Source organism: Pseudomonas sp. CFSAN084952, from assembly GCF_009648855.1.
GTDB lineage: Bacteria > Pseudomonadota > Gammaproteobacteria > Pseudomonadales > Pseudomonadaceae > Aquipseudomonas > Aquipseudomonas paracarnis.
Genome location: NZ_CP045767.1, coordinates 6242501 through 6300171, shown reverse-complemented (window position 1 = coordinate 6300171; position 57671 = coordinate 6242501). Strand labels below are relative to the sequence as shown.

At 60.0% G+C, this 57671-nt stretch carries 54 protein-coding genes, 1 tRNA gene, 2 rRNA genes and 2 pseudogenes (2 of these 59 running past the window's edge); 30 read left to right on the top strand and 29 right to left on the bottom strand.

Going from position 1 to position 57671, the window contains the following annotated elements:
* The 10 genes from GH769_RS28625 to GH769_RS28585 form a co-directional block, all read left to right on the top strand.
* Positions 1-90, top strand: the end of a protein-coding gene (locus GH769_RS28625) for a sigma 54-interacting transcriptional regulator (RefSeq protein WP_014716829.1). The gene continues 834 nt to the left of window position 1, outside the view; only the last 90 of its 924 coding nucleotides appear in the window; its start codon lies beyond the left edge, outside the window; the stop codon is at positions 88-90.
* A gap of 243 nt (positions 91-333) precedes the next feature.
* The gene (locus GH769_RS28620; RefSeq protein ID WP_014716828.1) at positions 334-558 is read left to right on the top strand and encodes a hypothetical protein; all 225 of its coding nucleotides are present in this window, start codon (positions 334-336) and stop codon (positions 556-558) included.
* 485 nt (positions 559-1043) lie between these two features.
* Positions 1044-1844: a type III secretion system inner membrane ring lipoprotein SctJ gene (gene sctJ / locus GH769_RS28615; protein WP_014716826.1), complete on the top strand. Its 801-nt coding sequence runs from the start codon at positions 1044-1046 to the stop codon at positions 1842-1844.
* Positions 1845-1857: 13 nt separating this feature from the next.
* Positions 1858-2439: a type III secretion protein gene (locus GH769_RS28610; RefSeq protein WP_224796991.1), complete on the top strand. Its 582-nt coding sequence runs from the start codon at positions 1858-1860 to the stop codon at positions 2437-2439.
* On the top strand, positions 2417-3010 hold the full coding sequence (sctL, locus tag GH769_RS28605; protein ID WP_014716824.1) for a type III secretion system stator protein SctL: 594 nt from the start codon (positions 2417-2419) through the stop codon (positions 3008-3010). The genes GH769_RS28610 and sctL overlap by 23 nt, the downstream gene beginning before the upstream one ends.
* A 90-nt stretch (positions 3011-3100) precedes the next feature.
* Positions 3101-3316, top strand: a complete 216-nt coding sequence (locus tag GH769_RS28600) for a hypothetical protein (protein WP_014716823.1) — start codon at positions 3101-3103, stop codon at positions 3314-3316.
* On the top strand, positions 3317-3709 hold the full coding sequence (locus GH769_RS28595; protein WP_014716822.1) for a hypothetical protein: 393 nt from the start codon (positions 3317-3319) through the stop codon (positions 3707-3709).
* Between the two features lie 14 nt (positions 3710-3723).
* Complete coding sequence (gene sctC / locus GH769_RS28590) at positions 3724-5865, top strand: type III secretion system outer membrane ring subunit SctC (protein ID WP_014716821.1); 2142 nt, start codon at positions 3724-3726, stop codon at positions 5863-5865.
* Positions 5862-6065 (top strand): HrpT family type III secretion system protein, encoded by a 204-nt coding sequence (gene hrpT, locus GH769_RS29250; RefSeq protein ID WP_014716820.1) that lies wholly within the window; start codon positions 5862-5864, stop codon positions 6063-6065. The genes sctC and hrpT overlap by 4 nt, the downstream gene beginning before the upstream one ends.
* Positions 6062-6427, top strand: coding sequence for a transcriptional regulator (locus GH769_RS28585; RefSeq protein WP_102666821.1), 366 nt, complete (start codon positions 6062-6064; stop codon positions 6425-6427). Before hrpT ends, GH769_RS28585 begins: the two co-directional genes overlap by 4 nt.
* Here the strand turns inward: GH769_RS28585 and sctU are convergent, their stop codons facing one another.
* From sctU to GH769_RS28530, 11 genes are read right to left on the bottom strand one after another with little or no spacing between them, the layout of a single operon-like run.
* Positions 6428-7525: a type III secretion system export apparatus subunit SctU gene (sctU, locus tag GH769_RS28580; RefSeq protein ID WP_020301452.1), complete on the bottom strand. Its 1098-nt coding sequence runs from the start codon at positions 7523-7525 to the stop codon at positions 6428-6430.
* Positions 7522-8310 carry a type III secretion system export apparatus subunit SctT gene (sctT, locus tag GH769_RS28575; RefSeq protein ID WP_020301451.1) on the bottom strand — a complete coding sequence of 263 codons (789 nt, stop codon included), beginning with the start codon at positions 8308-8310 and terminating at the stop codon, positions 7522-7524. Before sctT ends, sctU begins: the two co-directional genes overlap by 4 nt.
* 10 nt (positions 8311-8320) lie before the next feature.
* Positions 8321-8584 carry a type III secretion system export apparatus subunit SctS gene (gene sctS, locus GH769_RS28570; RefSeq protein WP_014716816.1) on the bottom strand — a complete coding sequence of 88 codons (264 nt, stop codon included), beginning with the start codon at positions 8582-8584 and terminating at the stop codon, positions 8321-8323.
* A gap of 7 nt (positions 8585-8591) precedes the next feature.
* A complete protein-coding gene (sctR, locus tag GH769_RS28565) occupies positions 8592-9245 on the bottom strand; it encodes a type III secretion system export apparatus subunit SctR (RefSeq protein WP_014716815.1) in 654 nt (217 codons plus the stop codon).
* The gene (locus tag GH769_RS28560; RefSeq protein WP_014716814.1) at positions 9242-10255 is read right to left on the bottom strand and encodes a FliM/FliN family flagellar motor switch protein; all 1014 of its coding nucleotides are present in this window, start codon (positions 10253-10255) and stop codon (positions 9242-9244) included. Before GH769_RS28560 ends, sctR begins: the two co-directional genes overlap by 4 nt.
* Complete coding sequence (locus tag GH769_RS28895; RefSeq protein ID WP_177480967.1) at positions 10252-10710, bottom strand: type III secretion system HrpP C-terminal domain-containing protein; 459 nt, start codon at positions 10708-10710, stop codon at positions 10252-10254. The genes GH769_RS28560 and GH769_RS28895 overlap by 4 nt, the downstream gene beginning before the upstream one ends.
* The gene (locus GH769_RS28550; protein ID WP_014716812.1) at positions 10707-11135 is read right to left on the bottom strand and encodes a YscO family type III secretion system apparatus protein; all 429 of its coding nucleotides are present in this window, start codon (positions 11133-11135) and stop codon (positions 10707-10709) included. The genes GH769_RS28895 and GH769_RS28550 overlap by 4 nt, the downstream gene beginning before the upstream one ends.
* A complete protein-coding gene (locus GH769_RS28545; RefSeq protein WP_032903972.1) occupies positions 11122-12480 on the bottom strand; it encodes a FliI/YscN family ATPase in 1359 nt (452 codons plus the stop codon). Before GH769_RS28545 ends, GH769_RS28550 begins: the two co-directional genes overlap by 14 nt.
* The gene (locus GH769_RS28540) at positions 12477-13376 is read right to left on the bottom strand and encodes an FHA domain-containing protein (RefSeq protein ID WP_032903971.1); all 900 of its coding nucleotides are present in this window, start codon (positions 13374-13376) and stop codon (positions 12477-12479) included. Before GH769_RS28540 ends, GH769_RS28545 begins: the two co-directional genes overlap by 4 nt.
* 37 nt (positions 13377-13413) lie before the next feature.
* Entirely contained in the window at positions 13414-15507 is a 2094-nt protein-coding gene (gene sctV, locus GH769_RS28535; RefSeq protein ID WP_032903969.1) for a type III secretion system export apparatus subunit SctV, read from the bottom strand.
* Positions 15504-16568, bottom strand: a complete 1065-nt coding sequence (locus GH769_RS28530; protein ID WP_014716808.1) for a TyeA family type III secretion system gatekeeper subunit — start codon at positions 16566-16568, stop codon at positions 15504-15506. The genes sctV and GH769_RS28530 overlap by 4 nt, the downstream gene beginning before the upstream one ends.
* 264 nt (positions 16569-16832) lie before the next feature.
* Here GH769_RS28530 and GH769_RS28525 point away from each other — a divergent pair, with 264 nt between their 5' ends.
* The 6 genes from GH769_RS28525 to GH769_RS28500 all read left to right on the top strand — a co-directional run bounded on the left by GH769_RS28525 (position 16833) and on the right by GH769_RS28500 (position 21289).
* Positions 16833-17384 carry an RNA polymerase sigma factor gene (locus tag GH769_RS28525; protein ID WP_014716807.1) on the top strand — a complete coding sequence of 184 codons (552 nt, stop codon included), beginning with the start codon at positions 16833-16835 and terminating at the stop codon, positions 17382-17384.
* A gap of 235 nt (positions 17385-17619) precedes the next feature.
* Positions 17620-17696: transfer RNA gene (locus GH769_RS28520), tRNA-Met, on the top strand.
* A 129-nt stretch (positions 17697-17825) separates the two neighbouring features.
* Complete coding sequence (locus GH769_RS28515) at positions 17826-18605, top strand: PhzF family phenazine biosynthesis protein (protein WP_020301448.1); 780 nt, start codon at positions 17826-17828, stop codon at positions 18603-18605.
* A gap of 38 nt (positions 18606-18643) precedes the next feature.
* Positions 18644-20473: a gamma-glutamyltransferase gene (gene ggt / locus GH769_RS28510; protein ID WP_050585621.1), complete on the top strand. Its 1830-nt coding sequence runs from the start codon at positions 18644-18646 to the stop codon at positions 20471-20473.
* A gap of 272 nt (positions 20474-20745) precedes the next feature.
* Positions 20746-20988: a hypothetical protein gene (locus tag GH769_RS28505; RefSeq protein ID WP_239688367.1), complete on the top strand. Its 243-nt coding sequence runs from the start codon at positions 20746-20748 to the stop codon at positions 20986-20988.
* On the top strand, positions 20975-21289 hold the full coding sequence (locus tag GH769_RS28500) for a DNA-binding transcriptional regulator (protein ID WP_019817027.1): 315 nt from the start codon (positions 20975-20977) through the stop codon (positions 21287-21289). Before GH769_RS28505 ends, GH769_RS28500 begins: the two co-directional genes overlap by 14 nt.
* 22 nt (positions 21290-21311) lie before the next feature.
* Here GH769_RS28500 and ddlA read toward each other — a convergent pair whose 3' ends face one another.
* Positions 21312-22409: a D-alanine--D-alanine ligase gene (gene ddlA, locus GH769_RS28495; protein ID WP_020301445.1), complete on the bottom strand. Its 1098-nt coding sequence runs from the start codon at positions 22407-22409 to the stop codon at positions 21312-21314.
* 162 nt (positions 22410-22571) lie between these two features.
* Between ddlA and GH769_RS28490 the strand changes: the two genes are divergently transcribed.
* Together GH769_RS28490 and GH769_RS28485 are read left to right on the top strand one after the other, a co-directional pair.
* Positions 22572-23381: an AraC family transcriptional regulator gene (locus tag GH769_RS28490; RefSeq protein WP_014716803.1), complete on the top strand. Its 810-nt coding sequence runs from the start codon at positions 22572-22574 to the stop codon at positions 23379-23381.
* Between the two features lie 437 nt (positions 23382-23818).
* A complete protein-coding gene (locus GH769_RS28485; protein ID WP_050587211.1) occupies positions 23819-24055 on the top strand; it encodes a hypothetical protein in 237 nt (78 codons plus the stop codon).
* Between the two features lie 131 nt (positions 24056-24186).
* On the opposite strand, the gene GH769_RS28480 is transcribed toward GH769_RS28485, so the two are convergent.
* The 4 genes and pseudogenes from GH769_RS28480 to GH769_RS28470 form a co-directional block, all read right to left on the bottom strand.
* Positions 24187-24762, bottom strand: coding sequence for a flavin reductase family protein (locus GH769_RS28480; RefSeq protein WP_032902213.1), 576 nt, complete (start codon positions 24760-24762; stop codon positions 24187-24189).
* 60 nt (positions 24763-24822) lie between these two features.
* Positions 24823-25254 (bottom strand): annotated as a pseudogene (locus GH769_RS29545) (methyl-accepting chemotaxis protein); the annotation flags it as partial.
* Positions 25255-25362: 108 nt separating this feature from the next.
* A pseudogene (locus GH769_RS29540) lies at positions 25363-26049 on the bottom strand (PAS domain-containing protein); the annotation flags it as partial.
* A 186-nt stretch (positions 26050-26235) separates the two neighbouring features.
* On the bottom strand, positions 26236-26568 hold the full coding sequence (locus GH769_RS28470) for a DUF2790 domain-containing protein (RefSeq protein ID WP_014716799.1): 333 nt from the start codon (positions 26566-26568) through the stop codon (positions 26236-26238).
* 226 nt (positions 26569-26794) lie between these two features.
* On the opposite strand from GH769_RS28470, the gene GH769_RS28465 reads away from it, so the two are divergent.
* The 3 genes from GH769_RS28465 to GH769_RS28455 all read left to right on the top strand — a co-directional run bounded on the left by GH769_RS28465 (position 26795) and on the right by GH769_RS28455 (position 30584).
* Complete coding sequence (locus GH769_RS28465; protein WP_032902212.1) at positions 26795-28114, top strand: OprD family porin; 1320 nt, start codon at positions 26795-26797, stop codon at positions 28112-28114.
* Positions 28115-28452: 338 nt separating this feature from the next.
* Positions 28453-29127, top strand: a complete 675-nt coding sequence (locus GH769_RS28460) for a heavy metal response regulator transcription factor (protein WP_014716797.1) — start codon at positions 28453-28455, stop codon at positions 29125-29127.
* Complete coding sequence (locus GH769_RS28455) at positions 29124-30584, top strand: heavy metal sensor histidine kinase (protein ID WP_032902211.1); 1461 nt, start codon at positions 29124-29126, stop codon at positions 30582-30584. Before GH769_RS28460 ends, GH769_RS28455 begins: the two co-directional genes overlap by 4 nt.
* 59 nt (positions 30585-30643) lie before the next feature.
* Here GH769_RS28455 and GH769_RS28450 read toward each other — a convergent pair whose 3' ends face one another.
* The 4 genes from GH769_RS28450 to GH769_RS28435 form a co-directional block, all read right to left on the bottom strand.
* Complete coding sequence (locus GH769_RS28450; protein ID WP_032902210.1) at positions 30644-33787, bottom strand: CusA/CzcA family heavy metal efflux RND transporter; 3144 nt, start codon at positions 33785-33787, stop codon at positions 30644-30646.
* 18 nt (positions 33788-33805) lie between these two features.
* Positions 33806-34912 carry an efflux RND transporter periplasmic adaptor subunit gene (locus tag GH769_RS28445; protein WP_020301440.1) on the bottom strand — a complete coding sequence of 369 codons (1107 nt, stop codon included), beginning with the start codon at positions 34910-34912 and terminating at the stop codon, positions 33806-33808.
* 19 nt (positions 34913-34931) lie between these two features.
* Positions 34932-36158, bottom strand: a complete 1227-nt coding sequence (locus GH769_RS28440; protein ID WP_032902209.1) for a TolC family protein — start codon at positions 36156-36158, stop codon at positions 34932-34934.
* A gap of 109 nt (positions 36159-36267) precedes the next feature.
* A complete protein-coding gene (locus GH769_RS28435) occupies positions 36268-37173 on the bottom strand; it encodes a cation diffusion facilitator family transporter (RefSeq protein ID WP_014716792.1) in 906 nt (301 codons plus the stop codon).
* Positions 37174-37390: 217 nt separating this feature from the next.
* On the opposite strand from GH769_RS28435, the gene GH769_RS28430 reads away from it, so the two are divergent.
* Entirely contained in the window at positions 37391-38761 is a 1371-nt protein-coding gene (locus GH769_RS28430; protein ID WP_032902207.1) for a gluconate:H+ symporter, read from the top strand.
* A 3-nt stretch (positions 38762-38764) separates the two neighbouring features.
* Here the strand turns inward: GH769_RS28430 and GH769_RS28425 are convergent, their stop codons facing one another.
* Positions 38765-40054 carry an MFS transporter gene (locus GH769_RS28425; RefSeq protein ID WP_020301437.1) on the bottom strand — a complete coding sequence of 430 codons (1290 nt, stop codon included), beginning with the start codon at positions 40052-40054 and terminating at the stop codon, positions 38765-38767.
* 186 nt (positions 40055-40240) lie between these two features.
* Here GH769_RS28425 and GH769_RS28420 point away from each other — a divergent pair, with 186 nt between their 5' ends.
* The 4 genes from GH769_RS28420 (at position 40241) to GH769_RS28405 (ending at position 45495) form a co-directional block, all read left to right on the top strand.
* Positions 40241-41659 (top strand): short-chain fatty acid transporter, encoded by a 1419-nt coding sequence (locus GH769_RS28420; protein ID WP_032902206.1) that lies wholly within the window; start codon positions 40241-40243, stop codon positions 41657-41659.
* 195 nt (positions 41660-41854) lie between these two features.
* Positions 41855-43555: an acid phosphatase gene (gene acpA / locus GH769_RS28415; RefSeq protein WP_032902204.1), complete on the top strand. Its 1701-nt coding sequence runs from the start codon at positions 41855-41857 to the stop codon at positions 43553-43555.
* A gap of 119 nt (positions 43556-43674) precedes the next feature.
* Positions 43675-44844 carry a hypothetical protein gene (locus GH769_RS28410; protein ID WP_032902203.1) on the top strand — a complete coding sequence of 390 codons (1170 nt, stop codon included), beginning with the start codon at positions 43675-43677 and terminating at the stop codon, positions 44842-44844.
* A gap of 135 nt (positions 44845-44979) precedes the next feature.
* Entirely contained in the window at positions 44980-45495 is a 516-nt protein-coding gene (locus GH769_RS28405; RefSeq protein WP_014716787.1) for a hypothetical protein, read from the top strand.
* Here GH769_RS28405 and can read toward each other — a convergent pair.
* A complete protein-coding gene (can, locus tag GH769_RS28400; RefSeq protein WP_003188288.1) occupies positions 45492-46136 on the bottom strand; it encodes a carbonate dehydratase in 645 nt (214 codons plus the stop codon). The genes GH769_RS28405 and can overlap by 4 nt on opposite strands.
* Positions 46137-46274: 138 nt before the next feature.
* On the opposite strand from can, the gene GH769_RS28395 reads away from it, so the two are divergent.
* Positions 46275-46679: a hypothetical protein gene (locus GH769_RS28395; protein ID WP_032902201.1), complete on the top strand. Its 405-nt coding sequence runs from the start codon at positions 46275-46277 to the stop codon at positions 46677-46679.
* Positions 46680-46798: 119 nt separating this feature from the next.
* Here the strand turns inward: GH769_RS28395 and rimI are convergent, their stop codons facing one another.
* Together rimI and GH769_RS28385 are read right to left on the bottom strand one after the other, a co-directional pair.
* Entirely contained in the window at positions 46799-47251 is a 453-nt protein-coding gene (rimI, locus tag GH769_RS28390) for a ribosomal protein S18-alanine N-acetyltransferase (RefSeq protein ID WP_003188286.1), read from the bottom strand.
* A complete protein-coding gene (locus GH769_RS28385; RefSeq protein ID WP_014716785.1) occupies positions 47244-47990 on the bottom strand; it encodes a hypothetical protein in 747 nt (248 codons plus the stop codon). The genes rimI and GH769_RS28385 overlap by 8 nt, the downstream gene beginning before the upstream one ends.
* Before the next feature lie 187 nt (positions 47991-48177).
* On the opposite strand from GH769_RS28385, the gene mksB reads away from it, so the two are divergent.
* From mksB to mksF, 3 genes are read left to right on the top strand one after another with little or no spacing between them, the layout of a single operon-like run.
* On the top strand, positions 48178-49455 hold the full coding sequence (gene mksB / locus GH769_RS28380) for an Mks condensin complex protein MksB (protein ID WP_014716784.1): 1278 nt from the start codon (positions 48178-48180) through the stop codon (positions 49453-49455).
* Positions 49445-50152, top strand: coding sequence for an Mks condensin complex protein MksE (mksE, locus tag GH769_RS28375; protein ID WP_014716783.1), 708 nt, complete (start codon positions 49445-49447; stop codon positions 50150-50152). The genes mksB and mksE overlap by 11 nt, the downstream gene beginning before the upstream one ends.
* Positions 50149-52989: an Mks condensin complex protein MksF gene (gene mksF / locus GH769_RS28370; protein WP_032902200.1), complete on the top strand. Its 2841-nt coding sequence runs from the start codon at positions 50149-50151 to the stop codon at positions 52987-52989. Before mksE ends, mksF begins: the two co-directional genes overlap by 4 nt.
* 186 nt (positions 52990-53175) lie before the next feature.
* On the opposite strand, the gene GH769_RS28365 is transcribed toward mksF, so the two are convergent.
* From GH769_RS28365 to GH769_RS28345, 5 genes are all read right to left on the bottom strand, one after another.
* The gene (locus GH769_RS28365) at positions 53176-55479 is read right to left on the bottom strand and encodes a PqiB family protein (protein WP_019817032.1); all 2304 of its coding nucleotides are present in this window, start codon (positions 55477-55479) and stop codon (positions 53176-53178) included.
* Complete coding sequence (locus GH769_RS28360; RefSeq protein WP_032902198.1) at positions 55472-56095, bottom strand: paraquat-inducible protein A; 624 nt, start codon at positions 56093-56095, stop codon at positions 55472-55474. The genes GH769_RS28365 and GH769_RS28360 overlap by 8 nt, the downstream gene beginning before the upstream one ends.
* Complete coding sequence (locus GH769_RS28355) at positions 56082-56741, bottom strand: paraquat-inducible protein A (RefSeq protein WP_014716779.1); 660 nt, start codon at positions 56739-56741, stop codon at positions 56082-56084. Before GH769_RS28355 ends, GH769_RS28360 begins: the two co-directional genes overlap by 14 nt.
* A gap of 191 nt (positions 56742-56932) precedes the next feature.
* Positions 56933-57048, bottom strand: a 5S ribosomal RNA gene (rrf, locus tag GH769_RS28350).
* Between the two features lie 151 nt (positions 57049-57199).
* Positions 57200-57671 (bottom strand): 23S ribosomal RNA (locus GH769_RS28345) (it continues 2420 nt past the right edge of the window).

The window sequence follows — 57671 nt, the reverse complement described above, 5'->3', positions numbered from 1 at the left end:
CACTGTGTGGATACCGTAGCCATTGAGCTGGGGGTTGCGAAGCGCACGCTGTATTACAGAATGAAACAATTGAACATATCATTGGCATAAGCTTGATCACGCCCGGTTCAAAAATCTTATAGTCAAAACCTCAATGATACGAGCCAGCACATGAAGAGCTGATAGTTTCTCAAATATTGAGGATCATATTTCGTTACACCTCCGCTCAAAACTTTTGGAACGCATCCGTTTTATAGGCCACACAATTATAGCTGCAAAATATGTCAACAGCGTCATATCTATGATGATGTTACGGGCAGCGAATACAATTCTTAATTCACAAAGGACCCTTATATGTCAACTATTACCTCAGGTTCGATCTATTCACAAGCGTTGGCAAACACGTCTAACCCATTCACTAAATTTAACGGAGGCACAGGAGACGGATTTGCTGGAGGTGGCGAAGATGGCGCCGAAGGCATCTTCGAAAAGATGAAGGCTGATGCCATAAAAAACGGCTGGAGAAGCGCTGAAGTGAAAAACATTCAAGGGTTGATCCGGTCGGGGTCCGGTCAATAATTATCGGGTGATCGATTACCTTTCAGGCTCTCTAGTCCGAAAGGTAATCATCCCCCCTCCCGACAGGCCAGTGTGTACGCCTGTAAAGCTGCGCCCACTTTGATCGAGTAAACCGCCATGCGAATAGCAAACGACCCTTTCTCACAGAAAGGCAGCAGTACGGAACATACCCGTGCAGCCCAGGAACAGTCGCCAGACGGTATGGATGCCAGTTTTTTCACATCGATGCTTGAACGCCCCACCAACACGACTTCTGCCAAGCCTGAAGTCTCGCTCCTTTTGACAGAGGCCTCAAAGCACCTCAGTCACTCAAGAGATGGCTTCGCAAAAATAATCCGCTCAACTAAAAAAGGTATAGATGTTGAGGCCATCAGTACTTACCCACGAGAGTTATATAGCGCACAACTCACATCACAACTCATGGTGAAATGTCTGGCCAAGACAACACAGTGCATCGACAAGATCAGTAACATGCAGTCCTGAGCATGAATAACTCTCTGCGTGTCGTTTTAGTTTTGATCATGGCTTTTATACTGAGCGGATGCGGTGACCGAGTGGAACTTCATCGCCAATTGTCCGAGCAAGAAGCCAATGAGGTCGTCGCCGAATTGGCTGATAAACATATTCGTGCGCAAAAGACCCCGGCCAAAGATGGCGTCGTCGTAACGGTCAATACAAACGACATCGGGCGCGCCGTACGTACCTTGGAAGCGGCAGGCCTTCCTCGACTTGCCCGGACCACCATGGGGGATACATTTCGCAAGGAAGGGGTCATTTCCACCCCCCTGGAAGAGCGTGCCCGCTACATCTATGCCTTATCCCAAGAGCTTGAAACCACCTTGTCCAAGATCGATGGCGTTATTGTCGCACGCGTGCATGTGGTGTTGCCCGAGCGCATTGCGCCAGGAGAGCCGGTCCAACCTGCATCTGCCTCCGTGTTTATCAAGCATGATCCACGCCTGGATCCCGACAACATCCGTGCGCGGGTCCGCAGAATGGTGGCAAGCAGTATTCCCGGGATGACCACAGCGGTGGATAACCCGCAAAAACTCACTGTGGTGTTTGTACCTGCCTCCACTTATCAGGAACAGCAACGCCTGGTGTATTTCGGCCCCTTCCTGGTGCCTGGCGACGATCTCGGCTTCTGGCGAACCAGCATAATGATTGTGCTGCTCGCTCTGGTTTCGGCCGTGGCCGCCATGATCTTCCTCCAAGCGCGGCGCAAGCGTCACTCCCAGGAGCCGGCCATTAAAGGCGACTCAGCGGGGTCAACGCATGGCACCTAGACCCGACCCCCTCATGCGTGAACAACTGGCCTGGGCTCAGTGGTGGGCTTTTCCCTGGAAGCAGGCCCACGAAGACTGGCGAGGTGAGGAGTATCGTGCGATTGAAAGGCTTTTTTACAACGGCCGGTCAGTGCCCGACAACCTGACGGGTTTTAAAGCCTGCTTGCCTGCTGCGCCTCACGCTACCGTGCTTCGGTTGGCCCTGGCCACGACGGATCAACTGAACCTGGGGCTGGCATTGGTCACGCACATATTCAATCCCGAAGCGCCATCACCATTGAGTGAAAGTCATCACCAGTGGTGCATGCGCCTCTCCATGGCGCTGCACCCCTCCATGCTGCCCCCACATTCCGATCCACTGCGACTGCTTCATAGCTGGGTTGAACCGGCTATCTGGCAGCGTCTTCGATTGCGCTTTCCCCGTACACGTGTGAGCGAGGCTGAAATAGCAAACGCCCCACTCGAACATGCAAGCGGCCGATTGAACACTCTCTGGCAGGCCGTCGTCTGGCGCGTCACGACCATGGCGAGCGGCAACACGCCCCTGTCTCGCACAGGTGAGGAAAACAGTAATGTTATGCCGACATACTATTGAGTTACGCAATGACGCATCCGGCGCACGAGGAAGCCTTATCAAGCGCGAAGAGCTTGCCCATTGGGAACACGCCAACCACCTCTTGAGCCACGCCAAGGCCCAGGCCGACGAATTGATAAGTATGGCCGAGAAAAAATGCGAGGCCATGCTTGAACAAGCCTCATTGGAAATCTGGCAACGCGCAGATGCACAACTCAAGCAATGGGAACGCGACCGTCAAACGATGCGCGACAACCTTGAACACTATGCGACCTCCATAACCAACCAGGCCATTCGCTGCTTGCTCGGCGAGACGACTGCCCCGCAAAGGCTCGCAGCACTGTTAAAGCACTTGCTGGAGAGCCAAGTTCAGGAAGTCAGCGCGACGCTGCTCTGTCATCCCCTTGATCTTGAGGAAATAAGGCAGAGCCTTGCACGCCACAAGAGCAACGCCTGGAAGTTAAGCGCCGACGACACAGTTCATCTTCAGACCCTCGTACTGAAAACAGATGAGGGCGACTTCCGTATCAGCTGGAACGCCATGCTCGACACTTTTTTCAAGCAGGATAAAGAGTACTTGATCGAGATTTAATCCTACGAACATAGAGACTTTCTTTATGTTAATCACTCAGAGCTGACTGTTTAAATTCATCCATCGACAATAGAAAACCGAGGAAAAATCATGGATTTTTTCAAAGAACTGACTCATTCGATTGCCCGAAATAAAACATCGACATACAAGGAGTTCAAAGCCGGCTTCGAAGAAAGCCTGGCCGCCGAAGACAGCGAACTCTTTCACAACTTGGTAACGCGTAGAGAGGTCACCTTTGCGCTTTATAACGAGCACGGTAAAACCGTCAACCAAATGCTTAAAACAACTATTGAAAGCTTCCAGTAGATGAAGGCGCTCGTGAGTGACTGGTTGAGCAGCGGAAAGGAAAAAATCGCTCTATTTGAGGGCGACGACGAAGTCACCCTGCAACGTCAGGGAGACACCGTTTTATTGGGGGCTCAACTGACCTCTTCTCTACCCGATAACTCAGCCTTGCAAGGCTGGCTGCGCCTGGGCGCGGCCAGCTTGAATCATTTTCAAGGTGCATTGGCTCAAAAAGCCGACACGGGAGCGCTATGGGTGATTAACAGCCTGCGCGCCGACCGTGGAGAAGCCGGCCTGCTTGGCTGCCTTGAAGCCCTGCTCAACCAACGCGACACATGGCGCGCAATCAATGCACGACTTGCTCGCCCAGTTCAAAACCTCAAACCCACCCCGCTAAGTTCACGTTCGTACTAATCAGAGAACTGTCTATGTCTAACAAGACCCATAAGGGCAATCGCTCGTACCTTGGCTCGCCTGCCGTTACAGCCAAAAGAACCCACTGGCGGAATGTGTTTTTGTTTTCCTGGTTGCTGGTTTCAGCACAAAGCGCGCTGGCCGCCATCCCTTCGGAATGGAAAAACACCGCCTACGCTTATGAAGCCGAGCATAAGCCGGTGCGCGAGGTACTCGAAGATTTCGCCCAGACCTTCGGTACACAGCTGCAGATCGAGGGCCTGCTGGAAGGCATCGTCAATGGCAAGATACGCGCTAACACCCCGCAGTCATTGCTCGACCGCCTGGGGGTAGAGCATCGCTTCCAATGGTACCTGTACAACAACACGCTCTACGTCAGTACTCTGGACCAGCAAGAGTCAGCGCGCCTGGAGGTCTCCTCCGAGACCATTGCCGACCTCAAGCAAGCCCTCACTGATATCGGCCTGCTCGACAGCCGCTTCGGTTGGGGTGAGTTGCCCGACGATGGCATCGTGTTGGTCTCAGGGCCTCGGCGCTATATCGAGCAAGTCAAACAGTTCAGCAGCCAACGCCGCTCGGTGGACGAAAAACAGAGCGTGCTAAGTTTCCCGCTGAAGTTTGCCAATGCAGCGGATCGCCACGTGGATTATCGCGGCCAGAAGATCACCATTGCCGGTGTTTCCAGCATTGTGCGGGGCTTACTGGAGCCACGCTCCAACGCGACCCCCCCTGCGTTAGCCCAGCGCCCCGCCTCACAGCCCGCCCCTCTCGTACCCAACGTTCCCCGCTTGAGCAACCCGTTGCTGGGGCAGATGCTCGCTACAAACAGCACTCCCATGCCAATGGATATTGGCGCCACACTCACCCCGCGGGCGCCGGCCCCCACCAGTCGCATTCGCGTCGAAGCCGATATGCGCAATAACGCGGTGCTCATTTATGACCTGCCAGAGCGCCAGGCCATGTACCGCGAGTTGATCGCTCAACTCGATGTGGCGCGCAAGTTGGTGGAAATCGATACGATCATTCTGGATATCGAGCGCACCCAATTGCGTGAATTCGGCGTGAACTGGGGGTTTCAGAACAGCCGTTTCCGTGGTGGTGCAAATATGGCGCCCGGCACATCGCAGCAGTTGTCGATCGAGAATCGCGACCGTTTCTATGCTGACATACGCGCCCTGGAAGCCAAGGGGCTGGCGACCATGGTGTCCAACCCCTCCGTGCTCACCCTGGAAAACCAACCGGCGGTGATCGACTTCAACCGCACTCAGTACCTGACACCCGGTCGTCAGAACGCAACCATCCTGCCGGTCACCGTGGGTACCAGCGTGCAGGTCGTGCCCCGCGTCATCACCAGCCGAGGCAGCCATCAGATTCACTTGGTGGTGGATATCGAGGACGGTACGTTCGATGAGTCCAACCCCAATCGTGACCTCAATAACTTGGATGTGCGCCGCGGTAACGTCAGTACCCAGGCGGTCATGGCGGAAAAACGCTCAATGGTGGTGGGCGGATTCCATGTCACGGAAAGCACCGACAAGCACAACAAGGTGCCGCTGCTGGGCGATATCCCACTGCTGGGCAAGGCGTTGTTCTCTTCAAGCGAACGGCAGAACAATCGGCGTGAACGCCTGTTCATCATCACCCCACGCGTCATCGGCGACCAGGCCGATCCGTCCCGCTACTTGCCTCAGGCAGACCAGGCCGAGTTGCAGACGGCCCTTGCACCACTGGCCAGGCGCAACGCCCCTCACCAGCCCGAGATCAAGCGTAGCGACATCATCAGCACGTTGGCGCATCTGGTGACGGGAGAAGTGCCCAAGGCCTTCAAGTTGGCGCCCATGCCCCTGGGATTGAACACGCTGTGCAGCCCCCGCGACTTGCTGGCGCTGAACACCGAGCGCAGCCAATGGTACGCAGGCCCCGAGTACAACGTCGCCGTCGTGGTGATGCGCAACCAGTTCAACCGCAATGTGCGCATCGATGAAAAAGAATGCAGCAACTCGCAGACTTTGGCCGTCACCGTGTGGCCACGCGCCTGGTTGAAGCCGGGAGAAGAAGCCGAAGTCTTTATCGCCATGCGCCCGGTGAAGAAGGATGAACACCTCAGCGTACCGCGCCCTACCTTGATTACTCCTGTCAAAAAGGCCCGACCATGAAGCATCAATTGTTGTGCGTCACCCTGATCGGTGCGGCGCTGCTCGTCAGCGCTTGTACCCCAACATGCAAAGGCGACTCCTGCTCACGCCCGCAGTCGACCGCGCAGAAGATGGTGATCTGGTGGCCATCGCACATGCGCGTCCAGCCTGGACCGTCCGGGGAGCGCGCGGACTACCAGACGGTATCGCTGGAGCGATGAGCACGACGCAAATGCCCGGCAACCAACCCCAGGTAGTGCTGAACGACCTGGTGAGCGGCGCTGCCGCTCACCAGTCCCTCGCGCCCGGTATCAAAGTGTGCACGTTGCAGGCCGGCAATCGCCCGGGGCTGGCTCTGCATGTCGCTCGCGAAGCGTTGCAAGCCGGGCAATTGCAACGGATATTACAGCGCCGCTTTGAGCAGGCCCTGGTCTTCGAGGGGTGCTTTGTCTACCTCGATGCCCAGGGCGCCATGGTGATCTGGCACGCGCTGCCAACACCGCCCGGCAATCTGGACAGGACGCTGAGCCGGATGCTCTCGCTGGCAGGTCTCAGTGTCCTGGACCCACGATCCATTCGCTGATCAGCGCTGGTCAAGCTCCGGGAGCTCCAGCGTCTCGCGTTTGGCGTCATCGTCCAGCTCGCGCAAGGTGCGATAGATCAACGCCACGGCCTGCAGGGTTTCGCGAGGAATGCTGGCTCCCAACTTTTTGGTGTAGATCGTACGCGCCAACCACACACACTGAATCACGGGCACCTCGGCGGCCTTCGCGCGCGCGATCAGTTTTCGCGCCTCGTCGTCCGTGCCTTTACTGATCAGCAGGGGCAGAGGCGTCTTGCCAGGACGGTAATACAGGGCGACCGCAAAGTGCGTCGGGTTGACTACCAGCATGTCTGCCTCTTCCAGCTTGGGCAGTTTGACCTTCGGTTCCTCCTGGGCCAATTGCTGCGCCAACTGACGGCGCTGCCCCTTCACATGAGGGTCGCCTTCCATGTCTTTGTATTCTTTGACGACCTCAACCTGTGTCATGCGCATACGCTTGGCGAAGAAGTGCTTCTGCAACGTCAGATCGATCAACGCCAACACCAGCAACAGCCCCAGGCAGGCATGCAGCAAGTGACGGAACAACGCGATCAGCGCCAGTAGGTAACTCTGCAGATCGCTGTTGGCAAGATTGATCAACGCCCCCAAAGAGGGCCAAACCACCACGTACACAATCAGGCCCAGGAGGAACGCCTTGGCTATGCTCATCAACAGATTCATCAAAGACTGGGCAGAAAACATCTGCTTGATCTGGCTGATAGGGTTGAGGCGATTGAAATCCAGCTTGAGCGTTTGCGGGGCGAACAACAAGCCGAACTGCATCCAGCTGCCAATCAGCTTCGCAGCAATTGCAAGCCCGGCCATCAGCAGAGAGAACGAGAAAAACATGACCAGGCCCTCCACCAGTACTTCTTCCAGCACTCGCACAAACGGCTGGCTCAAGCGCGACATCGGGAACACCATCAGTTGCTGAAAGCGCTGCAAACTGGTCTCGGCAGTGAACAAGGCGACTTCACTGATAGCCGTCAGTGCCAACAGCTTGCTCACATCCTGGCTTTGGGCGACCTGACCTTTCTTGCGTTGGTCACGCAGTTTCTTGGCGGACGCCGGGTGCTTTTTTTCCCCCGAATCACTCACGGTGCCGAGACCGAGAACAAAAGCCCCAGATAGTGCTTAAGGTCACCCAGCTGGCTCATACGCCCGACAATAAGATCCTGCAACAATGCAAAGTACAGCAACAAAATACCGATTCCCGCCAGGCATTTAACCGGTGGCGCCAAGGTACTCACTTGCAATTGCTGGCTGTAGACGCCCAGCAACGCGATGCCAAACTCCAACAGCAACAACACGGCAATAAAGGGCGCAGCGTAAAGCATCATGTGCATGAACGTGTCACTCAGCATCCCGACAAATACGCTCATGCCATCAGCCGCTGGAAACGGAAACCACACGGTGGGTGGCCAGATCAGATAACTGTCCCAGATCACCTGGGTCAGCGTGCCCAACCCCAGAACGGCCATCAACAGGTAAATCGCCAGTTGCTTGAACATGTGCCCGATCGGTGTCGCGTCCGGCCCCAGTGACGGGTTAAGTTGGCCACCTGCCAAGGCTCCACGCTGGTTGTCCAGCAGTGCCCCGACCGACTCGAACATCCAGAACGGCATCGCCAGCAACACCCCGAGCAGCAACCCCAGGACCACTTCCTTGATCATCAGCGCACCGAGCATGATTGCTGAAGGGTCCTGCCCTGCCAAAGCTGCGTGAATACCCGGCGCGGGCAGCAGCGCCAGGACCATCACGATGGTGTGCCGAGGCAGGCCTCGCACGTGCTGAAAACAAAACGCCGCCACCAAAATGCCACAGGGGTAAATACGCGCCATGCCAATCACCAGGCTGGGCAGGTAGTCAAGATAAAGCAGCACAGGCAACGCCTCAGTTCAGGGCCGAACGGCCGATCATTTCAAACGTCAGGTTGATCAGCTGGATCAACTCAACGCCAATCCAGCGGCCCGTCAGGATCAATGTGACACCCACCGCCACCAGCTTGATACCAAAGGGTAATGTCTGGTCCTGGATCTGCATCAGTGCTTGTACCAGGGAAGTCAGTACCCCCACCACCACCGCCACGATCAGCGGCGGCGCCGACAGTACAACCACCAGCAACATGCCCTGCTTGAACAGCACGATAGGTTCCATACGCCACTCAGAGATAAGAAAGGAACAGGCTGTCGAGCAACCGCGACCAGCCAGACACCAGCACGAACAGCAGCAGCTTGAGCGGCAGGGAAATGGTCATCGGCGAGACCATCTGCATACCCAGCGCCAGCAGCAGGTTGGAAACAATAAGGTCGATCACGATGAAGGGGATGTAGATCAGGAACCCGATCTCGAACCCCGCCTGCAATTGCGAAAGCACAAAGGCCGGAATCAGCAGGATAAGATCCTCACGCTGCACCTCCTGCGCCATTTTCGCTGGCCACAGACGTGCGGTATTTTCCAATAGATGGGTCAGCACATCCGGGTCCACATTACGCAGCATGAAGGCACGCAAGGGGTTGATGGCCTCATTGCCGGTACTCAGAAACGTTTGCACGTTGGTCATGTCCAGAGGCGAAGCCTTGAGGTTCTCGGCGATCTCATACCCCACCGGTGCCATGATGAACAAGGTGGCAGCCAGGGCGATTCCGTTGATGGCCATGCTTGGAGGCACCTGTTGTACGCCGATGGCATTGCGGGTAATCATCAGCACAATCACGATTTTCAAGAAGGCTGTGCAGACAACCAACAGCATGGGCATCAACGACAACGCCCCCAGAAATACCGCCAGAACTACCGGGTCCAGCCCCTGAAGAATCATCGACCGAACACCACTCGGGACAACTGCAACCCCAGACGCCCGTCAACTTCCACCAACTGTCCCTGGCCGATGGGTCGATCACCGTAATACAGTCCCGCCGTGCCCGGGGCGAAACCGGCAATGCCCAATACCGAGCCGGGCACGAGGTTACGCAGCTCCCCCAGGGTAAGGTTCAGTGTTCCGCAGCGTACGTTCAGCGTCATGCTCAACTCATCGAACGGCTCGGGGCCGAATACGTCCATGACAGGTTCATCGTTTTCATGCCCCGAGTAATGAGGTACAGCTAAATCTTCGTCCACGGACATGTCCTCGATAGAAGTAAGAATGAAACGTAAGCGCCCGTTGTCATCGTCAATGCCCCCGTGCAGGCGCTCTCTGCCAACCTGCACATAGCCGCTGCCCAGGGCCTGGAAAAAGGTCTGTTCAAGCACCAGCACATCGCCGGTCCGCAGGCTACTGGCCTGTACAATCGGTAACCGCAACCGCCCAAGGGTCACGGCAATTGCCAATTGAAACGACAACGGCAGTGGCGCAGCCGTGGCCCGCCAGGAACTCGCCTCGTGCAAGGCCAAAAAGCTTTCGGGGCTCAACCAGGCATAACCCTCAGCCCAGGATGCCCCCAGGGTCACGGTGAGGCGGCAGCCAAACCCCCTTGGTCGCTCGGTGTGCAGCAATCTCACATAACCCAACAACGACCGCACTTCGGGGCTCAGGTAATACTGGAACAACGCCCAGAACCAGGAGTCTGGTTCGTTGTCGGCCCCAGCGAGGGTCACCGGACACTCGCCCATCAGGCTGAGCAACGGCCCTGCCTTAGCGAGCGCCAGCACGCCGCACTGCGTGTCAAAGCACACCGCTTCACTGCCAACTGGCGCACGTCCAGGCTCAAGCCGCAGCTCACCGGCCTGACCCGCGACATGGAACGGCAGGTACAGGCCGCGCCCCAGTCGGTTGCGTGCGGCAACCAAGTCGCTCTTGATCGACGGGAATGTCAGTAGCGGTACGATCATAGGTTGCCGACGCTTGGCACAAGTACGCTGACTGGCCGCCCCAGCGCTTGCGCAAAACGTTCCTCACACTGCTGTCGTACGCCACTGAGCCAGCGTGCCGTGGCGCCCTGTTCTGCTTCCAGCTCAATGGTCCAGGCGCTCTGTTCTCGGCGCACGCTGGCATTGATCCGTCCCAGACGTGGCAAGTACAACACTGCCTGCAACGGCCATTGCGAACCGGCCAATACACGCGGCGCCAGCTGTTCGGCGAGCGCCTCGATCATGGCGATACCGGATGCTGATTTTTTTCCCGATAAGGAGGCTCCCGTCCCTGTGCCCTCACGCTCATCAGCAAACAGCCGCGCAAACAGTCGCCCTTGCTCCCAGGGCACCACGCCCGCTGTTCCCGGCTCACGTTCTTCCCGTGGCTCCCGCAGGGGCGGTCTTTGAGGGGATTTATTAGCAACCTTAGTCATGCCGGCTCCCGTGCCAGTAAAAGTGATAACTCCTGTAACTTTTCGACCTGTCGCAAGCATTCGGTGGCTTGCCTCTGGGCTTTGCCAACGTGGCTTTCTTTTACTGGCCGTTGGCTGCGCAACGCCTCAAGCTGCCCCTCTTCTCGCTGGGTGCTGGCGGATAAGGAGTGTTCCTGCGCGCGCCAGGATTTCAGCCCCTTCAAGGTCAGGGTCTGGCCCTGATGCTGACTGAGCAACTGCGCACTTTGCCGGGCTTCCTCCTGCCGAGTCTGTTCAAGTGCTTCCTGGGCCTGCTGGATGTGCGCAAGCAGGGCCTGCTGCGCACGCTTGGCCTCACGCAGGGCACGCTCGGCCCGATCGGCCCGGTGCCTGCGCAGGCGCCGCAGCGTCTCCACCTCACCGAGCAGTACGTCAGAATGGGACATGGGCGGTCAGCTCCTTGAGTTGCTCCAGCGTGACAGCCATCGGTGTCGGCTCACGCAAATCCTGGCGCAGGAAACCATCCACCGCTTGGCGACTGTTCACCGCCAGGTCCGTCAGGGCATCGCTGCCAGGCTGGTACTCGCCCAGCTTGAGCATCAACTCAATCTGCTGGTACGCCGATAGCAAACGCCGCAACGCCGTGCCCGCCTGGATATCCGCAGGTTCTGCGACGTTGCTCAATATTCGTGAAAGGCTCGCCAGCACATCTACCGCCGGATAGTGCCCACGCTCGGCCAATTTGCGCGACAGCACGATATGGCCGTCAAGCAACGAACGCACTTCGTCGGCCACCGGGTCGTTCATGGAGTCCTGCTCGATCAGCACCGTGTAGATCGCTGTGATCACACCGTCACGGGTCAACCCGGCGCGTTCCACCAGACGCGGCAGCAAGCTGTACACCGAAGGCGGCAGACCACCGCGTCCCAGGGGCTCACCGGCAGCCAGGCCAATTTCGCGCTGGGCCCTGGCGAAACGAGTCAGGGAATCAATCAGCAACAACACCCGTTGACCCTTGCGCCGAAAACCTTCAGCCAACGCCGTGGCGGTGAATGCAGCGCGAGCGCGCTCCATGCTGGAGCGATCAGACGTAGCACACACCAGTACCGCTTTGGAGCGCAGTTGCTCATCCAGCTCATGGTCGAGAAACTCACGCAACTCGCGGCCTCGCTCGCCGATCAGGCCGAACACGATGACGTCGCATTCGACGTTACGGGCGATCTCGGCCAACAGAGTCGTCTTGCCGCAACCGGCCCCGGCGAACAGACCGACGCGCTGGCCTTCACCCAGCGTCATCAAGCCATCAATGGAACGCACCCCAGTGGCCAGGGCACGGTTGATCCGCGGGCGCTCGGTGGGTAACGGCGCTTCACACAGCACCGCACTGGTATCGGGCAGTTCAGCTTCGACAAACGCACTGGCGCCCTGCCCCGTAATCGGTCGCCCGAAACCATCCAGTACTTGGCCCAACAGCGCCTGGCTGACCTGCACACGATGCGAAACGCCCAGGCGCTCAACGCCAGCGCCCACTCGTACGCCTTCCAGATTACCCAGGGCACTGAGTACTGCATCCTGCTGATCAAAGCCGATGATTTCGGCGAGCATGAAATCCCCCGGCCCTTTTTCCACTTGGCACAAATCGCCGATGCGCGCCTGAGGCAATCGGCATTGCAGCAACATGCCATTGACGCGCTGGATGCGACCACGCATCGCCACTGGCGCAAAGCTGCTCAGCGCCTGGGCCTGGCGCTGTTGCCAGGCGTCGAGACGCGCTTGCAATTGCGTACTCACCAAAGCACCTCATAACGCTGCGCACCGTCGAAAACCACCTTGCTGTTGTCGATCAGCACCAGGCGCAGGCCGTCTATCTGATCCCCCAGAAAAAGCCGGCTGCCCTCTTCCAGAACCACGTGGCCGTTCGGTCCGCCCACTATCTGCACAATCCTGAACGGCAAGGCCTCATCGCGCACACGGACACGACTGATCACCGGCACCGCACTGTCGAATTGCTCACCAAAACGGCTGAGCATCCGCGACACCAACTCCACATCCTCCTGGGAAACATCCCCGCTCAGCACGACTTGGCCGTTGATCACCTGCAAGCCGATGCGCGGGCTCAACTCACGCTCGCCAAGCATCTTCACCAACTGTTGGCGCACATCAATCGGTGAGGCCAGTTCCTGTTTGCCAGCCACCGCAGGCATCAGCGAAGCCTGGGCCTCATGCTCCCCTGTCGAGACCATGCCCACTACGGCGATGATGATCGCCATCACCAGCACCAGGCTGATCAAGCGCTTTTGCTGCGAGGGCGCAATGGCGGACAACATCAGTGCCTGCGCGGGTTCATCCGGCGATGGCACCGCTGCGGCCGCCGGCGCCACAGGCTCGGGCCACGGTTGATCCGCCAGGGTGACGCACAACCTTACGCTGCCCACCAGAAAGGGCACGTTCAATGCCAGATTCGGGATCTGCGCCATGGCTTGCCCAGCAGCCCCGTACAACAGTTCCGCCTGGGCCTGCACCGACCAGTTAGCCTCAAAAAAGCGCAGCAACGCATGCTGCTCGGCAACCCCTGGATCGTTCAGCACCAAGTCAGCATCTGCCTGGGCGCCAATGCTCCATTGCTCGCCAAACAACGGCAACGCAGCGCCCTGGCGCTGGCCATCAAGCACCCTTAGCTCATACATTATCGAGCCCTCTTTCGTATTAACCATGGCCGCAGGCTCATGCCGCCGCCCCCCGCATCAAGGCTTCCTGGCCCAGGTCTATGCGCCCCAGGACCTTGACCTTGGATGTGCTTCCCAACTCAGCGAAAGACAGCACCGGTACATGGTTGAACTCTTCCAGCAGCAAGGTCCGCAATGGGCTGCGCAAGTCTTGCGCCACCAACATCACACTTTTGCTCTTGGCCCTTAGAACAAAGGCTTGGTTGAGCAAACTGATAAAGGCCGCGCTGTGGTTCTCGTCCAGCGCGAAAAACACGCCGGTCTGGGTCTGGCGCAGCGCCTCGCGCAGGATGTTTTCGCTCTGCGGAGATAACAGCCAGGCATGCAGGCCATCGGCCTCCCTGTACTGGTGGTAGATCTGTGCCTTGAGGGCAATGCGCGCATAGTCGGCCAGGGCTTCCGGCTCACGCTCATGCTGCCCGTACTCGATCAGCGACTCGACAATCAGCCGCACTGCTCGCAGCGGTACGCCTTCACTGGCCAGGCGTTGCAACACCGCCGAAAAACGCGAGAGCGGCATGATGCGCTGCAGTTCCTGCACCAGTTCCGGCTGGTTATGCTCAAGCCAACTCAAGATCGACTTGCTCTCCTGAATCCCCAGGAACTGCGGCCCGCTGAGCATCATTGCCTGCCTCATGCGTTCCAGGATCAGGTGCGTAGCCGTGAAGCGCTCCAGCTCTGGGTCCTCCAGCAGCGGGTCATCAGGAGGCAACCAGAGCCAATCCTGTTCATCCCGCTCAGCCAGCCCCGGTATGGCGTGCTCAGGCTCAACCGTCAGCGCCTTGCGCTCAACAGCCACATGGTTGACCACTGACGCCCTGACCATGGGCACCTCATGCACGCAAAAGCGCATTTCATCGGCGGCCAGGGAATCATCGAGTTCAACTTCGAACGGCGGCAATGTCAGGCCGATATTGGCGACCAGCGAGTTTCGCGCCTGGCGAATCCCATGAATCAGGTCCGTCACCTCAGGCGTTCCGCGCAGCACGGGGGAAAACTGCAACAGGTAGGGGCGCGACGGATCAAATCCGCGCAAGTCCTCTTTACCGTTCTCTTCAGGTCGAACGACCTCGGCGGCTTCGTTGGCGGGCTCTGCCTGTCGTTGACGCTGGCGTACCAGGTAGTAACCCACACAGCCGGTGATCAGCGCGATAAGAATAAACACCAGGGTAGGCATGCCCGGCACTAGGGCAAACGCAAGCATTCCCACCGAGGCAATCACCCAGCTCTTGGGCTCGCTGGTCATTTGCCGAGCAATTTCGACGCCCATGTTACTGACGCCTTTGCGTCCATCCGGCGCCACGCGGGTGATGATCATGCCCGCAGTCAGAGAGATCAGCAGCGCTGGAATCTGTGCTATCAGGCCATCGCCAATCGTCAGCACCGAATACAACGAAATGGAATCGGCAGCGCTCAACCCGTGCTGGAACATGCCCGTGGAGAAGCCGCCCAACAGGTTGACCACGACGATGATCAAACCGGCGATGGCGTCGCCTTTGACGAACTTCATGGCGCCATCCATGGCCCCAAACAGCTGGCTTTCACGCGACAGCTGATCGCGTTTGTCGCGCGCCTGCACACCGTCAATCAACCCGGCACGCAAATCGCTGTCGATAGACATCTGCTTACCCGGCATTGCATCCAGGCTAAATCGCGCCGCGACCTCGGCAACCCGCTCCGAACCCTTGGTGATCACCAGGAAGTTGACCAGGGTCAGGATCAGGAAGATCACCATCCCCACCGCCAGGTTTCCCCCCACCACAAAATTGCCGAACGCCTCAACGATGTCACCGGCGTCCTGTTCCAACAAGATCAGGCGCGTGGTCGCGATCGACAGCGCCAATCGAAACATAGTGGTCAACAACAGGATCGACGGGAACGACGAGAACGCCAAAGGGCCCGGTAGATAAAGCGCCAGTACGATCAACAGGCAAGATATGCAGATATTGAGAGCAATCAGAATATCTACCAGCCAGGTCGGCAGTGGAACGATAAAGATAAAGATAATGGCCATGACCACCACAGCGCCCAGCACTTCAGCTCGCTGTGCCACTTTGAGCAGTAAGCCATTGATGGTCGACAGCAGAGTCACGTCATAGCCTCGGCCAGCTCAGGAGAACGCTGGGTTCCGCCATCGATCCGGTTCAGTTCGTCCATCACCGCTACAAACTTGAACAAGGTTTCCTCACGGACTCTGGTGTCAGGCCACAAGGCCAAAGGTAACTGCCGGATCAGAGGGTAAAGCGCGTTGAGAGCTGTCAATTGCCTGGTAGGCGAACCACTCCCCATCTCATTCCCCAACCGCAGAATTTCATCGGCGCCTATGCCGCTGCTGGCATATCCGAGCAGGCGCTGCAGCAGCGTAACGGCCTCATCCTCCATCTCCAGGCGCTGCTTGCACGTCACGCAACTGGCCAGCACTGCGCTCAACTGCCCGCAGCTTCGCAGCCCCACCAGCAAGGAGCGCAGCAATGGTGTAGGCACCGAGGACACCAAGGCGGCAATATCGTCTGCCAGGGCTTTACGCATCACGTTAAGCCCTTCTTGAAACCCATCACCGCCGTATACACCCAGCAGGGCTTGCATCATTGTTGCCAGGGATTGGCGCGTGACCACGCTGGCGTAGTAGAGCGCACGTAGGGCCTGGCGCTCCTCGGGGTCCACGCTGGCGGCTTGCAGTGTTAAGGCGATGTTCAGGCCGGCCTGGATTTCGCCCTTGAAACGCGCCTCCAGCTTGGCGATGGCTGCGTGTGCCAGGGCCGCTTCGGATTTACGGACTTCAGCGTCCGCCTCGCTCACCACATGCTTGAGCACCACGAAAGCACGCGCCGGGTCGCCTCCGGCGAGGTCGAGCAATTTTTCGAGACTGGCGCTTTGCAGCAACTGCATCCTGATTCGGCGCGAAACCGAAGCCATGCTCGCCTGGGCCGGGTGACCCAACTGGTCATAAAGCTCCACCAGCTTTTCAGCCGCAGGCACGCGCACGCCCATTTGCCGATGGGCCAGCGGGAGCTTATTGAGCTCCACTTCCTGATTGAACAGATGGGCCAGTTCGTCGACACCCTTCGCAGGTGCAGGCACGGAGCCAGTGTTGATAACAGGTTGATCCGAGCTTTGGACCGTTTGCACATCGTTGCGAGATTCGACTTTCATGGACAGGCCAGTTCAGGAAGAGTGTTTTCCCTGTGTGGCGAGGCCCACCCATACGGTTCCATAGAAATTTGAGGCTGAGCCGGGTTTGAAAAGACTTGCACAGGCACCTGTTCCCCCGTGCAAAAGTCTGCGTAAAAACACCTCCATTCAAAATATTTATCTATGTATATCAAGCTATTAAACGATTTTTTCTCTTTGGCACACGCAGTGCAATCGGGTTCCTGTCGATACGTTTTCGACTGCGTCTACCTTAAGGAAAAAATCATGAATATCCCTATTGAAGCTTTAGTTCACCTTGGTGGCAATTCGCCTCAATTCATGCTCCATCTGACAGACGATCAACAGAAAAAACTGCGGCGCTTCATTCACAAACGGGTCCTCAACCCGGAAGACGCGGATGATCTATTGCAACTGACTTACTTGGAGGCCTGGCGCAATCGCGAGCGCTTCAGTGGTACCGCGACGCTCAGCACCTGGATGTGCGGTATCGCGCAGAACCTGATCCGCAATCACTTCCGGCGCCTGTATGCCAAGCCCTCTCATTGCGAATTCGACGAGTCGCTGTGGCATGGCCATGAAGAAAACCACAGCCTGGATTGGGAATTCGAGGTCAACCGACGCCTGGAAAATACCCTGAGCGCAATTGATCACTTGCCCACAGAGATGCGCAGAACACTGTATGCCTCCCTGGAAACCGACGGCAGTTACCAGGACACCGCCGACGTACTGGACATTCCTATCGGCACCGTGCGCTCGCGCCTGTCACGGGCACGCGAACAGCTCAAGCGCGTCACCCACACCCCACTGCATCAGTAAGTTGAACTAGCCAGTCAAGCGTTGGGCGACAGGGATATCTGCCCAACACTGTCGGACTGGGCCCGTGAGTAGACTCTCGAAGACGCTTAGCGCTTGCGCTCCCCTCATGCACGGTGCATTCGCCACCGCCCGTCGCCAAAATCAGCGCTTTGGCTTAAACAGTTGAAAGCGTAGAAAAATTTTCAACAAAAACGCTTGACGCATTGCCGTTCCAAGCGAATAATGCGCGCCACTTGGCTACATAGCTCAGTTGGTTAGAGCATAGCATTCATAATGCTGGGGTCCGGGGTTCAAGTCCCTGTGTAGCCACCAAGTACTAAAAACGGCTTACCGAAAGGTAGGCCGTTTTTTTATGCGCGCAAAAAAACTCCCCAACTGTATTTTGACGCCCCCCCAACCCCACTGTTAGTGTCCTGCCTCCCCTAAACACGGAGTGCCCCGATGCAACTGGACATCTACCAAGTCGACGCTTTCAGCCACCATCCCTTCGGCGGCAACCCGGCAGCGGTGTGCCCACTCACTGAGTGGCTGGCCGACGAGCAACTGCAGCAGATTGCAGCCGAGAATAATCTTTCGGAAACCGCGTTCTTTGTACCCCGTGGCGAGTTCTATGAGTTGCGTTGGCTCACGCCGGAAGTTGAGGTGGACCTGTGCGGCCATGCCACGTTGGCAGCCGCGTGGGTATTGATCCACAAGTTGGCGGACGCCCCGCAGGTTCTGCGCTTTGCCACCCGTAGCGGCGAGTTGCGGGTAACGCGCAACGGCGATGAGCTGGCGATGGATTTTCCGGCCAAAAAACCCGAACGCTGCGAGCCGCCCCACGGCATGTTGAGCGCCCTGGGGCTTGAAAACGCCGAGGTGTTTGGCACCGACGACTACATCGTGCTGGTGGAAGATGAAGCACAGGTGGCGGCTCTCACACCGGACTTTGCGCGGCTCAAAGGCCTGCCTAAACGCGGGGTTGCGGTGACCGCTAAAAGCACTCGGTTTGATTTTGTCTCGCGCTGGTTCGGCCCGAATGTGGGCGTTAATGAAGACCCGGTTACCGGCTCGGCGCACACGTCGCTGGCACCTTTCTGGGCCGAGCGCCTGGGCAAATCGCAATTGAGCGCCGAGCAAGGCGGCCAGCGTAAGGGCCAGCTGCGCTGTGAACTGCAGGGTGACCGGGTGATTATTTCCGGCAAGGCCGTGCTGTACATGCAAGGCACGATTTACCTGTAAACAACGCAGTAGCCCAAGGACCACAGCACCTTCTCAACATGAACGGAGTTCAGCGCGTGTTTTTGATTTCCCGCCGCAGCCTGACAGTCATCGCCGCAACCCTGGCCCTCACCGCCTGCCACACGCCCGTCAACGAACAGCCTCCGGCGCCAGAGCTGGGCTCGGGCTACCGCACCGACCTGAGCACCCGCCACGCCGAGCGCCATATGGCCGCCGCCGCCAACCCGCTGGCCGCTGAAGCCGGGCGTGAAATGCTGCGTCAAGGCGGTTCAGCCATTGATGCGGCGATTGCCATGCAAGCGGTATTGACCCTGGTGGAACCGCAGTCTTCCGGCATCGGCGGCGGTGCGTTCATCATGCTGTGGGATGGGCACAACGTGCAGGCTTATGACGGCCGCGAAACTGCGCCGGCCGGGGCCACGGAGCGTCTTTTCCTGAAGGCCGACGGTACGCCCATGGCGTTCACGGATGCGCAGATTGGCGGGCGCTCGGTGGGCACTCCAGGGGTATTGCGCGCCCTGGAGATGGCGCACCAAAAGAGCGGCCGCTTGCCATGGGCCAAGCTGTTTGAACCGGCGATTCGCCTGTCGGAGCAAGGCTTCGCCATTTCCCCACGCTTGCACAGTTTGATCGCGGCTGACCGCTTTATCGCGCAATCGCCCGACATGGCGGCGTACTTCCTGAATGCCGATGGCTCGCCAAAAGCCACCGGCACGCTGTTGAAAAACCCGGCTCTGGCCGCGGTGTTCAAGCGCATCGCCAAGGAAGGGCCGGATGCGTTGTACCAAGGATCGATTGCCGATGAGATCGCACGCAAGGTGCAGGGCCATCGCAATGCCGGCAGCCTGTCCCAGGCTGATCTCAAGAGCTACACCGCCAAGCAGCGCGCACCGCTGTGCACCGACTACAAACAATGGAAGGTCTGCGGCATGCCACCGCCGTCCTCGGGCGGGATTGCCGTGGCGCAGATCCTCGGGACACTGCAGGCGCTGGAAACCCGCACCCCGCGCCTGGCCATCGCCCCTATGACACCGGTCAAGAGTGCCTCGCCGGCCGGGCTTGAGCCGACACCCGAGGCCGTGCACCTGCTCGCCGAAGCCGGGCGCCTGGCCTTTGCCGACCGCGCGCTGTACGTGGCCGATGCAGACTTCACCCCCGTACCCGTCGCCGGCCTCGTCGCACCGAGTTACCTGGCGCAGCGCGCCACGCTGATCGGCGAACGCAGCATGGGCATCGCCAAGCCCGGCCAACCCGCCGGTATTCAGGTAGCGTATGCGCCAGACCGCTCGCCGCTGCGCATCTCCACCTCACAGGTGGTGGCAGTGGACGACCAGGGCGGCGCCGTGTCGATGACCACCACGGTTGAAGCAGCATTCGGCTCTCATGTGATGGTCCAGGGCTTTTTGCTCAACAACCAGATGACCGACTTCTCGTTCATCCCCGCAGAAAACGGCCAGCCTGTAGCCAACCGCGTACAACCGGGCAAACGCCCACGCTCGGCCATGGCGCCGACCTTGGTGTTCGACCGCAACTCGGGCGAACTGCTGGCTACCGTCGGCTCCCCCGGCGGCTCGCAGATCATCGAGTACGTGAGTAAATCCCTGGTGGCCATGCTCGACTGGAAGCTCGACCCGCAGGCGGCCATCAGCCTGCCCAACTTCGGCAGTCGCAATGGTGCTACCGAGTTGGAAGCTGGGCTGTTCAGCCCGGCGCTTAAACAGGCGCTCAAGGACAAGGGCCACGCCCTGAGCGAGATCGAGATGACCAGCGGCGTGCAGGCCATCGTGCGCACACGGGATGCCCAGGGCAAGGTGACGCTCAGTGGTGGCGCGGACCCTCGGCGTGAAGGTGAGGCGTTGGGTGATTAAGGTGTTGATCTATCCGTACAGGCTTATAAAAAAAGACCTGCACCCTTACGCCTTAAATCCTACGCGGAGCGCCAGAACTCAAAGTGCCATGTCATCTTTTGCGATAAAAACCTTCTTGAGCAGCCCCATCTCACCTGCGATTTTCTGGCCCGCCCTTTCTTGCCAGAGGCTACGTCAAAGACGTAGAATTTCGCGTGTTCACTCTCATAGAATCCCCTCTCTTCAGCAGGCAATGGCCTGACTATTGGACTGAAGATGAAAAAGGTATCTTCATGGCGTTTCTCGCCAGCCATCCTGATGCTGGAAATGTCATTCCGCGCTCGGGAGGTTGCCGAAAGATACGCTGGAGCATGGAGGGCCGGGGTAAAAGTGGATCAGTGCGGGTCACCTACACCACACAACTGGAGTGCGGAGCAGTCGTCGCGCTACTGATTTATGGCAAGAGCGCCACGGAGAATATTCCGGCACATATCCTGTACAAAATCGCAAAGGAAATGAACCATGCCACTCACTGATAAAGAACTGAAGGAACGTGACGCCAAACGCAATATAGGCGAAGAACTACTCACAGCCATTCAGGATGTCAAAGCGGGACGTTACGGTGCCGTGCAGCACGTTGAGGTCACTCAGGCTGCCGAAGCAAGAAGCAAGACAGGGCTCTCACAACCCAAATTTGCCGAGCTTCTGGGCGTGTCAGTAAGAACCCTTCAAGAATGGGAGCAAGGGCGTCGCGCACCTTCCGGAGCAGCACGTTCGCTACTGCATATTGCGGCCATAAGGCCGGACGTTTTTCGCGAAGTACTCAGTAACGCCTGATCGCGTTACTGCTTCGGGCCAATCACTGGCGGTTGATCTTCAAGCCCTTGCGCCCCGCATGCCGCTCCAGCGCCAGCTCGATCAACCGGCTCACCAGCTCGCTGTAGCTCATGCCCGCTGCCTGCCACAGCTTGGGGTACATGCTGATGCGGGTAAAACCGGGCAGTGAGTTGATCTCGTTGATCAGCACTTCGCCGTCCTGCGTCAGGAACACATCCACCCGCGCCAACCCGGCGCAGCCCAACACTTCAAACGCCTCAATGGCCAGGCTGCGGATCCGCTCGCTGGCGTCATGACTGATCGCCGCCGGCACCACTACCTGGGCGGCCTGGCCATCGATGTATTTGCTGTCGTAGGAATAGAAACCACTGCTCACCACGATCTCGCCACAACCGCTGGCGATGGGCTGGTCATTGCCCAGCACGGCGCATTCGATCTCACGGCCCTGGACGGCGGACTCCACCAGCACCTTCTCATCAAACCCCAACGCCAGTTCAACGGCAGCGCGGTACTCGGCTTCGCTGCCGACTTTGCTTACCCCCACCGACGAACCCTGGTTGGCGGGCTTGACGAACATCGGCACACCGAGCTTGCCAGCGGCCGTTTCAAAAGAGGTGCGCGCCGCATTAGCTCGCGTAAGGGTGATGAACGGCGTGACCGCAATGCCCGCGTCGCGCAGCAAGCGCTTGCTGATGTCTTTGTCCATGCACACCGCCGAGCCGAGCACGTCGGAACCGACGAAGGGCAAGTCCGCCATGCGCAGCAAGCCTTGCAGGCAACCGTCTTCACCGAGGGTGCCGTGGACAATCGGGAAGATCACGTCGATGTGTTCCAGCATGCCCTGCCCGGAAGTTTCCACCACTTGCTGGCTGGCCTTGCCGGGCACCACGGCCAATTCACGGTTGGACTGGTTGAGGGCGATGAGCGCCGGGTTTTCCTGGTTGAGCAGGAAGTTCGAGGTGTCATTAAGGTGCCAGTGACCGGCCTTGTCGATACCGATCAAAACCGGCTCGAAGCGTGAGCGATCAAGGGCATCGACAATGTTGCGCGCCGATTGCAGCGAGACCTCATGCTCAGCCGAACGCCCCCCAAAAATAATCCCTACCCGCACCTTGCTCATGACCCGGCCTCACTGTTGAAAGTAAGGCTTCTTACCATGGGTGGTCAGCGATTCGCTACCCGATGTGCATTGCCCAATACCTGCACAATCGTACAAGACCCCAGCAGACAACCGGTGCAGACTCAGTTAACGTGTTTCCACTTCCTTTTGTGACAAGTCACCATGGGCAACCCCATCCACTCCCTCGACTGGCTGCACCGCGCACCCCACGCCAGTGGCCTTGACCGTATCGAGGCGTACTTTGCCGGCTTCGCCTTCGACCCTCATCGCCATGACACCTACGCCATCGGGCGCACGTTGTTCGGCGTACAGAGTTTTCATTATCGCGGCGGCACGACCCACAGCCTGCCTGGCACCACCATGGTGATCCACCCCGATGAAACCCATGACGGTCGCGCCGGCAGCGACGAAGGCTTCAAGTATCGGATGATTTATGTGGAGCCGGCGCTGATCCAGCAGATCCTCGGTGGCCAGCCGTTGCCGTTTATCCCCGGCGGCTTGTCCACCGACCCACGGCTGCACCGCGCCAGCGAAGTGTTGCTGCAGAGCCTGGATTGCCCGATAGACCCGATGCAAGAACAAGACGCTATGTTCGACCTGGCCCACGCGCTGAGCGCTGCGTCCGGGGCCATCATCCGCCGTAAATCCTTCGACTACATCGCGGCCGAACGCGCCCGTGAATTCATCCACAGCGCCCTGGGCCGCAGCATCACCCTGGATGAAATTGCCGACCACGCCGGCCGCGACCGGTGGGCGTTATCGCGGGATTTTCGTTTGTTATTCGGCACCAGCCCCTACCGCTACCTGACCATGCGCCGACTGGACCTGGTGCGCCACTTGTTGGCCCAGGGCCAATCGTTGGTGGATGCGGCGATGACCGCAGGCTTTACCGACCAAAGCCACATGACCCGCCAATTTCGCAGCACCTACGGCATGCCGCCATCGCGTTGGGTGAAAATGCTCGGACGCTGAGTACTGGGTTGGACTGTGGGAGCTGGCTTGCCTGCGATGCAGACACCTAGGTGTATCAGGCACACCGCTATCGCAGGCAAGCCAGCTCCCACAGTTGGATGAGGTGGCGTTGCTGGCATTTGGTCATGGTTTGTAAAGGGCCAGCAAGCTGCGTCCCTTTAAATTGCAGGACGTTTCCGAGACAATCCCTGCCGCCTTGTGCCTGTTGGAATCGATGGCTAGTCTTCGGCCCGTCACTGCCTTTTCAGTGATCGGGTTTAGTCGCCCGGACTCTAATCAGGCGCATGGTCCTCCATGAGGTTTTATGGTGGCTGTGCGCAGGGCACCCTCGGGTGCGCCGGATTTTCCTGATTAGCCGGTCGACTAACCTGCGTACAGCCGCCACCCTTCGTTTAGTCGCGACTGGGCCGGCTTCTGCCTTAATCAGGAGTTACACCATGACCAAAGCACTTCCCGATCCACCCATGGATTGCCTAGTCGTCAATGAAGAACTCAGCTTCGAAGACGCTCAACTCTATATTTCCCATCTGATCAACAGCGCATCGGCCACGGTGTGGGACTGTTGCGATCACCTGCAACCCCACGACCGCGCCCGAATCCATGCCGCATGGCACTTGCTGGAGATGGCCAAGACCGTAGTAAACCGCACCCTCGAGTGCATGCCACGAACCTGAAGACACCATAAACCCCATGTGGGAGCTGGCTTGCCTGCGATGCAGACACCTCGGTACATCAGGTACACCAAGATGATGCCATCGCAGGCAAGCCAGCTCCCACAGTTGATCTTCGTGGCTTTGCGCCTCTGTCAGAGCTGGCGCCCGACAACCGGTTGACCAATGGCCAGGAAGTTTCCGCCCGCCACATGGTGCAACGTGCGCAGTTCATCATGCCCCTCAAAATGCCAGCGGCCCTCGCTGAATACCCGCTCATCAGCATAGGCCGCGACCACTTCGCCCAGGAACAGGTCATAGGCCTGCTGATTATGCGGCTCGGGCAGCAGGCGGCATTCCAGCCAAGCCACGCAGCCTTCCAGCATCGGCGCCCCGGTGTGCTCACCGCTGAAAGTGTGCAGGCCGTAGGCTGCGAATTTGTCGGTTTCAACGCCGCGGGTATTGCCCACCGTCTGCACCAGATCAGCCTGCACAACACAAGGCACCTGCAGCACAAAAGTGCCGGCGCCTTCCAGTAGTTGGCGGGTCCAGGTGGCCTTGTCGAGCACCACCGCGACTTTCGGTGGTTCGAAATCCAGCGGCATGGCCCAGGCAGCGGCCATGATATTGCGCTGGCCGTTGTGGGCTGCACTCACCAACACGGTCGGCCCGTGGTTGAGCAAACGGTAAGCCTTGGACAGTGGTACGGGGCGACGGAACGTAGGGCTCATGGTCGATCAGCTCTGCAAGCGAGAAAAGACCTACGATACCTCAAGCACAAGCCCGACAGGTCAGCTCGACAGCTGATTGGCAAACTGCCCGACCGCACTCACCACCTTTTGCGCACCGTCCTGAATCTCGACGATCACGGTACCCGCCTCCGCCGCCAGGGCCAGGCCCTGCTCGGCTTGCGCACGACCGTCGGCCATCAAGGCCACCGCGTCGCGGGCCATGTCCTGGTTCTGGCGCACCACACCGACAATTTCCTCGGTGGCTTTGCTGGTGCGTGACGCCAATTGCCGCACTTCATCGGCCACCACCGCAAAGCCCCGCCCCTGTTCACCGGCACGCGCCGCTTCGATGGCGGCGTTGAGCGCCAAAAGGTTGGTTTGCTCGGCAATGCCGCTGATGGTCTTGACGATGCTGCCGATCACTTGGGACTGGGCATTCAGCGCCTCGATACCTTCGCCGGCCTGCTGCATGTGCTGGGCCAGGTCGCGCATCACGTCCACGGCCTGGGTGACTACAGTGGTACCGCGCTGGGCGCTGTCGTCGGTTTGCAACGAGGTGCTGTAGGCAATATTGGCGGCCTCGGCCACCGCCTGCTCGCGGTTGACCTGGTCGGTAATGACCGTGGCGAACTTGACCACTTTGTACAACCGCTCATTGGCGTCCAGCACCGGGTTGTAGGTGGCCTCCAACCACACCAGGCGGCCGTGGCTGTCCACGCGTTTGAAGCGCGCGGCGACGAACTCACCGGCGTTCAGGCGCTTCCAGAACCGTTGGTATTCGGCACTGTTGTATTCCTGTGGTTCACAGAACATACGATGATGTTTGCCTTCGATCTGCGCCAGACTGTAACCCATGGCGCCGAGGAAGCGGTCATTGGCGGTGAGTACATGCCCCTCCAGATCGAACTCGATCAACGCAGTAGAACGCATCAGCGCGGTGATCAGGTTTTCATGTTCACGCGAACTCTCGATGGTGCGAGTAAGGTCGCTGGAGAACATCGAAAACTGCTTGATGCGCCCCTCAGAACTGCGCACCGGCTGCACGATTGAGCGCAACCAGGCTTCCTTGCCATTGCCGCGCATCAGGCGCACGGCGCCGGCAAAGTGTTCGCCGCGGGCCAGCGCGTGCTTGAAGCGCAGCTGGAACTCGTCCTGGCGCACGTGGGCCGGCACCAAGTCTTCGATCGCGCGCCCGACAATCTCGCCCAGCGAGTAAGCCAGCTCCTGCAGGAAGTTGGCATTGGCCCACTCCACACGGCCTTCAGGGTCCAGCGTCAGGCAGAGCATTTCGCTTTCCAGGCTCTCTTTCACCTGAAGCAAGCTCGACAATTCTTCGCGCAGAGCGGTCAGCTCCTGCTTCAGGCGGGTATTGAACATGGGGCACCGTTAGGCAAGTGAGGTGGGTGTACTCCCTTGCATCGGCGCTGCCGGGGTTTTCTGAAGAGCGCTTGAGCCCTGGGCCGAACTATATTTTCAACCGCCATTGTTACGGCATACGCCCATGACCTGATATTCCAGGGTATTGAGCTTGCCGCTGGAGTCTTCATAGGTCATGCGCGACGGCACGGCGTTGCACGAGCGGATCGGCGGCGTCACGTTGACGACCTTGGCAATGTCCAGGTCCATGCCATAGCGGTACGCCTGGACCTCGGGCACCGGCTTGCCTTTTTTGATGGCGTAGGCGGCCATGGCTTTCTCATTGCGCTCCATCATCAGGGCAAAGGTGCGATCCCCACCCCCTTCGGCCAGTGCGCCGAATGACAACACAGCCGTTAATACAGCCAAACCTGCTTTATAAAAGTTCATCGCGGTTTCCTCGACTGAAAAGTTCAGTGTCGAGATTAACCAACCCACCCTGACGCCAGGTTCACCAGAACATTACTTATTTGTTAGATGGCCGTTAGTTTCCAGAATTGTAATCTTCGCGCCATGCAGCTGTTATCCGTCGTTTGCAACTATCAGCCAGGGCCAGATCAATAAAAACGCCCGCCTCTATAAGAAGCCGATAACTGCCATCACCGAGGAGCGCATCATGAGCATTCGTCATTACACCCTTCCCTTTTCACTGATGGCTGCACTGCCCATGGCCGCCTTGGCGGTGGAGGACAAGCCCGAAGGTTTTATCGAGGGCAGCCGCATCAACGTGCTGGCACGCAATTTCTACTTCAACCGCGATGACCGCAAAGGCCAGTCCAGCCCCACTGGCAATGGTTACTCCGAAGCCTGGGCCCAGGGCTTTATCGGCAAATTCGAATCCGGTTTTACCCAGGGCACCGTGGGTTTTGGCCTGGACGCGTTCGCCATGTACGGCCTGACGCTTGACTCGGGCAGCGGCCGCAGCGGCGGCAAAGGCTCGTTCGGCGTGCTGCCGGTGAACAGCGACAACCAGCCGGAAGACAGCTACAGCAAAATCGGCGGCGCGGCGAAACTGCGCGTGCTGGACACGGTGATCAAGGCCGGCGACGTGTTCCCACTCACCCCGGCGGTGGCCTACGGCGACTCTCGCCTGTTGCCCGAGAGCTTTCGCGGCGTCACCCTGCAAAACACCAGCCTGGAAGGCTTGAGCCTGCAAGGCGGGCGCCTGAGCGGCATGAGCCAGCCCAGTGAAAGCGGCATGAACAAAGGCTTTGCCACCTTCTATGCAGGCAAGGTCGACTCGCCTTGGATCGCCTACTTCGGCGGTGACTATCAGCTCAACAGCCACCTGGGCTTTAGCCTGTACAGCAGCCGCTTGAAGGACGCCTGGGACCAGTACTACTTCGGCAGCAATGCCAATTACGCGCTGACCGACGACGTGTCGCTGTTCGGCGACTTCAACTATTACAAGGCCGTGGACGAAGGCCAGAAACGGCTCGGCGAGTTCGACAACAACATCTGGAGCGCCAGGCTCGGGGTCAAGGTCGGTGCCCACAGCCTGGCCGTGTCGCACCAGCGCAACAACGGCGACGATGATTTTGATTACCTGCGCCAGTCAGACTCGATCTTCCTCAACAACTCCATCCAGTACAGCGACTTCAACGCGCCCAAGGAGCGCTCATGGATGCTGCGCTACGACCTGGACATGCAGGCGTTCGGCATTCCCGGCCTGTCGTTCATGACCCGCTACGGCAAAGGCACCGGCGCCGACTATAGCAACGCCAATGCCGTGTATATGCGCCGCGATGCAGCGGGTAACCCCTTGACCGATCAACGCCGCTGGGAACGGGATATCGAGGCCAAGTACGTGGTGCAAAGTGGGCGTTTGAAAGATTTGTCCCTGCGCTTGCGCCAGGCCACCGTGCGCTCCAGTGCGTTCGAGTCAGACCTGGAAGAAGTTCGTCTGATTGCCGAATACCCATTGGTCGTGCTGTAGCCCTTACATTCGCTCGCGATTAACTAACATCTGTTCACAAATAGCCAGTTATCAAAATTGTAATATTGGCCTCAGCTTCTCGTTAAGTGGAACTTTCTATACTCGCTTCAACTTATTCACCCGAGCACATTCATCTCTGAAGCTTTTGTGTAGCTCCTTTGGAAAGAGATGAATTTTTAACGCCCCGCTTGGGGCGTTTTTTTTGCCTGCGGTGCGGTGCGACCGACGGTCGCAGTTGACCCTAGAGTTACTTCAGCCTTCAGACTTTTCCCACTTCCGAAACCGCCGCCATAGGGACATGGGCGCCTTCTCTCCCCCTAATTCAAGAGGTAACCCCCATGCGTATTCTTGTGGTTGAAGACGAGCAGAAAACCGCCGACTACCTGCAACAGGGCCTGAACGAAAGTGGCTACGTGGTCGACTGCGCCGCCAATGGCGTCGACGGCCTGCACCTGGCAGGGCAACACGCCTATGAACTGGTGATTCTGGACGTCAACCTGCCGGGCAAGGATGGCTGGCAAGTACTGGAAGAATTGCGCCGCAACGGCACCCAGCGCGTGATGATGCTCACCGCCCGTGGCCGGCTGGCTGACAAGATCAAGGGCCTGGACATGGGCGCCGACGATTACCTGGTCAAGCCGTTCGAGTTTCCCGAACTGCTGGCCCGCGTGCGCACCCTGATGCGTCGCAGCGAGCACATTCCACAGCCGGAAGTGTTCCGCGTCTCGGACCTGGAACTGGACCCGCGCCGCCACCGCGCTTATCGCGGCACCCGGCGCATCGACCTGACCACCAAGGAGTTCGCCCTGTTGCAAGTGCTGATGCGCCAGGCCGGGGAAGTGCTGACCCGTACGCAGATTATTTCCCTGGTGTGGGACATGAATTTCGACTGCGACACCAACGTGGTCGAAGTCTCCATCAGCCGCCTGCGCGCCAAGGTGGATGACCAGAGCGAGGTCAAGCTGATCCACACTATTCGCGGCGTGGGCTACGTGCTGGAAGCGCGCCCATGAAGACCGGCAGCCTGTCGATGCGCCTGGGCTTGACGGTCAGCCTGATGGGCGCGGGCCTGGTGTTGCTGCTGGCGACCCTGGCCTACCTGGCCCTCACCCATGAGCTGGAAAAACTCGCGCGCAAGAACCTGGAAAGCAAAATGGAACAGATCCAGCACAGCCTGGCCCTGGGCCTGGACGCCCACGCCATTCGCGGCCGCCCGCACTCGCTGATGGACCTGGTGATCGGCCACGACAATTTCCACCTGACCATCGTCGGCACCGCGCCCGATAACAGCGTGCTGCTGAACGTCGGCAGCAAGCCCCAGGAGCCACTGCTCACCGACTTCAAGCCACGGGAAACCCTGGGCTACCTCAATTGGGTCGACAGCTACGGCAACCAGATACTCAGTGCCTCCAGCTTGATGCGCCTGGCCAACGGTGAACGCGTGCGGGTGCTGCTGTCCCTGGACCGCATGGACGACCAGGCATTGCTCAGTGCCTACCTGCGCGCCACGCTGATTGCGTTGCCGCTACTGCTGATACTGATTGGCATGGGCGCCTGGTGGCTGGTGCAACGGGGCCTGGCACCGTTGAAGCAGTTCAGCCAGGTGGCGGCGAAAGTCACCACCCAAGACCTCACCCATCGCTTGTCTGTGGACAACCTGCCCCACGAACTGGGTGAACTGGCCCACGGCATCAACGTGATGCTCGACCGCCTGGACGCCGGGGTGCAGCAACTCTCGCAATTCTCCGATGACCTGGCCCACGAACTGCGCGCGCCCTTGACCAACCTGATGGGCAAGGCCCAGTTGACCCTGTCGCGCCAGCGCCCGCCGCAGGAATACAAGGCGGTGCTGGAATCCAACACCGAAGAGCTCGAACGCCTGGCGCGGATTGTCAGCGACATGCTGTTTCTGGCGCAGGTCAGCCACCCGGCGGCCCGGGCCTCATTCACCGAGGTGTCCCTGGCGCAGGAAGCCCAGCGGGTGATGGAGTTGTTTGCCCTGAGTGCCGAAGACAAACACATCACCCTGAGCCTGCGCGGCGATGCCTGGGTGACGGGCGATCGGCTGATGATCCAGCGGGCGATTTCCAACTTGCTCTCCAATGCCATTCGCCACACACCCGAGGCCTCTACCGTGTTGCTGTTGGTGGAGACCTACGAGCAGAGCGTATCGCTGTCGGTGGGCAACCCGGGGCGAGGCATTGAAGCGCACCACCTGCCGCACCTGTTCGAACGTTTCTACCGCGCCGACAGCAGCCGCACCCGTGCCGAGGGCGGCACCGGGCTGGGGCTGGCCATCGTGAAATCGATCATGCATTTGCATCAGGGGCATGCTCATGTCACCAGCCAGCCTGGGCGTTTTACGCGGTTCAGCCTGGTGTTTCCCCAGGCTCTGGAAGCACAGTTGGCCCCCTGTGGGAGCGGGCTTGCCCGCGAAGGCGGTGTATCCGTCAGTAAAGGTATCGACTGACCCGGCGCATTCGCGAGCAAGCCCGCTCCCCCAGGGGGGTTGCGGCGTTTTCACGGTTGTCAGGCGGTCTCTTCATCGCGGCGATGAGCCCATTGGTACAACGCCGGCAGCACCAGCAAGGTCAGCAAGGTCGAAGAAATAATCCCGCCAATCACCACTGTCGCCAATGGGCGCTGCACTTCGGCACCGGTGCCGGTGGCGAGCGCCATGGGGATAAACCCCAGGGACGCCACCAGCGCGGTCATCAGCACCGGGCGCAGACGGGTCAACGCGCCTTCGTGGATCGCCACCGATAATGAGCGACCTTCCTCGCGCAGGTTTCGGATGAAGGCGATCATCACCAGGCCATTAAGCACCGCCACGCCCGACAAGGCGATAAAGCCCACACCCGCCGAAATCGACAGCGGAATATCACGCAGCCACAAGGCCATGATCCCGCCGGTGAGCGCGAATGGGATGCCGGTAAACACCAGCAGGCCGTCCTTGAGGTTGTTGAACATCATGAACAGCAACCCGAACACCAACAGCAACGCCACCGGCACCACGATGCGCAAGCGTTCAGAAGCCTCCTTCAACTGTTCGAACTGGCCGCCCCAGGTGGTCCAGTAACCGGCAGGGACTTTCACCTGGGTGGTGATGGCGGCTTCGGCCTCCTCGACAAACGAGCCGATATCGCGCCCGCGCACGTTGGCGCTGACGATCACCAGGCGCTTGCCGTTCTCGCGGCTGATCTGGTTGGGGCCCAGCACCAGGTCGAGGCTGGCAACCTGGGACAAGGCGATAAAGCCCAACTGCCCCGAGGTACTACTCGCCAGCGCCGGCACCGGGATCAACAGGCGTGACAAGCCGTCGATATCGGTGCGCAACGTATCGGACAAGCGCACCACCATATCAAAACGCCGATCACCCTCGTACAGCGTACCGGCCTGGCGCCCACCGACCGCGACGGCGATGGTGTCCTGCACATCACCTACATTCAGGCCAAAGCGAGCGGCCTTGTCGCGGTCGATATTGATGGTCAGCACCGGCAGGCCGGAGGTCTGTTCCACCTTCACTTCCGAGGCGCCGTTGAGCTTCTGCAAGGTCTCGGCGATTTCCCCAGCTGTCTGGTTGAGCACCGCCATATCATCGCCAAACACCTTCACCGCCACATCGCTGCGCACTCCGGAAATCAGCTCGTTGAAACGCAACTGGATCGGCTGCGACAGCTCATACACGCTGCCCGGCACAATCGCGCTGGCCCGTTGGATGTCAGCGATAATTGCCTCGCGGGACTTCTTCGGGTTCGGCCATTGGTCCTTGGGTTTGAGCATCACGTAGCTGTCGGAAATATTCGGCGGCATCGGGTCGGAGGCGATTTCCGCCGTACCGGTGCGTGCAAACACCCGCTCGATTTCCGGCACTTGGGCCAGTAAGGTTTTTTCCAGTTGCTGCTGCATCTGCACCGATTGGGTCAGGCTGGTGCCGGGCACACGCAGCGCCTGCTGGGCAAAGTCGCCTTCGCTGAGGCTGGGGATAAATTCACTGCCCATGCGGCTGGCAACCAGACCCGAGACGACGATGGTGAGTGCGGCCAGGCCGAACACCAAGGGCCGACGCACCATCACCCAGTTGAGCACCGGGTCATACACCCGGCGTGCACTGCGCATCACAATGTTTTCTTCTTCCTTGACCTTGCCGGTGACAAACAACGCAATCGCCGCCGGTACGAAGGTCACCGACAGAATCATCGCGCCGAGCAAGGCAATCACCACCGTGAAGGCCATGGGGTGGAACATCTTCCCGGCCACGCCCGTGAGGGCGAAGATCGGCAGGTACACCACCATGATGATCAACTGCCCGAAGATCAGCGCGCGTCGCGCCTCCTTGGCCGCGGCGAACACTTCGTGCAGGCGTTCACTGCGGGTCAGCAACCGGCCATGACGGTGTTGCGCATGAGCCAGACGGCGGATGGCGTTCTCGACGATCACCACCGCACCGTCAACGATAATGCCGAAGTCCAGCGCGCCCAGGCTCATCAGGTTGGCGCTGACTTTGTTGGTGAACATGCCGGTGAAGGTGAACAGCATCGCCAGCGGAATCACCATCGCCGTGATCAGCGCTGCACGGATATTACCCAAGAACAGGAACAACACCGCCACCACCAGCAACGCACCTTCGAAGAGGTTTTTCTTCACCGTGGCGATGGCTTTTTCCACCAGGTTGGTGCGGTCGTAGACGGTGACGGCCACCACACCTTCGGGCAGCGAGCGGTTGATCTCCTCAAGCTTTTTCGCCACCGCCTGGGACACGCTGCGGCTGTTCTCGCCGATCAACATGAACACCGTGCCCAGCACCACCTCACGGCCGTTTTCGGTGGCAGCGCCGGTACGCAGCTCACGACCAATGTCGACCTGGGCCACATTGCGCACGCGGATCGGCGTGCCGTCCGAGGTGGTGATGACAATGTTGGCGATGTCGTCGATAGACGCCACCTGGCCCGGCGCGCGGATCAACAACTGTTCGCCGCTGCGCTCGATGTAACCGGCGCCGACGTTGGCATTGTTGCGCTCCAGCGCCGTGACCAGATCGTTGAGCGTCAGGTTGTAGGCGGCCAGGCGCTTGAGGTCTGGCGCAATCTGGTATTCCTTGGCGAAGCCGCCGATGGTATTGATCTCGGCCACGCCTGGCACGTTGCGCAGCTGCGGTTTGATGATCCAATCCTGGATCACCCGCAGGTCGGTGGGGGTGTAAGGCGTACCGTCCTCTTTGCGCACACCGTCCTCGGCTTCGACGGTCCATAGGAAAATTTCCCCCAGGCCAGTGGAAATCGGCCCCATCGCAGTTTCGATGCCGTCGGGCAATTGCTCGCGCGCCACTTGCAGACGCTCGTTGACCAGTTGGCGGGCAAAGAACAGGTCGGTGCCGTCCTTGAAAATCACCGTGACCTGGGACAAACCGGAACGCGACAGCGAACGCGTCTGCTGCAGGCCCGGCAGGCCGGCCATGGCCGTCTCGATGGGAAAGGTAATGCGCTGCTCGGTTTCCAGCGGCGAAAAACCGGCCGCCGCCGAGTTGATCTGCACCTGTACGTTGGTGATGTCAGGTACCGCGTCGATGGGCAGTTTCTGATAGCTGGCGATGCCGACACCGGCCATCAACAGCACCGCCAGCAACACGATAATGCGCTGCTCGATGGCGAATTGGATAAGGCGCTCAAACATGGGGAATCACTCGCAGGATCAATGGGCGTGTTCGGCCGAGCCTTTGCCCAGTTCGGACTTGAGGATGAAGCTGCCAGCCGTCGCCACCTGCGCGCCGGCCTCCAGGCCTTTACGCACTTCGACGTAGCCGTTTTCACTGACGCCCAGTTCAAGATGGCGGGTGATAAAGCCGTCCGCCGTGCGCACAAACACCGAGGGTTTGTCCTCGACGGTCTGGATAGCGGTTTGCGGCACGGTCACCTTGGCCTGGTAGGTATCGGTGGCCACTTGCACGGCCACGAACAAGCCCGGGCGCCAGGCGTCGTCAGGGTTGGGGACCGTTACGCGCACGGTAGCGGTGCGCGTCTGCTCACCGAGCAAGTTGCCCACATAGGCCACGGTACCCAGCACTTCGGTGCCCATTTCCGTCGAGCTGACTTTCACCGGTTTGCCCACGCGAACCTTGTTCAAGTCTTTGGGAAATACGCCGAAGGTGACCCACACCTGGGACAGGTCCGAGAGGGTGAAGGCATTGCTGGTTTCACTGACCACCTCGCCCACCCCCAGGTGTTTTTCCACCACCACACCGGCGAAGGGCGCACGCAGTTCATAACGATTGCCGCCGGCCAATACGGCAGTGCCGCTGAGCGCAGTCATTTTTTGCCGCGCATTGTTCAGGGCGATTTCGGCTTCTTGCAGAGTTTGCCGCGCCAGCAGGTAATCCTGTTCGGCAGAGATTTTGTCCTGCCACAACTGACGCTCGCGCTGGAAGGTAGTGCGCGCCAGTTCGACCCGGCGCTCGCTGGCGGCCAATTCGCTGCGCTGGTCGGAAATCTGCTGGCTGGCGATCACCGCCAACAGTTCGCCCTTCTTCACCGACTGGCCCAGGTTGACCTTCACCGCCTCCACCACGCCCGCCGCACGGGGCACGATGTGGGAGGTACGGTCTTCATCAAAACGCACCTCGCCCGGCAGCGTCAGCACGGTGCTGATGGCGCGCGGTTGCGCCTGGGCCAACTGGATGCCGGCGGCTTGAATCTGCTGCTCGGTGAGTTCGAGCTTGCCTTCTTCTTCCTCGGCGTGGGCGAAGCCGGAAAGCATCAGGCCCAGGGCGACGGCGAGCGCCATGCCATGTTTTTTGTTCATCAGGAGACTCCAGGAAAAATCAAAAGCGGGCGAGGTCGCCGTAAATGCGTTCGATGCGTACCCAGGCCTCGGTGGCCTGGGCGGTGGCCGCAAGGTATTGGGTGCGGGCCGCGATCAAGGTGCGCTGGGCGTCGAGCACGTCGAGGAAGTTGAACTTGCCCATCTCGAAGCCACGGGTGGCGCTGTCTACCGCACTTTGTGCGGCGGGCAGGATCTGCTGGTTGAACGCGCGCACTTCGGTATTCGCGGTCTGCCACAGGTCCAGGGCCTGGCGGGTTTCGGTGCGCAGGCGCAGCTCCGCGGCGTTGCGCAGGTCGCGGGCCTGGTCGGCGCGTCGGGTGGCCGCGAGGATGTTGCCCTGGTTGCGGTTGAACAACGGGATCGGCATCGACACGCCCACCAGGTTCACCCGTTCGCGCACGCTGGCGTCGTATTGGCTGCCGATGGACACGTCCAGGTCCGGAATGCGCTGGGCTTTTTCCAGGCCCACGCTGGCTTCGTTCTGCACAATGTTGAGTTCGGCCAGGCGCAATTCGGCGGTCTGCTCAAGGCGTGCCAACAATGGCGCGGCGGCGGGTAACGCCGGTACGGAAGTGCTTGGCGTGGCGACGACCTGGAAGTCGGTGGCGGCGCTGCCGGTGCTGGTGGCCAGACGACGGTAGGCGTCAGTGAGGCCGATCTGGGCGCGGTTCAATTCCAGACGGATTTGCGACACCTGCACCTGGGCGCGAGTGGCTTCCACGGGTGACGACTTGCCAGCAGTGACGCGCCCGTTGGCGACCACCAGGCCGCGCTCGGCAAGCGTCATGGAGCGTTGCGCCAGGTCAAGGCGTTCCTGGGCGCGCAGGGCGCCGTAGTAGCTGTCGATGACCTCGGCGCGCAACAAGTTGCGGCGCTGCTCCAGGGTCAGCGCGGCGGCATCCTGGGCGCGGGTGGCCACTTCGATACGCGCACCGCGCTTGCCGCCCAGTTCCAGGGTCTGGCTGAGTTTGATGCTGGTGGTGCGGCTGTTGCGGCGGGTGTCTTCGGCGTCCCAGGAGGCCACCGGATTGGGGATCAAGCCGGCCTGTTGGCGGCCGCCTTCGGCGATGTCGATTTCCCATTGTGCGGCCGCCAGGTCCGGGTTGTTGGCGAAGGCGGTTTGCAAGGCAGCATCGAGGGTGAGGGGTTGTGCCTGGGCGGCGTTTGCGGATATCCACACTGCCAATGCCGCCGCCCCCAACAGTGTTCTAACAAAAATTGCCATAACGAGAGTTCCACGCCCATGAAGTCGCTGAGGTTTCCCAGCGGGGGCAATGTAGCTTTCGGTACTTATCAGGGCGGTGGGCGAAAGATTACAAATCCGTTAGCCAGGCTCAGGCATGCACTTCGTCGTGATCGTCATGTTGAAAACCCTCGCCCTCGACCTGGATCGTGGCGTGGGAAATATCGAACTGTTCGTGCAGTAACTCCGTCACTCGGCTGAGGATCTGTTGCTCAGTGCCCTGGGACGCATCCGCGACCAGATGCGTACTCAGCACGTTCTTGCCACTGGTGAGGGCCCAGATATGCAGGTCGTGCACGTCCCTGACCCCCGGCACGCTGCGGATGGCCTGCTCCACCTGCTCGATGTCCACACCCTCCGGCACACCTTGCAGCAGGATGTTCATGCTCGCCTTGAGCAACGTCCAGGTGCGCGGCAATACCCAAAAGCCAATGGCGGCCGCGACCACGGAGTCAACCCAACCCCAGCCAGTGAACATGATCACCAGCGCGGCAATGATCACGCCGACGGAGCCCAGCATGTCGCTCCAGACTTCCAGGTAGGCGCCCTTGACGTTAAGGCTCTCGCCACTGGCAGCGCTGAGCAGGCGCATGGAGATCAGGTTGACCACCAGCCCCAGCAGCGCAATCACCAGCATGCCGGTGGACTGGATTTCGGCGGGCGCCTGCAGCCGCTGGTAAGCCTCGTACAAGATGTAGAACGCCACGGCGAACAGCAGTAATGCATTGAAGGCGGCCGCCAGGATCTCGAACCGCGCATAACCGAAGGTGCGCTTGCGGTCTGCCGGGCGCTTGGCGACCTGGATCGCCACCAGGGAAATCGCCAGGGCCAGGGCGTCGGTCATCATGTGCGCTGCATCGGACAACAGCGCCAGGCTGCCGGTGACAAAGGCGCCGATGACTTCGGCCAGCATGAAACTGCCGGTCAGCCCCAGGGCGATCCATAACTTGCGTTCGTGGCCGGCGCGTACTTGGGCGTGGCTGTGTCCTGCGCTCATGAAATGTCCTCGTGGGTTGGGATGGGGCGGATCATAGAGCTATAGGCCAGTTCCACTGGCATGGTTTGCAAAATTGTCATCTGAGCGCCAGAGCGTCGTTAGCTTCGGGCGCACCAAAATCGTTCATGCACGCGTTGGGGGAGCGCTATCAGGTATGCTTTTCAGGCTGAAACAAAAAGAAACATATTAGCCAACCTGCTCGATAAGGAGTCCCGTCTTGGAGTTATCGACTGCCGCGTGGATGGTTCACGACACCCGCCTCATGCTCTGCGTGCTGTTGGCGATCGCCAGCATCATTGTGCTAATCAGCGCGACCAAACTGCCGCCCTTCCTGTCGATTTTGATCGGCACCTTTATCGCCGGGGTCGGCGCCGGCCTGCCACCGGAAGAAGTGGCAAAGGCTTTCAGCAAAGGCGCCGGGACGATTCTCGGGGAAGCCGGGATCATCATTGCCCTAGGTGCGATGCTCGGCGCGCTGATGGCCGAATCCGGTGCGGCCGACCGTATTGCCACCACGTTGCTCGGGCTGGGTAAAGGCAAGTCATTGCCCTGGGTGATGGCGTTGGTCGCCATGGTGATCGGCCTGCCGCTGTTCTTCGAAGTGGGCCTGGTGATGATGGTGCCGATCATCTTTGTGATGGCCAAGCGTTCGAACCAGCCATTGCTGAAGATCGCCATCCCTGCACTGGCGGGCATGACCACCTTGCATGCCTTGATGCCACCTCACCCTGGGCCGCTGATTGCCGTAGGCGCATTGCACGCCGACCTGGGCCTGACCATGTTGCTGGGCTTTTGCCTGGCGGTGCCGGCCGTGATCCTGGCCGGGCCGCTGTATGGCAACTGGCTGTCCAAGCGCCTGCACGTGGAGGAACCGGCCGATATCGGCGCCTTGTTCAGCGCACCGCCCAAGGCCCCGCGCCAGCCGAGCTTCGGTGTGTCGCTGCTGATCATTCTGTTGCCGGTAATCCTGATGCTCGGCAGCACCTTGGCTAAAGTCGCGTTGGCGCCGGAAAGCACCCTCGCCCTGACCTTGAAGTTCCTCGGTGAACCGCTGGTCGCCCTCGGCCTGGCCGTAATCGCCGCGGTCGTCTGCCTGGGTTGGGCGGCGGGCATGCCACGCGCCGACGTCGGCAACACCCTGCGCAAAGCCCTGGCGCCTATCGCCGTACTGCTGCTGACCATCGGCGCCGGCGGCGGCCTCAAGCAAACCCTGCTGGACGCCGGCGTCAGCCAGACCATCAGCAAAGTCGCCGAAGGCGCGCACATGCCCTACTTGCTGCTGGCCTGGCTGATTGCCGTGGCCCTGCGCCAGGCCACCGGTTCGGCCACCGTGGCCACCACCACGACCGCCGGCATCCTCGCGCCGATGATGGCCGGGTTGGCGGCGACTCAAAGCTCATTGGTCGCCCTGGCCATCGGCGCCGGCTCGGTGTTCTTCTGCCACGTCAACGACGCCGGATTCTGGATGGTGCGTGAGTACTTTGGCTTGCAGTTGAAGCAGACAATCTGGGTGTGGTCGGTGCTGCAGACGATTGTTTCGGTGGTTGGGTTGGCGGGTACCTTGTTGCTCTGGCACTTCCTGACCTGACCCTCAGGCGGCCAAGGTGTGGCGCTTGCCAAACAGCGCCACACTCGCTACCCCAACCGCCCCCATCACTACGCAATACCCCACGCAGATCCACGGGCTGGTTGGCATCAGCGCGATCAACAACAACGGTGTAGTACTTGCCCAGAGTGCGTAGGCAATGTTGTAGGTGAAGGAAATGCCCGACACCCGCACCTGCGCCGGAAACAGCCCGACCATCACCGACGGCACCGCGCCCACCACGCCGCAACTCAGGCCCGCCACGGCATACGCCGCGCCGAGCCACACGCCGCCGGCGATCAGGCTGGCGTACAGCAGCGCAATGCCCACCGGCAGCAACAGGCTGTAGACCAATACCGCGCGCCACGCGCCGATGCGGTCCACCAGCAGGCCGGCGAGGACGCAGCCGATATTCAGGAAGACGATGCCCAGGGCACTCAGAGCGAAGGTATGGCTGGGGCTCATGCCGAAGGTTTTCTGCATCATGGTCGGGGTGATGACCACCAGCACCACCACAGCAGACGTCAGCACGCAGGTGAGGATCATCGCCGGCAGCAGCACGGCGCGATGGTCGCGCAGCACGGTGCGCAAGGGCATTTCGGCGGCGGCTTGGCGACGCGCCTGCATCTCTAGGAATACCGGGGTCTCGCTGAGCCAGCGGCGCAGCCATACGCCGATCACGCCGAATACCCCGCCGAGCAGGAAGGGGAAGCGCCAGGCGTAGTCGAGGATCTCGGCGGGGGTGAAGACTTGCGCGAGCAAAGTGGCGGTCAGTGCCCCCAGCAGGTAACCGAAGGTCAGGCCGGCCTGCAAAAAACCCAAGGCATAGCCACGATGGTGACGCGGTGCGTGCTCGGCGACGAAGGTCCAGGCGCTGGGCACTTCGCCGCCCACCGCTGCGCCTTGCAGCACGCGCAGCGCCAGCAGGATCAGCGGGGCGAAATAGCCGATTTGCGCGTAGGTCGGCATGACGCCGATCAGCAGGCAGGGCAAGGCCATCATGAGAATGCTCAGGCTGAAGACGCGCTTGCGTCCCAGGTGGTCTGCAAAGTGCGCCATCAGGATGCCGCCCAGTGGACGGGCGAGGTAACCGGTGACGAAGATGCCAAAGCTTTGCAGCAGGCGCAGCCACTCGGGCATTTCTGGGGGGAAGAACAGTTGGCTGAGGGTCAGCGCAAAGAACACGAAGATAATGAAGTCGTAGATTTCCAGGGCTCCACCCAAGGCGGCCAGGCCCAGGGTTTTGTAGTCGGAGCGGGAAAAACGCTGCGCCCGTGGGGAAAAGGTGGCAGTCATGTGCAGGCTCGGCAGACAAACAAAATGGCGTGCAGGTTATGAGCTGAGCCCATCGATGGCAATCGCGGCGGATATATTTGTTTTCCTCATTGATCGTTGAAGATAACTACATTCCCAAATCAATGGCCGTAGAGGAACATGCCGTAAAACTGCCAAACCCCATAATAACTACAAGAGGAAAGACTCGTGGCCGATGCTATCGAAGACAGCCGCTATGCCCGATTTGCCCTGCGTTGCTCCAACTTCGCCGAGCGCTGGTTTCCTGACTCCTGGGTGTTTGCCGCCCTTGCCGTGATCATCGTCGCCGTGGCGACCCTGGGCATGGGCGCCGCACCGGCCGAAGCGGCCAAGGCATTTGGCGATGGGTTCTGGAGCCTGATCCCGTTCACCATGCAGATGGCCTTTGTGGTGATCGGCGGTTACGTGGTCGCCAGCTCACCACCCGCAATAAAATTGATCGACCGCCTGGCACGTATTCCCAAGAATGGCCGTTCGGCCGTGGCCTGGGTGGCGTTGATTTCCATGGTGGCTTCATTGCTTAACTGGGGCCTGTCCCTGGTGTTCGGCGGTTTGTTGGTAAGGGCATTGGCCCGACGCACGGACTTGCGCATGGACTACCGCGCCGCTGGCGCTGCGGCGTACCTGGGTCTGGGTGCCGTATGGGCGCTGGGGCTGTCGTCGTCGGCCGCGCAGTTGCAGGCCAACCCGGCCAGCTTGCCGCCGTCGATTCTGTCGATCACCGGGATGATTCCGTTCACCGAGACCATTTTTTTGTGGCAATCCGGCGTGCTGTTGCTGGCGCTGATCGTGGTGTCGCTGATCATCGCCTACGCCACCGCGCCTGGCCCCAACAGCGCCCGGGATGCCAAGGCCTGCGGCATTGACCCGGCCTTCAACCTGCCCAAGCCGCAGGCGCCGACGCGCCCCGGTGAATGGCTGGAACACAGCCCGTTGCTGACGATTCTGCTGGCGTTGCTGGCGGCCGGCTGGCTGTTCCATGAGTTCTCGACCAAGCCGGCGATCAGCGCCATCTCGGGGCTCAATACCTATAACTTCCTGTTCATCATGGTGGGCGCGCTGCTGCACTGGCGCCCACGCAGCTTCCTCGATGCCGTGGCCCGTGCGGTGCCGACCACCACCGGCGTGCTGATCCAGTTTCCGCTGTACGGTTCGATCGCCGCGCTGATGACGGTAGTCAAGGGCGGCGACGGCCAGACCCTGGCGCACCACATCTCGACGTTCTTCACCTCCATCGCCTCACACGACACCTACGCCCTGCTGATGGGTGTGTACTCGGCAGTGCTGGGCTTCTTCATCCCCTCGGGTGGCGGCAAGTGGATCATCGAAGCGCCGTATGTGATGCAAGTGGCCAATGACCTGCAATACCACCTGGGCTGGGCGGTGCAGATCTACAACGCCGCCGAGGCGCTGCCGAACTTGATCAACCCGTTTTATATGTTGCCGTTGCTGGGTGTGCTGGGCCTGAAGGCGCGGGATTTGATCGGGTTTTCATTTGTGCAGTTGCTGGTGCATACGCCGCTGGTGTTGTTTTTGCTGTGGGCGTTGGGGACGACGCTGAAGTATTTGCCGCCTGTGATGCCTTAAAAGGGGTCGGTGCGGGCTTGCTCGAGAATGCGGAGTGTCAGTCAGCGGATTCATTAACTGATCCATCGCATTCGCGAGCAAGCCCGCTCCCACAGTTTGTTTTGTAGCGCTCTTAAACCTGTCTTTGTTCCGTCACATTCCGTTGCTACCGTCCTGCGAAATATCTTGCAACATCTCGCCAAGGACTCCCCCGCAATGAGTGATGAGCACGAAGACCTTCCCTCCTCCGATTCCGCCATCCAACCGACGGTAGACACCAGCCGCCGGCGCTTCCTCGGCGGTGCGGCGGTGTTGGGCGTGGGTGCGACTTTGAGTGCCTGCGGCAATACCAGCGAAGCACCGAGCCCACCCGTGACCCGGCCGCTCACGCCTCAGGAGTTGGATAAGGCATTGCGCGAGCAGGTGAAGACCGTGGTGGTGATCTACGCCGAGAACCGCAGCTTCAACAACCTGTTTGCAGATTTCCCCGGGGTGGAGCAACCGCTGTCGGCGTTAACCGCCAAGGACTTCCAGCAGCGCGACCGCGATGGCAGCGTATTGCCTGCCCTGCCACCGAGCTGGGGCGGTGTGTTGCAGGTCGGCCCGCAAACGGTGGACGGGGTGACTTACCCCAGTGAAGTGCAATTTCAGCAAAACCTGCCCAACGCACCCTTCGCCCTCAAAGGCCCGCAGGGCGAAGACCTGCCATTGAGCCTGGTGACCCGCGACCTGTGGCACGTGTTCTACCAGAACCAGATGCAGATCAACGGCGGCAAGAATGATGGTTTTGTCGCCTGGGGCGATTCCGGTGGGCTGGTGATGGGCCATTACGCCCAAAGCCGTTATGCCCTGCGCCTGTGGGACGTGGCCAAGGAGTTTGTGCTGTGCGATAACTTCTTCCAGGGCGCGTTTGGTGGTTCGTTCCTTAACCACCAGTACCTGATCAGCGCCACCGCGCCGTTTTATCCCAATGCCGCGCAGTCGGTGGCCAAAGCGCAGATCGCCACGCTGCAAAGCGATGACCCTCGCGGCACACGCCTCAAACCCTTGGACACGTCACCGGCCAGCGCCATGACCGGCCCGCCGCAATTCGGCCCCAGCGCACTGACACCCGATGGTTACGGGGTAAACACCCTGGCCCCGCCCTACTGGCCCACCTGGATCCGCGACCCGCAGAACCCGGATTATTCCAAGCCCGACCTGCCCAATGTGCTGGTGCCGCAAACCCACGAGCATATTGGCGACAAGCTGTCGAAGAAGAACATCGACTGGGCCTGGTACGCCGGTGCGTGGCAAGCCACCCTGGAGCAGTTCAAGGACTCCGGCGGCATCCCCAAGATCCCGAATTTCCAGTACCACCACCAGCCGTTCAATTACTTCAAACAGCAAGGGCCGCAAAACCCCGCAGAACGTGCCAAGCGCTTGCGCGACGGTGGCTTGGGCGATGAGTCGAGCACCAACCGGTTCTTCGCCGACGCCCAGTCCGGCAAGCTGCCCGCCGTGAGCTTCTACAAACCCCAGGGCAACCTGAACATGCACGCCGGTTATGCCGACGTGGCCTCGGGCGACCGCCATATCGCCCGCGCCTTGAAGGTGCTGCAAGAAAGCCCGCAGTGGAAAAACATGGTGGTGGTGGTGACCGTGGATGAAAACGGCGGCTGGTGGGACCACGTGGCGCCGCCCCAGGGTGACCGCTGGGGCCCAGGCTCGCGGGTGCCGGCGCTGGTGGTATCGCCGTTTGCCCGCAAAGGCACGGTGGACCATACGGTGTACGACACGGCATCGATCCTGCGTTTGATCACCCGGGTGTTCCAATTGGAGACCCTGGACGGCCTCAAGCAGCGTGATGACGCGATGATCGCGCGCGGCCAGAAGCCCATGGGCGATCTGAGCAATGCTCTGCAGTTCAGCCTGTAGGGGCTTATCCAATAACGACATGCCGGGCGATTTAACACGCGATTTTCCTGGTCAGCCGCTACTGTGTGCAGGTGGGCTTCCATCCCGCGCAGACGGGCTTCGCTGACAAGGAATTGACTATGTTTAAACCGACCAGGCTGTCCTTCACCCTCGCCGCACTACTGGCGAGTGCGGTCGTACAGGCCGACATCGAGGTGCCACTGGGCAGCACGCAGCGCGTCACCCAGTTGTTCGCGTACCCCAATAACTGCAACGTGATCTGCTTTCGGCCATGGTCACTGGAGCAGACCGCCGAACACTATTTGAACCAGAGCCTGCAACGTGACGGTTACAGCCGGGCCAAGGTCAGTGTGAAGACCCACGACGGTCAGGTCACGGCGACCTTCAGCGGCGTGCCAGACGGTTACGGCCAGCCACTGACCACGCTGCTCAATACCGCCGACCTGGCTTACCAAGGTGCGCGCCAGCTCAACAGCGATGGCAAATGGGCCTACAACTGGTACCTGTTCCTGCCGTTAGGCATGGCCTTGGAAAACCGCAAAAGCATTGAGCTGTTGCACTTCCCTCCGGATTACTCGCTGACCCAGGCCCAGGATTACCTGGAATCGGCCACCACCGACCGCTGGGCCACCTTGTTAAGCGAAAATGGCGTACCGGCCACGGAAACGCCGGCGTACCAGACCATCATCGATATCGCGCCCATCGCTGCACCGTCCAATGCCGGCAAAGACTTGGAAACTGTCTACGGGTATTTCACCGACTACCAGACCCGCATGGTCAAGGAACTGAGCCTGCGCCCTGGCGGCGCGTTGCCGATGGTGGCCTTCGGCGCGCCGGTGCGTAGCTGGATCCAGCAACAATACGGGCAAACCGTGGGCGTGCTGAGCCTGGCGCAGATCAGCCCGGAGCCTGGCAAAACCGTCGCGGTATTGGGCGCCAACCACCCCAGCTACATTTGGTATGCCGCCAGCCCCGACAGCTATGACGGTGACGAGCAAAAAGCCGACGACGCCGGCTTGAAAGTGATGGGCCAGGACTTGAGCGCCGCCTGCTGGCAAGCCGGCATGGGCCAGAAGCCCGCCAGCGATGCCAATGTATTGCTCAAGGCCTGCCAGAACACGTGGCAGGTCACGCGCAAGGAGCAGACGTGTGAGTTGTTCTACACCTCGGTGCGCCACCTGACACCCGAGCAGGCCAACGCCAAGTGCGCCACAGCGCCCATCAAGGCGCAGTTGAAACAGCTGAGAAATGCCGCCCCCGCCCCCACCGTCACGGCCCCTGCGCTTTAAGGTGAATAAACCGTTTCTACTGTCAACTTTGACAGTAGAAATCGGATCCCACTTCGGCGAATCTTGGGCCGCGCCCATTTGCTGCAAGACTGGCCGCCAGGTCCGCAGGTCCATGCAGCCCCGTTCAGGAGAGTGATGAAAACTCGAGCCATGGATAAGGCTAAAGCGGCTGTGAATGACGGCCTCTATCCCTTTGAAACGCTGCAGGTGGAACAGGGTTACCCCTCGACCGCACAATTCAAGGTCGTGCGATACCCTAATGGCAAGAGGGGTGGAATCAAAGCGCGCATCGACTTTGACAGTCGAGTACGCATCGCCCTGGTTTCAGGCTACGCAGTCAGCGAGCGCCGCTCGCATACGCTGCAACTGTCGTCGCGTATCCACTTGTACGATAGCTGGTTCTGCGGCCTGATACGGCACTCCTGCAAGCCCAACGTGCTTCTGGACACCACGTACATGGAACTATGGACCCTGAACACCATTACCGCAGGCAGCCTGCTGACCCTGGATTACGCCATAACCGAAGACGCGCTGTACCGGCAGTTCGCTTGCCATTGCGGCGAGCTGAACTGCCGGGGTTGGATCACCGGCAGCAAAGAGCCGTTGAACGCCCAAGGCCTGGCCTGGTGGCACGAAAACAAACGGCTCTAGGCTTCGCCCAACGGACGCAGGCGGTATTGCGGCGGCAGTTGCTCGAAGCCACTGATGGTGGTGTTCAAACTCTTCCAGCGACCGTCCTTGATGCCATAGATGCAGCCATGGATCGACAGGCTCTGCCCACGATGCCAGGCATTTTGCACAATGCTGGTGTGGCCGACGTTGGCCACCTGCTGGATCACGTTGAGCTCGCACATGCGGTCCACACGCTCTTCTTCGGTCGGCAACTGGGCCAGCACATCGCGGTTTTCGTAGTAAAGGTCGCGAATGGTGCGCAGCCAGCCGTCGATCAGGCCGAACTGGCGGTCCTGCATCGACGCACGCACGCCGCCACAGCCGTAGTGACCGGTGACGAGGATGTGTTTGACCTTGAGCACGTCCACCGCGTACTGGATCACCGACAGGCAGTTGAGGTCAGTGTGCAGCACCACGTTGGCGACGTTGCGATGCACAAACAGATCACCGGGCAACATGCCGACGATCTCGTTGGCCGGTACACGGGCATCGGAGCAGCCGATCCACAGGTATTCCGGGGTCTGCTGGCGGGCGAGCTTGGCGAAGAATTCGGGATCTTCCTGTTTGATCGCGTCCGCCCAGCGTTCGTTGTTATCAAGCAGGTCTTGTAGTTCGTTCATCAGGGAAGCCTCAGGAATGATGCGCAGGTTTGTGACTGACAAGCCCTCGTCCGGGTCACGCCAGGCGCTAATTAGCTTGAATTTTTTGGCTGCCATGCCTGTCCACACACTATAAGCCCCACAGTATGAGGATTGGCCATGACTGAATCACGACGTCCCTACGGCGCAACACAGCCGGAACCGATCGATGACAACGAAGACCGCATGGGTGAGATGCGCGAGCTGGATTTTGACGAGCAGGACCAGACTGCGGAAATCGGCGACGAGTTGCCGCGCCGTGAGCGCGACCATCTGATGCCCGACGAACGGGTGCGCGAAGCCGGGCTGACCGGCGCTTCGACGGATGATCATGAATCCACCGATGACGATATGAGCCCGCAGACGCTGATCCGTGAGGACGGCGCACGAGATGCGCAGGAGGAAGGCGAAGACAATGCCGCCGACTATGACTTGAGCGTCGTGAGAGAAAATGACATTGGCGGCGGGAGTGGCCTGGATGAGGCGGAACTGGCTGATCTGGACCCACTGAACGGCAAGCGCTGACCCTATGGGAGCTGGCTTGCCTGCGATGGTATCACTGCGGCGTTACTTGAAAACCGAGGTGCCTGCATCGCGGGCAAGCCCTGCTCCCACAGAGGCTCTGCACATAGGGGGCTGTGTATTTAATCAACCAGGGTGCAGGCCATCACGACTGCATCTTCGCGGCCACCCACAGCGGGGTAGTAATCCCGGCGACGGCCGATCTCGTTGAAGCCATAACGCTCATACAGGCGAAACGCGCCGGTATTGCTGTCCCGCACTTCGAGGAAGCATTCTCGCGCATTGGCGGCATAGGCACGCGACATCAAATGCTCGAGCAGCGCCAGGCCCAAACCACGGCCCTGGTTTTCCGGTTTCACGGTAATGTTCAGCAGGTGCGCTTCATCGAGGATGATCTGCACCACCCCGTGCCCCACTTGCTGCTCGCCTTCGAACATCAGCCAGATCTGGTACTTGCCCAGCCCGTCGAGAAAAATCCCGCGGGTCCACGGGTGGCTGAACGCCGCGTATTCGATTTTCAGCACGGCGTCGAGGTCAGCCTCGGTCATCGGGCGAAAGGATAAAGCCTCACTCATCAGTTGTTTTCCAGCGCGCCATCAGCCGGCGCATGGCTTGCCAGACATCAGCCTTACGCTGTGGCTCTTCCATTAATAATTCCAGGCCCGGCAGGGCCCACACCGAACCCAGGCCTTCAACCTGCAGCTCGCGGTACCAGGCCTCGGCGTTGGCTTCACCGGCAAACCGCACGGCGGGCAGGCCAATCAGCCACAGGCACACGCAGGGCTCGTCTTCCAGGCGTGCCGAGACAAACCCCTGGACGAAATCTCGTGCGGCCTCCGGGCCCTGGTCCATGGTGCCGCGCACCAGCAGCGGCCAGCGCACCGGCTCACCGACGATCTGAGGACTGTCAGGCAGGCCGGCGGCGCGCAGCATGTCCTTGAGCAACAGGTAGGCCGGGTCGCGGGACTGGAAACGCTCGCCGGTCGGCAGTTCCACCAGCAACAGGCAACGCCCGGCCCGCAGCAATTGCAGGGCAAAGCGTGGCGGCGGCACCACTGGCGCCTTGGCCACCGGCGCAGCCTCCTCCACCACCTTGGCAGCCTTGGTCGCCGGCGCAGGGCGCGGCACTTCGATCTTGGCCCGCTCGACCGCCGGGCGCGTCTCTGGGGTGGGTTTGACCACCGCCACGGGCGCGGCCGCCTCTTCTCCCGACGACTCGAACGCCTCGTAGGGCTCAAGCGCCTGCAACAACTCGGGCCGCGATGGTGCGGCAAACGGCAGTTCGGTGCGGGGCAGCCAGTTGACCACCTGCATGGCGGTCAAGTAAGCGCGACGTCGGGACTCGATAAGCACAGCTCGGCCACTTGTGGATAAGTAAAGAGCGGGGATTCTACCGCTGTTCGGCCACAATCGCCCACTGCGCACTGACCGGCTGTGGATAAATCCCGCGCCTGATGCAGTACAATCGCGACTTTTAATCGCCAACCAGCCGGCCATTCCCATGATCGAACCCAAGCGCGTCCTGCGCGCCCTCGCCGAACACTGGGCCTTACTTGAGCCTCTGTGCGAACACTTCGACCAAGGCACCCTGAGCCTGGGCGAGCTGCGCGCGCAATTGGCCGCCCAACAACTGGACAGCACGCCCCAGGACATCACCAGCCTGCTGGACGTGTGGATTCGCCTGGATATCCTGGTACCTGTCGCCAAGAGCCCGAACCGTTTCGAGCTCAACGCGCAGATCCACGACTTCCTCGCCTATCTTCGCAAGGAGCACCGGCTTGGCCTGTGCCTGGAAATCGAAGCCTACCTGCGCCACCTGGAGCGCCTGGCCGGTTATATCCAGGACGCCTTCGACATCCGCGACGGCCATGACCTGGCTCGGCAACTGCGCCTGCTGGATATGCGCGTGCGCGACGTGCTGAAAAAACTTGCCAACGACGAACAGGCCCTCGCCGCCGTGGCTGACCGCGCCAAGACCAGCGACCGCCAGATTCCGTTGCGCCAGCGCTACGCCGAAGTACTGGCGACCTGGGACGAATACGTCGAGCCGATGATCCAGTTGGTGAACGCCGACGGCGCCTTCGAGCAAGGCGTGCGCAAGGTGGAAAACGTGCTGCTGCGCATGCTCACCGAGCAACAGCGTCTTGGCCACCTGGTGGACGACGACATGCTGCTGCGCACCCACGCACGCATTCTCGAAATGCAAACCAGCGCCCAGCTGACCTTGCGCCATGCACGGGAGTTGCTGCTGCCGCTGCGTGAAGAAGCACGCCGGCATAACGCCGTGACTCGCGGTGCGGCGCTGGCCCTGTCGGCGATTCGCCGCAAAGGCCTGGACGCGGTGCCGCAAGCGGCGATGCCGATGTTCACGCGGCCGCAAAGTACCTTCCTGGGCAGTGCCAGCCAGGTCGAAGCCTATGTGTACGCCTTGGCGAATTTCGAGCCGAAACCGGCGCGTTTCCCCAAGGCGCACAAGTCGCACAAAGGCGAAGCCCCGCGCGCACCGCGTACGGTCAAGGAAATGCTTGAACGCTGCGAAGACGCGTTGCCAATGCCGGACCTGATGACCTGGCTGCTGGAGCAGGAACCGGACGGCGCCACCGATGAATTGCTGTACTGGTTCTCGCGCCTGTCCCGGGAAAAACGCTTCAAGCGCGAGCGCCTGGAACGTCGCGATTACCACACCCACGAGCACCAGGTCAGCCTGCGCTCCTTCGCCCTGCTCCCGGCCGGCGTCGATGCCACCGAGAATTCTGCGAGCACGCCTTATGCATCTTGATCTATCCGAACTGTCCCAACTGGCGCCGATCTTTCGCGAGCTGTTCAAGGGTTACCACGTCAGCCGCCGCGACCCGGAGCTGTACGCGCAATTGTCGAACTTCCAGGACCAGTACCGCACGCTGTTCAAGGCGCTGGGCTTTGAGCTGGTATGCGATACCCGCGGTTTCTACTACTTCGTCCCGGACACCGCCGTGGCTGCCGCGCAGGTGAACAAAACCGCCCAGCGCCTGGCCTTGTTTACTTTCATCATCGTCGAACACCTGGCCGACCAAGGCCGCGACCCGGTTGCCGTGCTCGACGGCGGCAGCCTGGGCCGTGATGAATTGCCTTCGTTGCTGGAGAAATACCGTGACCTGTTTATCCAGGCCGAGGTGCAAACCCAGGAAGAACTCGAAGAAAAAATCATGCGCCGCATGACCCAACTGGGTTTTGCCAGCGAAGACAACGGTATCTACCGTTTCCTGCCGCCGATGCACCGCTTCCTGGATGTGTGCCTGTCGGTGCAGCAAGACCGCGACCTCGCCGCCAGCGTGCACAGCGTACTGCCACTGCCAGCACCGGTGATTATCGACGAAGACAGCGATGAGAAACTGCTGAAGACCGATGACCCGCTGGATTTGAGCGCCTTCACTGAGGAAAGCGAAGAAGATGCCCTGGCCCGTGCCATTGCCGAAGAACAGGAGACCGACGCATGAGTAAGGAACGCTACGGCATCCGCCGCTTCGCCCTATTGAACACCGCCGGTTACAGCCTGGGTTTGTTCCCGCTGGAAGAGCCGCTGTCGGTGTACGGCGCCAACAACCTGGGTAAATCCGCCTCGATCAACGCCTTGCAGTTCCCGATCCTGGCACGTATGTCGGACATGAGCTTCGGCAAGTACACCCTGGAACAATCACGGCGCTTCTACTTTGCCACCGACACCAGCTACATCCTGGTAGAAGTCTCGCTGCCCCACGGCCCCCACGTCATCGGCGTGGTCGGCCGCGGCCCGGGCGGCGGCTTTGGTCATCAGTTTTTTGCCTACGCCGGCAAGCTGGACCTGGCCCACTACCAGAAAAACGACACCTGCCTGCGCCAGAAAGAGCTGTTCACCAACCTTGAGCGCGAGGGCCTCAAAGCCTACGAACTCAAGCCTGATGAGCTGCGGCGCTTGCTGGTAGGCGGGCATACGTCGATCCCGCTGGACCTGACCCTGATTCCGCTGCGCTCCACCAGCGAGCAGAGCCTGAAGACGTTCCGCGCGCTGTTTATCAACCTGCTACACATGCGCGAAATCACCGCGGCCAAGCTCAAGCAACTGTTCCTTGATGCCTTCGAACACAGCCTGCGTTCGGGCAGTGTCGATTACATCGCAGCCTGTGAAGAAGCCTTCCGCGATGTGCGACGCATGGAGCAGGACTACAACTCGCTGGTGGCAGCCGGCCCCTTGGTTGAAGCCTTGGCCAATGGCGTGAAACAGCGCGACGCCCTGCGCGGCAAACTGCATCGCCTGTCGCCACTGCTGGATTCATTGCTGGGCACTTGGTCGGACTACGCCAGTGCGCGCAAGGAAGAGCTGACCATCCAGGCCGAACACTACCGCAACGAGCAGGACGCGCTGCAAAACGACCAGCGCGGCGGCACACAGGAGCTGATGCGCCTGGAGCGGGAAATCAGTGGCATCCAGCGTTGGTTGGGCGAGTTGTCGGTGCTCAAGCATCGCTTTGCCCTGGTGGATGACGTCAAGGTGCTGGAGCAACAACTGCTCGCCGCCAAGGACGCCCACGATGAACTGGCGGGCGCCTTGGCGCAGTCGCGACAGTTCACCGCCGAGGACCTGGACGAGCGCCTGCGCGACCTGGAAAAGCGCTTGAAGTCGGTCAAGCAGCAGCTCGATCACGCGGACAACAACAGCTACGCCAAGCTGCGCGAAGAGTTCTCGCAGCAGGATGTCGAGCGCCTGATGCGCCTGTTCAACAGCTCGTTGTTCAGCCTGCCGCTGGGCGAACATGGCATCACGCTGGACGAGGACGGCCAGTGGGTCAAATCCCTGGAGCAGATCCTCGATGGCTTCAAGGGCGAGCGTTTTGAAGTGCCGGGGCTGTCCATCGATATCTCGCACATCGAGCCGCCGGCACTGCAAGCCCTGGCGGACCGCGCCGCGTTGCGTGACCAGAAAGAACGTCTGGAAAAAGAACTCAAGCAACTGAAAACCCAGCAGGCCGTGGCGTCCGACCGCGCCGCAAGCAAGACCCAGACCGAAGCGCTGTACCAGCAGGTGCTGGACGCCCAGAAGGCTTTGGAAGACTTCCGCCGCACCCAGACCCTGAGCGCCGAAGAAGGCGAGAAGCTGGAAAACCTCGCACAAATGGAAGCGGCCCAGGATGAGCTGAAGCGCTCTAGCGATGCCTTTACCGAGCGCGTTCAGCAACTGTCGGCCAAGCTGCAACTGGTCGGCCGTCAGATCGGCGATATGGAAGCCAAGCAACGCACGCTGGATGACGCCTTGCGCCGTCGTCAGCTCTTGCCGGCGGACCTGCCGTTCGGCACGCCATTCATGGACCCGGTCGACGACTCCATGGACAACCTGCTGCCGCTGCTTAATGACTATCAGGACAGTTGGCAGGGCTTGCTGCGCGCCGATGGCCAGATCGAAGCGCTGTACGCCCAGGTGCGTCTCAAGGGCGTGGCCAAGTTCGACAGCGAAGATGACATGGAGCGTCGCCTGCAGCTGCTGATCAACGCTTATGCGCACCGCACCGATGAGGCGTTGACGCTTGGTAAGGCACGTCGTGCGGCGGTCACCGATATCGCCCGTACCCTGCGCAATATCCGCAGCGACTACGACAGCCTTGAACACCAGTTGGCGCTGTTCAACCGCGAGATCAACAAGCGCCAGGTGTCCAACCTGCAGAGCTTTCGCATCGTGCTGGCGCCGAACAAGGAAGCCCTCAAGCATATCGACCAGATCATCCACAGTGCCGGTCAGTATGAAGAAGGCGAGACCCTCTCGGTGTTCGACCTCAGCCAGAGCGCCGAACAGGACAACAAGAACGAAGAAGCCAAGGAATACCTGGCTCGCCTGGTAGCCGCCAACCATAACCAGTTGGGCCTCAAGGACTTGTTCGAATTGGCGTTCGAGATCACCAAGGTCAACGGCCAGCCGGTGATCCATACCGACATCGACGGCGCTGCGTCCAACGGCACCACCATGACCATCAAGGCACTGACCAACATGTACCTGTTGCTGCACTTGATGGACCGCGACCAGGCCGGTCGCGTACGGTTGCCGTACTACCTCGATGAAGCGGCAGACATCGATGAGAAGAACCAGGCCGCCTTGCTGGAAACCAGCCTGCAATTGGGCTTTGTACCGATCCTGGCCAGTGTGAAGCCGCAGGTGTCCGCCCAGGTGGCGATTGACCTGGAAGGCGGCAGCGGGCCGAACGGGATCTACATCGATGAGGCGGACTGGAAGTACATCCGTCGCCATGATGTGGTGAAGGCGACGATGAATGTACAGGCGGACGAGCCGGAGCTGGATGAAGTCTGACGGGTTGTACTGAAAGGCAAAAAGGCCGCGATCCTTTGGATCGCGGCCTTTTTTTCGGTTTGGGATTTGCGGTGTGTTTCTGGGCCTCATCGCGGGCAAGCCCGGCTCCCACAGGGATATGCATTTTCAGCAAGTATGCATTCCAACTATGGGAGCCGGGCTTGCCCGCGATAGCCGCGCCTCGGTTTATTTACCGAGTGGAATCTTAGGCGCCCAGGTCAGCCACTCATCCTCAAACTTGTCGAACAACGGGAACGTCTGCTGCGGCCGTGCCGGGTTACCCATGCGCTCGCCATCCGGGGTGGCAAAGGCGATCCCGCCGGCCACCAACGTTTCCAGGGACTCGGTACGCACGGTCGCGCCCTTGAACAAGCCGAAGTCGAGGCCAAAGCCGCTGGTGTTCCAGAAGCGGCTGCCACTGCGTACCAGAGGTGCGTACTTGGGCTCGATCAGGATGTGCACCAACACACGGTCAGCGGTCTGGCCGAGCTCATAGCCGGTGACTTTGCCGACCGTCACTTCACGGTAGGTGACCGGTACCCCTTCCTTCAACGAACCACGGCGGGCGGCGCTGAGTGTGAGACTCAGGCCAGCCTCCTGATGCACTGCTTCGGGCGGCTGGGCCAGGGCGACAAAACTCTTCTGCGGGCCGGCGTTTTTCGCGGCCGGTTGCACCTCGATGTATTGGCCGGTGACCAGGGTCTCCAGGTTAGCCGTCTTCATCAGCCCCAGTTCCGGCTTGACCACCCAGAACTGGCTGCCCGTACGCGCAATGCGGTCCGCAACCTGAGTGATACGCGCCTTGAGCAGCACCGACTGCATGTCGGCACTGAGGTCGACACTTTCGATCTTGCCCACATCCAGCCCCTTGAAGCGCACCGGTGTGCCGGCGCTCAGGCCGTCGGCGCGGTCGACTTTGATGGTCACCAGAGTGCCGTGCTGGTTGGCGGCATCACGGTCGGCATACAGGCGAAAGCGCGGGATGCGATGTTTCAATGGCACATTCGGTTCCGGCGTTTCGAAGGCGATACCACCCGCCATCAGGCTGGCCAGGGACTCGCTTTTGACCTGGATGCCGCCGGTGAGGCCGCCCGTAAGGGTGACGCCGCTGGCATTCCAGAAGCGCGTCGAGCCGTTGACCAGGCTTTCGTATTCCTTCTCGATATGAACGCCGATCACCAGCTGTTTTTTCTTGCGTGAAAACTGGTAGCTCTGCACCGAACCGACTTTGACCTGTTTGTACAGAATCGGGCTGCCGACATCCAACGAGCCCAGGCTGTCGGTGAGCAGCACCATGTGCAGCCCCGGGGAACGCAGGTCCAAAGGCGGGGCCTTGGCGCGGGCTACGTATTCGCGTTGTGGCGGGGTGCCTTTGTCGCCTGGGCGAATCGCGATGTAGTTGCCCTTGACCAAGGCCTCCAGGCCAGTGATGCCTGCCAGGGAGATGGACGGCTTGACCACCCAGAATTGCGTGTCTTCGACCAGGTAATCTTCAGCCAATGGATCGAGGGTCAGCTCGGCGCTGGCGCTGGACAGGTCCGGATCGATCTTCAGGGTTTTCAGGCTGCCGACCTGGATGCCTTTGTACATGACCGGCGTACGCCCGGCCTGCAGGCCTTCAAAGTCAGTGAGCTTGACCTTGACCTTGATCCCCGCTGCGGCGGCATCGAAATCTTCGTATAGGCGGAAAGGCAGGCTCGGGTCGGTGGGCGGGCTGTCTTTGCGGTTTTCAGGAGTGGCGAAGGCGATACCTCCGGCGACAATGCTGGAGAGGGATTCGCTGCGCACTTTCAAGCCGGAAAGGTTGGCGTCGATACTGATGCCGCTGGCATTCCAGAAACGCGTGTGTTTGCGCACCAGGTTGGCGTAGGTCGGCTCGATATAGACCTTGATCTCGACGGTGCTCTGGTCTTCAGACAGCAGGTAGCTTTTAACCTGGCCGACCTGAATCTGCTTGTAGAACACCGGGCTGCCACGGTTCAGCGAGCCCAGGCGATCGGCCTTGAGGGTCAGGTGCAAGCCGGGCTTGGCGTCGGATAACGGCGGTTCTTCGGAGAGCGCCTTGAACTTGCGCGTGGGCTCGCCGTCACCGGGGCTGGCGGCGATGTAGTTACCTGAAACCAGGGTTTCCAAGCCGGTGATGCCGGCAAGGCTGACGCTGGGCTTGACCAACCAGAAGCGGGTGTTGGTCTTCAGGTACTGCTCAACGTCCTTGTTCATCTCGATGGTGGCGATCACCCCGCGATTGCTGCCCTCGTCATCCAGGGCCAGGGTTTTGACCTTGCCCACGGTCATGCCTTTGTAGACCACTTCGGTCTTGTTGATCTGAATGCCTTCACCGCTCTCAAAGCGAACTTGAATCTCGATACCTTGCTGGGAATAGGCACGCCACCCCAGCCAGCCACCGATGATCAGGGCAATCAGGGGCAACACCCAAATGGCCGACCAGTTAGAGGCTGGGCGGGTTTTAGCTTTAGGCAAATCACTCATGGTCGTCGTCCGACTCCGTGTTATCCCAAATCAGTCGGGGATCGAAAGTTACTGCGGCAAGCATCGTCAAGATCACCACACTGGCGAACGCCGCAGCGCCGAGGTTGGCCTCGACACTGGCGAGTCGCCCAAAGTTAACGACCGCCACCAGGATGGCGATCACGAAAATATCCAGCATGGACCAACGCCCAATGAATTCGATAAAGCGATACATCACAATGCGTTGTTGCGCGGACAGTGGCTGGTGACGCTGCACCGAGAACAGCAGCAAGCCAATGCCGACCAACTTGAAGGTCGGTACCAGGATACTGGCGATGAACACCACGGCAGCGATAGGAAACATCCCGTGCTGCACCAATTGGATGACACCCGACATGATGGTGCTGGGGTCGCCTTGGCCGAGGGAGCTGACCGTCATGATGGGTAACAGGTTAGCGGGGATATACAGGATTGCGGCGGTGATCAACAGTGCCCAGGTGCGTGCAAGGCTATTAGGGCGACGGGCATGGATCAACGCGCCGCAACGGGTGCAGAGTTGCTCATAGGTATCCGCTTCCTGCTTGTTCAACTCATGGCATTCGGTACAAATCAGAATGCCTGCATCAATCGCCCGCATGGTCATCCTCTCCTGACAGCGCTTGCCAGATCTGATGAGGTGACATCACCACCTCAAGCAGAACTTGGACTATTAATAAACTGACGAAGCAGACCAGACCCAGGCCAATGGTGATGGAGGCCATATCGGCGAGCTTTACGATCGCCACCAGCACACCCATCAAGTAGACCTCCAACATCCCCCAATCCTTCATGTGGTGGTAGATGCGGTATAGCAGCAGCCCGTAATTGCGCCCTATGTTCCAGCGAATACTGAGCAGCACTGCCAATTGGCACAGGAGCTTGAGCAAGGGGATGCCCATGCTGCACAGGAACACTACGGCGGCAACGCCTTGCATACCGGTATCGAACAGGCCGACCACGCCGCTCCACACGGTGTCCTCCGAGGACTGCCCGAGTAGATTGAGCTGCATGATGGGCAAAAAGTTCGCGGGGATGTACAGCAGCAGGGCTGCCAGTACCAAGGCGAGGCTGCGCTCGACCACATTGTGCCGATGAGCGTATAGCTCGTAACCACAACGTGGGCATTGGGCTTTTTCGCCGAGGGCGAGCGTTGGTTTGCGCATCAGCAAGTCGCACTCATGGCATGCCACCAGATCGTCTAGCGGTAAATCCGACACCTCGCGGGCATCAACCGGATCGGGCATAGATAGGGCTCTGACTCTAATAATGGTTAGGTGGCTATTCTAGTGGTGTCGCTCAGAAATAACTGTGCAAATTTGTCGGGCCAGTCAGGTCGCAGGTGGGGGCGGACAGGCGTGCGGGGACAAGGTGGACACTTTTCGAGCGCCCAAAACAAAACCCCAACTGCTTTCGCAATTGGGGTTTCGGAATTTAATCTTGACGATGACCTACTCTCACATGGGGAAACCCCACACTACCATCGGCGATGCATCGTTTCACTGCTGAGTTCGGGATGGGATCAGGTGGTTCCAATGCTCTATGGTCGTCAAGAAATTCGGGTACTGAGTCGTGACCAGTTGGTCTCGCTTCAGCAAATTGGGTATGTGATAGATCGTGGTGTTTGTGAGCGTCGAACTTTCGGTTCATCTTCGTCTTCACACACCGCAATCTGGCCTTTCGACTCAAATTGCTTGGGTGTTATATGGTCAAGCCTCACGGGCAATTAGTATTGGTTAGCTCAACGCCTCACAGCGCTTACACACCCAACCTATCAACGTCGTAGTCTTCGACGGCCCTTCAGGGAACTCAAGGTTCCAGTGAGATCTCATCTTGAGGCTAGTTTCCCGCTTAGATGCTTTCAGCGGTTATCTATTCCGAACATAGCTACCCGGCAATGCCACTGGCGTGACAACCGGAACACCAGAGGTTCGTCCACTCCGGTCCTCTCGTACTAGGAGCAGCCCCTCTCAAATCTCAAACGTCCACGGCAGATAGGGACCGAACTGTCTCACGACGTTCTAAACCCAGCTCGCGTACCACTTTAAATGGCGAACAGCCATACCCTTGGGACCGGCTTCAGCCCCAGGATGTGATGAGCCGACATCGAGGTGCCAAACACCGCCGTCGATATGAACTCTTGGGCGGTATCAGCCTGTTATCCCCGGAGTACCTTT

Coding starts and splice junctions, on each gene's coding strand:
- GH769_RS28620 (WP_014716828.1), top strand. CDS start 334: ATGTCAACTATTACCTCAGGTTCGATCTATTCACAAGCGTTGGCAAAC.
- sctJ (WP_014716826.1), top strand. CDS start 1,044: ATGAATAACTCTCTGCGTGTCGTTTTAGTTTTGATCATGGCTTTTATA.
- GH769_RS28610 (WP_224796991.1), top strand. CDS start 1,858: ATGCGTGAACAACTGGCCTGGGCTCAGTGGTGGGCTTTTCCCTGGAAG.
- sctL (WP_014716824.1), top strand. CDS start 2,417: ATGTTATGCCGACATACTATTGAGTTACGCAATGACGCATCCGGCGCA.
- GH769_RS28600 (WP_014716823.1), top strand. CDS start 3,101: ATGGATTTTTTCAAAGAACTGACTCATTCGATTGCCCGAAATAAAACA.
- GH769_RS28595 (WP_014716822.1), top strand. CDS start 3,317: ATGAAGGCGCTCGTGAGTGACTGGTTGAGCAGCGGAAAGGAAAAAATC.
- sctC (WP_014716821.1), top strand. CDS start 3,724: ATGTCTAACAAGACCCATAAGGGCAATCGCTCGTACCTTGGCTCGCCT.
- hrpT (WP_014716820.1), top strand. CDS start 5,862: ATGAAGCATCAATTGTTGTGCGTCACCCTGATCGGTGCGGCGCTGCTC.
- GH769_RS28585 (WP_102666821.1), top strand. CDS start 6,062: ATGAGCACGACGCAAATGCCCGGCAACCAACCCCAGGTAGTGCTGAAC.
- sctS (WP_014716816.1), bottom strand. CDS start 8,584: ATGGAACCTATCGTGCTGTTCAAGCAGGGCATGTTGCTGGTGGTTGTA.
- sctR (WP_014716815.1), bottom strand. CDS start 9,245: ATGATTCTTCAGGGGCTGGACCCGGTAGTTCTGGCGGTATTTCTGGGG.
- GH769_RS28560 (WP_014716814.1), bottom strand. CDS start 10,255: ATGATCGTACCGCTACTGACATTCCCGTCGATCAAGAGCGACTTGGTT.
- GH769_RS28895 (WP_177480967.1), bottom strand. CDS start 10,710: ATGACTAAGGTTGCTAATAAATCCCCTCAAAGACCGCCCCTGCGGGAG.
- GH769_RS28550 (WP_014716812.1), bottom strand. CDS start 11,135: ATGTCCCATTCTGACGTACTGCTCGGTGAGGTGGAGACGCTGCGGCGC.
- GH769_RS28540 (WP_032903971.1), bottom strand. CDS start 13,376: ATGTATGAGCTAAGGGTGCTTGATGGCCAGCGCCAGGGCGCTGCGTTG.
- GH769_RS28530 (WP_014716808.1), bottom strand. CDS start 16,568: ATGAAAGTCGAATCTCGCAACGATGTGCAAACGGTCCAAAGCTCGGAT.
- GH769_RS28525 (WP_014716807.1), top strand. CDS start 16,833: ATGAATATCCCTATTGAAGCTTTAGTTCACCTTGGTGGCAATTCGCCT.
- GH769_RS28515 (WP_020301448.1), top strand. CDS start 17,826: ATGCAACTGGACATCTACCAAGTCGACGCTTTCAGCCACCATCCCTTC.
- ggt (WP_050585621.1), top strand. CDS start 18,644: ATGAACGGAGTTCAGCGCGTGTTTTTGATTTCCCGCCGCAGCCTGACA.
- GH769_RS28505 (WP_239688367.1), top strand. CDS start 20,746: ATGGCGTTTCTCGCCAGCCATCCTGATGCTGGAAATGTCATTCCGCGC.
- GH769_RS28500 (WP_019817027.1), top strand. CDS start 20,975: ATGCCACTCACTGATAAAGAACTGAAGGAACGTGACGCCAAACGCAAT.
- ddlA (WP_020301445.1), bottom strand. CDS start 22,409: ATGAGCAAGGTGCGGGTAGGGATTATTTTTGGGGGGCGTTCGGCTGAG.
- GH769_RS28490 (WP_014716803.1), top strand. CDS start 22,572: ATGGGCAACCCCATCCACTCCCTCGACTGGCTGCACCGCGCACCCCAC.
- GH769_RS28485 (WP_050587211.1), top strand. CDS start 23,819: ATGACCAAAGCACTTCCCGATCCACCCATGGATTGCCTAGTCGTCAAT.
- GH769_RS28480 (WP_032902213.1), bottom strand. CDS start 24,762: ATGAGCCCTACGTTCCGTCGCCCCGTACCACTGTCCAAGGCTTACCGT.
- GH769_RS28470 (WP_014716799.1), bottom strand. CDS start 26,568: ATGAACTTTTATAAAGCAGGTTTGGCTGTATTAACGGCTGTGTTGTCA.
- GH769_RS28465 (WP_032902212.1), top strand. CDS start 26,795: ATGAGCATTCGTCATTACACCCTTCCCTTTTCACTGATGGCTGCACTG.
- GH769_RS28460 (WP_014716797.1), top strand. CDS start 28,453: ATGCGTATTCTTGTGGTTGAAGACGAGCAGAAAACCGCCGACTACCTG.
- GH769_RS28455 (WP_032902211.1), top strand. CDS start 29,124: ATGAAGACCGGCAGCCTGTCGATGCGCCTGGGCTTGACGGTCAGCCTG.
- GH769_RS28450 (WP_032902210.1), bottom strand. CDS start 33,787: ATGTTTGAGCGCCTTATCCAATTCGCCATCGAGCAGCGCATTATCGTG.
- GH769_RS28445 (WP_020301440.1), bottom strand. CDS start 34,912: ATGAACAAAAAACATGGCATGGCGCTCGCCGTCGCCCTGGGCCTGATG.
- GH769_RS28440 (WP_032902209.1), bottom strand. CDS start 36,158: ATGGCAATTTTTGTTAGAACACTGTTGGGGGCGGCGGCATTGGCAGTG.
- GH769_RS28435 (WP_014716792.1), bottom strand. CDS start 37,173: ATGAGCGCAGGACACAGCCACGCCCAAGTACGCGCCGGCCACGAACGC.
- GH769_RS28425 (WP_020301437.1), bottom strand. CDS start 40,054: ATGACTGCCACCTTTTCCCCACGGGCGCAGCGTTTTTCCCGCTCCGAC.
- acpA (WP_032902204.1), top strand. CDS start 41,855: ATGAGTGATGAGCACGAAGACCTTCCCTCCTCCGATTCCGCCATCCAA.
- GH769_RS28410 (WP_032902203.1), top strand. CDS start 43,675: ATGTTTAAACCGACCAGGCTGTCCTTCACCCTCGCCGCACTACTGGCG.
- GH769_RS28405 (WP_014716787.1), top strand. CDS start 44,980: ATGAAAACTCGAGCCATGGATAAGGCTAAAGCGGCTGTGAATGACGGC.
- can (WP_003188288.1), bottom strand. CDS start 46,136: ATGAACGAACTACAAGACCTGCTTGATAACAACGAACGCTGGGCGGAC.
- GH769_RS28395 (WP_032902201.1), top strand. CDS start 46,275: ATGACTGAATCACGACGTCCCTACGGCGCAACACAGCCGGAACCGATC.
- rimI (WP_003188286.1), bottom strand. CDS start 47,251: ATGAGTGAGGCTTTATCCTTTCGCCCGATGACCGAGGCTGACCTCGAC.
- GH769_RS28385 (WP_014716785.1), bottom strand. CDS start 47,990: ATGCAGGTGGTCAACTGGCTGCCCCGCACCGAACTGCCGTTTGCCGCA.
- mksB (WP_014716784.1), top strand. CDS start 48,178: ATGATCGAACCCAAGCGCGTCCTGCGCGCCCTCGCCGAACACTGGGCC.
- mksE (WP_014716783.1), top strand. CDS start 49,445: ATGCATCTTGATCTATCCGAACTGTCCCAACTGGCGCCGATCTTTCGC.
- mksF (WP_032902200.1), top strand. CDS start 50,149: ATGAGTAAGGAACGCTACGGCATCCGCCGCTTCGCCCTATTGAACACC.
- GH769_RS28365 (WP_019817032.1), bottom strand. CDS start 55,479: ATGAGTGATTTGCCTAAAGCTAAAACCCGCCCAGCCTCTAACTGGTCG.
- GH769_RS28360 (WP_032902198.1), bottom strand. CDS start 56,095: ATGCGGGCGATTGATGCAGGCATTCTGATTTGTACCGAATGCCATGAG.
- GH769_RS28355 (WP_014716779.1), bottom strand. CDS start 56,741: ATGCCCGATCCGGTTGATGCCCGCGAGGTGTCGGATTTACCGCTAGAC.